47 protein-coding genes and 1 pseudogene (2 of these 48 cut by a window edge) are annotated in these 57,671 nt (G+C 43.3%); 37 read left to right on the top strand and 11 right to left on the bottom strand.

All coding sequences use genetic code 11. The features are described from left to right. A protein-coding gene (locus R7E51_RS00490) for a sigma-54-dependent Fis family transcriptional regulator (RefSeq protein ID WP_017820382.1) crosses the window boundary here: on the bottom strand, positions 1-1,613 show its 5' portion. Its footprint begins 19 nt before the window's first position; the window shows 1,613 of its 1,632 coding nt (coding positions 1-1,613); it begins with the start codon at positions 1,611-1,613; the stop codon falls past the left edge of the window. Then, positions 1,600-4,278 (bottom strand): type VI secretion system ATPase TssH, encoded by a 2,679-nt coding sequence (tssH, locus tag R7E51_RS00485; RefSeq protein ID WP_206957784.1) that lies wholly within the window; start codon positions 4,276-4,278, stop codon positions 1,600-1,602. The genes R7E51_RS00490 and tssH overlap by 14 nt, the downstream gene beginning before the upstream one ends. A gap of 456 nt (positions 4,279-4,734) precedes the next feature. Here tssH and R7E51_RS00480 point away from each other — a divergent pair, with 456 nt between their 5' ends. The 13 genes from R7E51_RS00480 (at position 4,735) to tssG (ending at position 20,272) form a co-directional block, all read left to right on the top strand. Then, complete coding sequence (locus R7E51_RS00480) at positions 4,735-5,253, top strand: Hcp family type VI secretion system effector (protein WP_005373415.1); 519 nt, start codon at positions 4,735-4,737, stop codon at positions 5,251-5,253. A 72-nt stretch (positions 5,254-5,325) separates the two neighbouring features. Continuing rightward, on the top strand, positions 5,326-7,404 hold the full coding sequence (gene tssI / locus R7E51_RS00475) for a type VI secretion system Vgr family protein (protein WP_005373412.1): 2,079 nt from the start codon (positions 5,326-5,328) through the stop codon (positions 7,402-7,404). Between the two features lie 2 nt (positions 7,405-7,406). After that, the gene (locus R7E51_RS00470) at positions 7,407-7,889 is read left to right on the top strand and encodes a hypothetical protein (RefSeq protein ID WP_025767908.1); all 483 of its coding nucleotides are present in this window, start codon (positions 7,407-7,409) and stop codon (positions 7,887-7,889) included. 111 nt (positions 7,890-8,000) lie between these two features. Beyond that, entirely contained in the window at positions 8,001-9,320 is a 1,320-nt protein-coding gene (locus R7E51_RS00465; protein WP_206957783.1) for a hypothetical protein, read from the top strand. Continuing rightward, the gene (locus R7E51_RS00460) at positions 9,301-10,293 is read left to right on the top strand and encodes a DUF2169 family type VI secretion system accessory protein (RefSeq protein WP_206957782.1); all 993 of its coding nucleotides are present in this window, start codon (positions 9,301-9,303) and stop codon (positions 10,291-10,293) included. The genes R7E51_RS00465 and R7E51_RS00460 overlap by 20 nt, the downstream gene beginning before the upstream one ends. Then, entirely contained in the window at positions 10,286-11,230 is a 945-nt protein-coding gene (locus tag R7E51_RS00455) for a hypothetical protein (RefSeq protein WP_206957781.1), read from the top strand. Before R7E51_RS00460 ends, R7E51_RS00455 begins: the two co-directional genes overlap by 8 nt. A gap of 237 nt (positions 11,231-11,467) precedes the next feature. Continuing rightward, positions 11,468-13,468, top strand: coding sequence for a serine/threonine protein kinase (locus R7E51_RS00450; protein ID WP_206957779.1), 2,001 nt, complete (start codon positions 11,468-11,470; stop codon positions 13,466-13,468). Continuing rightward, entirely contained in the window at positions 13,455-15,029 is a 1,575-nt protein-coding gene (tssA, locus tag R7E51_RS00445; RefSeq protein ID WP_033906408.1) for a type VI secretion system protein TssA, read from the top strand. Before R7E51_RS00450 ends, tssA begins: the two co-directional genes overlap by 14 nt. Positions 15,030-15,055: 26 nt before the next feature. Continuing rightward, a complete protein-coding gene (tssB, locus tag R7E51_RS00440) occupies positions 15,056-15,562 on the top strand; it encodes a type VI secretion system contractile sheath small subunit (protein ID WP_005373381.1) in 507 nt (168 codons plus the stop codon). Positions 15,563-15,570: 8 nt separating this feature from the next. Beyond that, complete coding sequence (gene tssC, locus R7E51_RS00435; protein ID WP_005373378.1) at positions 15,571-17,046, top strand: type VI secretion system contractile sheath large subunit; 1,476 nt, start codon at positions 15,571-15,573, stop codon at positions 17,044-17,046. 61 nt (positions 17,047-17,107) lie between these two features. After that, positions 17,108-17,518, top strand: coding sequence for a type VI secretion system baseplate subunit TssE (gene tssE / locus R7E51_RS00430; protein WP_005373376.1), 411 nt, complete (start codon positions 17,108-17,110; stop codon positions 17,516-17,518). A 10-nt stretch (positions 17,519-17,528) separates the two neighbouring features. Next, positions 17,529-19,277, top strand: a complete 1,749-nt coding sequence (gene tssF, locus R7E51_RS00425; protein ID WP_053307566.1) for a type VI secretion system baseplate subunit TssF — start codon at positions 17,529-17,531, stop codon at positions 19,275-19,277. Further along, complete coding sequence (gene tssG, locus R7E51_RS00420; RefSeq protein WP_005373373.1) at positions 19,274-20,272, top strand: type VI secretion system baseplate subunit TssG; 999 nt, start codon at positions 19,274-19,276, stop codon at positions 20,270-20,272. Before tssF ends, tssG begins: the two co-directional genes overlap by 4 nt. 54 nt (positions 20,273-20,326) lie before the next feature. On the opposite strand, the gene R7E51_RS00415 is transcribed toward tssG, so the two are convergent. Genes R7E51_RS00415 through R7E51_RS00405 form a run of 3 tightly spaced genes read right to left on the bottom strand, consistent with a single transcriptional unit; the run spans position 20,327 to position 25,541 of the window. Continuing rightward, entirely contained in the window at positions 20,327-20,779 is a 453-nt protein-coding gene (locus R7E51_RS00415; protein WP_005373369.1) for an Lrp/AsnC family transcriptional regulator, read from the bottom strand. Positions 20,780-20,810: 31 nt separating this feature from the next. Next, positions 20,811-24,200: a type VI secretion system membrane subunit TssM gene (tssM, locus tag R7E51_RS00410; protein ID WP_206957778.1), complete on the bottom strand. Its 3,390-nt coding sequence runs from the start codon at positions 24,198-24,200 to the stop codon at positions 20,811-20,813. 27 nt (positions 24,201-24,227) lie between these two features. Beyond that, positions 24,228-25,541, bottom strand: a complete 1,314-nt coding sequence (locus tag R7E51_RS00405; protein ID WP_005386112.1) for a type VI secretion system ImpA family N-terminal domain-containing protein — start codon at positions 25,539-25,541, stop codon at positions 24,228-24,230. 503 nt (positions 25,542-26,044) lie between these two features. Between R7E51_RS00405 and R7E51_RS00400 the strand changes: the two genes are divergently transcribed. From R7E51_RS00400 to R7E51_RS00355, 10 genes and pseudogenes are all read left to right on the top strand, one after another. Beyond that, the gene (locus R7E51_RS00400; protein WP_054574680.1) at positions 26,045-26,644 is read left to right on the top strand and encodes a hypothetical protein; all 600 of its coding nucleotides are present in this window, start codon (positions 26,045-26,047) and stop codon (positions 26,642-26,644) included. Between the two features lie 9 nt (positions 26,645-26,653). Further along, positions 26,654-28,147 (top strand): type VI secretion system-associated FHA domain protein, encoded by a 1,494-nt coding sequence (locus R7E51_RS00395; protein ID WP_206957775.1) that lies wholly within the window; start codon positions 26,654-26,656, stop codon positions 28,145-28,147. After that, complete coding sequence (gene tssJ / locus R7E51_RS00390; protein ID WP_005386118.1) at positions 28,140-28,640, top strand: type VI secretion system lipoprotein TssJ; 501 nt, start codon at positions 28,140-28,142, stop codon at positions 28,638-28,640. The genes R7E51_RS00395 and tssJ overlap by 8 nt, the downstream gene beginning before the upstream one ends. 11 nt (positions 28,641-28,651) lie before the next feature. After that, a complete protein-coding gene (gene tssK, locus R7E51_RS00385) occupies positions 28,652-29,977 on the top strand; it encodes a type VI secretion system baseplate subunit TssK (RefSeq protein ID WP_005373357.1) in 1,326 nt (441 codons plus the stop codon). After that, positions 29,974-30,765 carry a type IVB secretion system protein IcmH/DotU gene (icmH, locus tag R7E51_RS00380; protein WP_025767903.1) on the top strand — a complete coding sequence of 264 codons (792 nt, stop codon included), beginning with the start codon at positions 29,974-29,976 and terminating at the stop codon, positions 30,763-30,765. Before tssK ends, icmH begins: the two co-directional genes overlap by 4 nt. Positions 30,766-30,913: 148 nt before the next feature. Then, a pseudogene (locus R7E51_RS24090) lies at positions 30,914-31,361 on the top strand (DUF4150 domain-containing protein); the annotation flags it as partial. Between the two features lie 1,022 nt (positions 31,362-32,383). Then, positions 32,384-34,540 carry a hypothetical protein gene (locus R7E51_RS00370; protein WP_005386124.1) on the top strand — a complete coding sequence of 719 codons (2,157 nt, stop codon included), beginning with the start codon at positions 32,384-32,386 and terminating at the stop codon, positions 34,538-34,540. Further along, a complete protein-coding gene (locus R7E51_RS00365) occupies positions 34,533-35,291 on the top strand; it encodes a hypothetical protein (RefSeq protein ID WP_005373345.1) in 759 nt (252 codons plus the stop codon). The genes R7E51_RS00370 and R7E51_RS00365 overlap by 8 nt, the downstream gene beginning before the upstream one ends. A 31-nt stretch (positions 35,292-35,322) precedes the next feature. Then, entirely contained in the window at positions 35,323-35,826 is a 504-nt protein-coding gene (locus R7E51_RS00360; RefSeq protein ID WP_005373343.1) for a hypothetical protein, read from the top strand. A 203-nt stretch (positions 35,827-36,029) separates the two neighbouring features. Continuing rightward, entirely contained in the window at positions 36,030-36,440 is a 411-nt protein-coding gene (locus tag R7E51_RS00355) for a hypothetical protein (protein ID WP_005373341.1), read from the top strand. A gap of 114 nt (positions 36,441-36,554) precedes the next feature. On the opposite strand, the gene R7E51_RS00350 is transcribed toward R7E51_RS00355, so the two are convergent. Further along, positions 36,555-37,691 (bottom strand): multidrug effflux MFS transporter, encoded by a 1,137-nt coding sequence (locus R7E51_RS00350; RefSeq protein WP_005373339.1) that lies wholly within the window; start codon positions 37,689-37,691, stop codon positions 36,555-36,557. Between the two features lie 99 nt (positions 37,692-37,790). On the opposite strand from R7E51_RS00350, the gene R7E51_RS00345 reads away from it, so the two are divergent. Continuing rightward, positions 37,791-38,564: an AraC family transcriptional regulator gene (locus R7E51_RS00345; RefSeq protein ID WP_017633708.1), complete on the top strand. Its 774-nt coding sequence runs from the start codon at positions 37,791-37,793 to the stop codon at positions 38,562-38,564. A 90-nt stretch (positions 38,565-38,654) separates the two neighbouring features. Here R7E51_RS00345 and R7E51_RS00340 read toward each other — a convergent pair whose 3' ends face one another. Continuing rightward, the gene (locus R7E51_RS00340; protein WP_005373334.1) at positions 38,655-39,563 is read right to left on the bottom strand and encodes a LysR family transcriptional regulator; all 909 of its coding nucleotides are present in this window, start codon (positions 39,561-39,563) and stop codon (positions 38,655-38,657) included. Between the two features lie 135 nt (positions 39,564-39,698). Between R7E51_RS00340 and R7E51_RS00335 the strand changes: the two genes are divergently transcribed. The 9 genes from R7E51_RS00335 (at position 39,699) to mnhG (ending at position 47,765) form a co-directional block, all read left to right on the top strand. After that, positions 39,699-40,418 carry an SDR family oxidoreductase gene (locus R7E51_RS00335; RefSeq protein ID WP_005373333.1) on the top strand — a complete coding sequence of 240 codons (720 nt, stop codon included), beginning with the start codon at positions 39,699-39,701 and terminating at the stop codon, positions 40,416-40,418. 393 nt (positions 40,419-40,811) lie between these two features. Further along, entirely contained in the window at positions 40,812-41,747 is a 936-nt protein-coding gene (locus R7E51_RS00330; protein WP_005373330.1) for a universal stress protein, read from the top strand. A 109-nt stretch (positions 41,748-41,856) separates the two neighbouring features. Beyond that, positions 41,857-42,048, top strand: a complete 192-nt coding sequence (locus R7E51_RS00325; RefSeq protein ID WP_005373328.1) for a hypothetical protein — start codon at positions 41,857-41,859, stop codon at positions 42,046-42,048. Positions 42,049-42,212: 164 nt separating this feature from the next. After that, positions 42,213-44,882: a hydrogen gas-evolving membrane-bound hydrogenase subunit E gene (mbhE, locus tag R7E51_RS00320; protein ID WP_104980549.1), complete on the top strand. Its 2,670-nt coding sequence runs from the start codon at positions 42,213-42,215 to the stop codon at positions 44,880-44,882. After that, positions 44,882-45,235, top strand: a complete 354-nt coding sequence (locus R7E51_RS00315) for a Na+/H+ antiporter subunit C (protein ID WP_017633704.1) — start codon at positions 44,882-44,884, stop codon at positions 45,233-45,235. The genes mbhE and R7E51_RS00315 overlap by 1 nt, the downstream gene beginning before the upstream one ends. Beyond that, complete coding sequence (locus R7E51_RS00310; protein WP_206957773.1) at positions 45,232-46,728, top strand: Na+/H+ antiporter subunit D; 1,497 nt, start codon at positions 45,232-45,234, stop codon at positions 46,726-46,728. The genes R7E51_RS00315 and R7E51_RS00310 overlap by 4 nt, the downstream gene beginning before the upstream one ends. After that, positions 46,725-47,201 (top strand): Na+/H+ antiporter subunit E, encoded by a 477-nt coding sequence (locus R7E51_RS00305; RefSeq protein WP_104976188.1) that lies wholly within the window; start codon positions 46,725-46,727, stop codon positions 47,199-47,201. The genes R7E51_RS00310 and R7E51_RS00305 overlap by 4 nt, the downstream gene beginning before the upstream one ends. Further along, complete coding sequence (locus R7E51_RS00300) at positions 47,194-47,472, top strand: cation:proton antiporter (protein WP_005373317.1); 279 nt, start codon at positions 47,194-47,196, stop codon at positions 47,470-47,472. Before R7E51_RS00305 ends, R7E51_RS00300 begins: the two co-directional genes overlap by 8 nt. Then, on the top strand, positions 47,472-47,765 hold the full coding sequence (gene mnhG, locus R7E51_RS00295) for a monovalent cation/H(+) antiporter subunit G (protein ID WP_005373314.1): 294 nt from the start codon (positions 47,472-47,474) through the stop codon (positions 47,763-47,765). The genes R7E51_RS00300 and mnhG overlap by 1 nt, the downstream gene beginning before the upstream one ends. Before the next feature lie 19 nt (positions 47,766-47,784). On the opposite strand, the gene R7E51_RS00290 is transcribed toward mnhG, so the two are convergent. Next, positions 47,785-48,492 carry a GntR family transcriptional regulator gene (locus R7E51_RS00290; RefSeq protein ID WP_005373312.1) on the bottom strand — a complete coding sequence of 236 codons (708 nt, stop codon included), beginning with the start codon at positions 48,490-48,492 and terminating at the stop codon, positions 47,785-47,787. A 180-nt stretch (positions 48,493-48,672) separates the two neighbouring features. On the opposite strand from R7E51_RS00290, the gene R7E51_RS00285 reads away from it, so the two are divergent. Together R7E51_RS00285 and R7E51_RS00280 are read left to right on the top strand one after the other, a co-directional pair. Continuing rightward, positions 48,673-50,001: a 6-phospho-alpha-glucosidase gene (locus R7E51_RS00285; protein ID WP_005373308.1), complete on the top strand. Its 1,329-nt coding sequence runs from the start codon at positions 48,673-48,675 to the stop codon at positions 49,999-50,001. A 55-nt stretch (positions 50,002-50,056) separates the two neighbouring features. Beyond that, a complete protein-coding gene (locus R7E51_RS00280) occupies positions 50,057-51,607 on the top strand; it encodes an alpha-glucoside-specific PTS transporter subunit IIBC (RefSeq protein ID WP_053308067.1) in 1,551 nt (516 codons plus the stop codon). A 177-nt stretch (positions 51,608-51,784) separates the two neighbouring features. Here the strand turns inward: R7E51_RS00280 and R7E51_RS00275 are convergent, their stop codons facing one another. The 3 genes from R7E51_RS00275 to R7E51_RS00265 all read right to left on the bottom strand — a co-directional run bounded on the left by R7E51_RS00275 (position 51,785) and on the right by R7E51_RS00265 (position 55,578). Further along, on the bottom strand, positions 51,785-53,815 hold the full coding sequence (locus tag R7E51_RS00275) for an acetoacetate--CoA ligase (RefSeq protein WP_206957771.1): 2,031 nt from the start codon (positions 53,813-53,815) through the stop codon (positions 51,785-51,787). A gap of 87 nt (positions 53,816-53,902) precedes the next feature. Further along, the gene (locus tag R7E51_RS00270; protein ID WP_005373301.1) at positions 53,903-54,829 is read right to left on the bottom strand and encodes an electron transfer flavoprotein subunit alpha/FixB family protein; all 927 of its coding nucleotides are present in this window, start codon (positions 54,827-54,829) and stop codon (positions 53,903-53,905) included. Continuing rightward, the gene (locus tag R7E51_RS00265) at positions 54,826-55,578 is read right to left on the bottom strand and encodes an electron transfer flavoprotein subunit beta/FixA family protein (RefSeq protein ID WP_042523555.1); all 753 of its coding nucleotides are present in this window, start codon (positions 55,576-55,578) and stop codon (positions 54,826-54,828) included. The genes R7E51_RS00270 and R7E51_RS00265 overlap by 4 nt, the downstream gene beginning before the upstream one ends. A gap of 155 nt (positions 55,579-55,733) precedes the next feature. On the opposite strand from R7E51_RS00265, the gene R7E51_RS00260 reads away from it, so the two are divergent. Next, on the top strand, positions 55,734-57,371 hold the full coding sequence (locus R7E51_RS00260) for an electron transfer flavoprotein-ubiquinone oxidoreductase (RefSeq protein WP_206957769.1): 1,638 nt from the start codon (positions 55,734-55,736) through the stop codon (positions 57,369-57,371). 242 nt (positions 57,372-57,613) lie between these two features. Beyond that, positions 57,614-57,671 carry the start of an ABC transporter ATP-binding protein gene (locus tag R7E51_RS00255; RefSeq protein WP_005373297.1) on the top strand. 743 nt of this gene lie beyond the right edge of the window, so only the first 58 of its 801 coding nucleotides appear in the window; it begins with the start codon at positions 57,614-57,616; its stop codon lies off the right edge, out of view.

Genomic DNA, 57,671 nt, shown 5'->3' with positions numbered 1-57,671 from the left:
TCGTATTTCTTCATCTTGTGGTTGAGTGTGCTCATTGGCAGCGCCAATTGCTCAGCGGCCTTCTTGGTGTGCCAATTACACGCATTTAAGCAATCGATGATCACTGTACGCTCGTATTGGCTGACAACGTCCTTAAGGCTCTTTGAAACGTCTTCTAAATCCGCTTGTGCTTGCTGCTCGTAAGCAGGTTGCTCTGGGGTAGGTGAAGCTGCTTTCATGTCGATACTTGGTACATCTTCTGGGATTTGTTCGCCAAACTCAATGTGAGTAATGGTTTCAAAATCGGACAGTAGCACCGAGCGCTCGATGATGTTCTTAAGCTCACGCACGTTCCCTGGGTATTGGTAGGCAAGCAGCTGTTTACGTACGTTGGCACTTAACCCTGGCGCTTGCGGCAAACCTAGCGTGTTGGTGGTGTGTTGCACGAAATGTTCGGCAAGGGGAATAATATCCGATTTGCGTGCTCTCAGTGGTGGTAATGTAATAGGGAAGACATTCAAGCGATAGAACAAGTCGGCACGGAATCCGCCATCTTTAATTTGCTGCATAAGGTTACAGTGTGTTGCCGCGATAACGCGAACGTCCACCTCAATCTCTTTGCTGGTACCGATAGGGCGAACTTTACGCTCTTGCAGTACACGCAGTAACTTTGCCTGCAGTAGCATTGGCATATCGCCAATTTCATCTAGGAAAAGCGTGCCGCCGTTGGCTGCTTCAAACAAACCGACTTTGTCTTTGTCTGCGCCCGTAAATGAACCTTTCTTATGCCCAAAAAGCTCAGATTCCAATAACTGCTCTGGAATAGCCGCACAGTTCTGAACGATCAAAGGTTGTTCTGAACGATTAGAGTTTTCGTGAATGTATTTCGCGATCACTTCTTTACCAGCGCCCGTTTCACCACGCAACAGAACGTCGACAGGAAGAGATAGCACCTTATCAAGACGATTCAAGACATTGAGCATTTCTTCGCTCTCTGCAATAGGACCTTGATAGGCTTTCTGAGTACGTTTTTTGAGCTGAGTGTTCTCGCGCACTAGGGCTTGATTGTCGGCATTGAGATTTTTAATCACTTGCCCATATTGCTCTAACCAAACGGCTTGACGAATGTTACTCGCTGCCATTCGACAAAACTCAGTCAAGGCTGCCTCGTTGTCAATGACATTCAAATCGAGTAAGACTAACAGCCCAATGGTTTTGCTTTCGCTATCAATCAAAGGCCAAGCCAGTAAGTTCTCGCTTTTTAGTCCCAATGTCTGCTCTGTTTGATAAATGCTTTCACAGTCGTAGCCGTTGTATTTGTATAACTCGTTAATCAACACCACTTCACCATTACGAATCGCAAAGTTAAATGGGTCGTTCTCACTGGCTGAGTCTAACTGTAATGCTTCCCAAGGGTGGGAAACGATAGTTTTATCGTTATGGTGAGCGGTACTTGGAATCAACGCCTGCCCAGTCTGGTCCAAAACGTAAATGATGCCGTGCTTTGCGAGGGTCATTTGTCTCGCAGCGGTCAACACAGCATCCAACGTTTGGGTAAGCTGGCTGCGATCAGCCAAAGACTGACTGATCGCAAGTAGGGCGTTACTAAGTTCGCTATGGTTAGCTGAACGCATAGGTTAGTGTTCCTTGCTCATCGACAGACACTTCGATTTGCGTATGTGAATCATCCTTGTCATGCACCAATAGCTGAGTCGATAGTTGCGGCAGCAACTGACGGTTGATGACCGCGTCGATATTACGCGCGCCTGTTTCAGCAAGGCGACAGTTACCTAGTACGAACTCAACCAAACTTTCTTCGTAGCTCAGAGACAATTTGTGATGGCTCTGTAGACGCTGAGAAACTTTGTTTAGCTTGTGGTGAATTATTTCAGTCATTGCTTCATCAGACAGTGGAACAAATGGCAGTACCGACATACGTGCCAACAGCGCCGGTTTGAAGTGTTGGTTCAAAGTAGGGCGAATAGCTTCTGCTATGATGTTCGCATCGATGTCTTTTGATTGATGAACCAAAGATTCAATTTCGTGCGTTGCAAGGTTACTGGTCATGATGATCAGCGTGTTCTTGAAGTCGATTGTGCGGCCTTCGCCGTCGTTCAGCGTGCCTTTGTCGAACACTTGGTAGAACAGGTTCAACACTTCAGGGTCGGCTTTTTCCACTTCATCAAGAAGAACAACAGAATATGGACGTTGACGAACCGCTTCTGTCAGCATGCCGCCTTCACCGTAACCTACGTAACCCGGAGGTGAACCGATTAGGCGAGATACCGTGTGCTTCTCTTGGAACTCAGACATGTTAATGGTCGTCATAAAGCGCTCACCACCAAACATTTGATCAGCAATTGCACGAGCAGTTTCGGTTTTACCCACGCCACTTGGGCCAACCAGCAGGAATACGCCTGTTGGTGCGTCTGGGTTGCCTAAGCCTGCTTTTGCGGTTTGAATGCCTTCAGACAGTGCATCGATAGCGTATTCTTGGCCTTTGATGCTTTGTGTTAGGCTTTCTTTCAGTTTTAGCGTGGTTTCTGCTTCGTCTTGAAGCATCTTACCCATTGGAATACCAGTCCAGTCCGAGATCACATGGCTGACTTCATCTGGGCCCACTTCAAAGTGAACCAGTGGGTTGCCATTGCGGATTACATCTAGCTGTTCTTGGCAGGCCGAAATTGCAATGCGAACGGCTTCTTCATCCATTTCTGCATATGGAGAAACGTCTTGCTCTTGTTCTGAATCTTCGTCTGCAACAAGCTCTTCTTCATTTGTTTCGCCAAAGACCAGTTCATGTAAGCGAGAGCGTAGAGCAATCATCTCTTGGATCTGCTCTTTTTCTTTGTGCCATTGTGCTTCTTGTTCTGCTAGCTCTTCTTTCGTTGTTTCCATTGCCAGTTTTAGGTCTGGAATGTTAGCAAGGCTGTGCTTGTCGCCAGTTTGCTGCAGAGCATCACGCTCAAGTGCTTCAAGCTCGCGTTGTTGAGCTGCAAGTTCTTGTTGCAGTGTTTCTACAGACGCCGGAATGGCATTTAGGCTGATGTTCACTCGTGCACACGCCGTATCTAGTACATCGATCGCTTTGTCTGGCAGTTGACGGCCAGAGATGTAACGAGCAGAAAGTGCTGCCGCAGCAGTGATAGCATCGTCACGCACGTAAACGTTATGTGACTTCTCGTATGCTGGGCGCAGACCACGAATGATCAATGCTGCTTGCTCAGGAGACGGTTCGTCGAGTTTCACCAATTGGAAACGACGCGCAAGAGCAGGATCTTTCTCGAAGTACTTCTTGTATTCCGACCATGTTGTCGCAGCGATGGTTTTCACTTCACCACGCGCTAGGGCTGGTTTTAGCAAGTTTGCCGCGTCGCTGCCGCCCGCTTGGTTACCACCGCCAACAAGGGTGTGTGCTTCATCGATGAAAAGAATGATAGGGGTTGGCGAGTTTTTCACTTCATCCAATACTGCGTTTAGGCGTTTTTCGAATTCGCCTTTTACGCTTGCACCAGCTTGCAGAAGACCCATGTCCAGGCCGTAAAGCTCAACACCTTTGAGGTTGTCTGGTACGTCACCTTGTACAATCTTAAGTGCCAAGCCTTCTACTACTGCGGTTTTACCAACGCCCGGTTCACCAACAGCAATAGGGTTGTTTTTACGGCGACGAGCAAGAATGTCCACGATTTGGCGGATTTCTTGGTCGCGGCAGAAAATAGGGTCGATTTCGCCTTTGCGTGCTTTACCAGTGAAGTCGGTTGTGAACTTGCTCAGTGCTGAACCATCTTCACGAGCTTGTGTTTTTTCTGAAGTAGCAACTTGCGCCTCAATAGAGTGGCTTGTTAGCTCTGCAAAGTTACGCTTAAGGCTGTCAGGGTTTACCGCTTCAAGGATAGAGGCGTAACCATGTTGGCCGTAACGGAGAGGATTGCTAACAAGAGTAAGGAGCAGGGCACCAGAGCGGATTTGTGTTTCGGATAGATCTAAAGAAGAAACCAGCCAACTTTCTTGCAACCATTCGATTAATAAAGCAGAAAAAACAGGTTTGCTGCCATTTCCTTTGGCGTTGGTGTCGAGTGTGGATCGAACCGATTGTCTTAATAAGTTCTCAGAACAATCAAAATGACTCAATAAGACGTCAAAATCACTATTTGGCCTTTCTAATAGACTCAGTAAATAATGCTCAATTTGAACTTCGTTTGCTTTTTCAGAGACTGCAAGTGCAGCGGCGTCTTCTAATGCTACTTTTGCAATCGGGTGTAGACGCTGAATTAATGAAGAAAGGTTTATATTTATCATAGCCATTTTATTCTTTAGAGGAAAAGAGGTAGCGGCTATTATACTAAAAGTAATTGCGTTCTTTTTTTATCAAGATATTTTGACTATCGTTTGTTGGTTATTTTTAATGATTATTGTGACATTAATGCTTGTGGTTATTTTAATGGCGTTGTTATTATAAATTAATTGATAGTAAAAGTGTCGGATTTATTAGTTTTAATGACTTTATTTACACGGTTTTATATGGTTATTTTCACTTTTTAAAGTTAGAACAATTTATTATTATCTTAATCCAACTTTTTGGTTTTTTATCCAATAAATTGTACTCAATATATTAGTGAATAATGTCTTAATTTGTATAAGTTATTGTTTTTATTGTATTTTTAAAGTTGGCACGGACTTTGATTATACCAAGTAGTCGCGGTGATAAGCGATTTGGTGATTTAAACAAAACAGATTTTAGAAAAGGAAATAGCGATGCCAACTCCAGCATATATGTCTATCCAAGGTGAGACTCAAGGCCATATTACTAAAGATACTTACTCTGCAGATTCAGTAGGTAACACATGGCAAGAAGCTCACGTTGATGAGTTCCTAGTACAAGAACTTGATCACGTGCTAACTGTTCCACGTGATCCACAAAGTGGTCAGCCAACTGGTCAACGTGTACACCGTCCACTTGTTGTAACTAAAGTTCAAGATCGCTCATCTCCACTACTATTCAACGCACTAGTATCTGGCGAAAAACTTCCTGAGTGTGTGATCCGCTTCTACCGTACTTCAGTTCAAGGTAAACAAGAGCACTACTACTCAATCAAATTGATTGATGCGCTACTTGTCGATATCCAAACTCGTATGAACCACTGTCAAGACGCAGCAACAGCTGACCGCGTGACAGAAGAAGTGCTTAAGTTCACTTACCGTGCGATCGAAGTAACTCACGAAAACTGTGGTACTGCGGGTAACGACGACTGGCGTGCTCCACGCGAAGCTTAATTGCTCGTCGCGTAAAGATTCAGGGCCAACGATTGTTGGCCCTAATTCGATTATTTGTATCAGGTAAAAGATATGGTGAATGACGTAGAATTTAAATTTGAAGTGCCTGGATGTGGGCATGAATTTCGGGTTGAGAGCTTTCATGTTCATGAAGAGTTATCTAAGCCTTTCCACATCAATCTCTCATTACTTTCACTTGATCCAGATATCTCGTTCGATGAGTTAATACGTAAAGCAGGAACATTGACACTTTACGGACAAGGTGTTGGGGCTGCGCGTGTGTTCAACGGCGTGGTGAATGAAGTTCGTTACTTAGGGACTGGACGTCGTTTTTCTCGTTATCAATTAGTCTTGGTTCCTCAAGCTTGGTTCTTATCTCAGCGCCAAGATTGTCGTATTTTCCAGCAAAAGTCAGCGCAAGACATCATCACAGAAGTACTCGATGATGGGGCAGTCACCGATTACCGATTTGAAGTGTCGGGTACTTATCCTCCAAAAGAATACGTTCTGCAATACCGTGAGTCTGACTTGCATTTCGTGCAGCGTATGATGGCTGAACACGGTATGTGGTATTACTTTGACCATAGCGATTCAAATCATACGATGGTCATTGTCGACAGTAATGACGCGATTGCACCTTTGATAAGCTCGCCACTAAATGCTTCTTACATTGGGCCGATTGTTTATCATGCCGATGGTGGCGGTGTTGCCGATCGCGAACATATCTCTGATCTCGAGTTAGTTAACCGCGTTAGAACGGGACAGGTTACGTACACAGATTACAACTACGAACACCCTAAAATTCCACAAGAGATGACACAGGCTGGCGAGCTAGACCAAGATCTCAAGCAGTTTGATTATCCTGGACGATACGTCGACCCGCTGATGGGTCAGGTGAGAACCACGGAGTGGATGTCGGAACACATAGTCGATAATCAACAAGTGGAAGCAACGAGTGACGTAATGCGCTTAGCATCTGGTTACAGCTTTAACGTCAGTGACCACCCGCGTTCTGAGATTAACCGCGATTACCTCATGTTGTCTGTAATGCACACAGGTCAAGATCCGCAAGTGCATGAAGATGAAGCGAGTGGTATGCCAACCACTTACTACAACCAGTTCTCGTGTATTCCACGTGATGTGGTGTTTAAAGCGCCTAAACTAGCGGCACCAGTAGTGGATGGCCCGCAAACGGCGGTCGTTGTAGGACCAGAAGGTGAAGAGATTTACACCGACAAGCTTGGTCGAGTGAAAGTACAGTTCCATTGGGATCGCTACGGTGATAACAACGAGCATTCAAGCTGTTGGATTCGTGTAAGCCAATCCATGGCGGCGCCAACATGGGGCGCAGTTTATTTGCCGCGTATTGGCCACGAAGTCGTAGTAACTTTCCTTGAGGGGGACCCAGATCGTCCGTTAGTTACGGGCGCAGTTTACAACGGTTTGCATTTCCCACCGTACTCTTTGCCAGAAAACAAAACTCGTACCACGTTCCGCACGCAAACGCACAAAGGAACAGGTTACAACGAGTTGAGTTTTGAAGACGAAGCGAACCAAGAAGAAGTCTATATTCACGCTCAAAAAGACATGTCGACCAAGGTGCTCAACAACCGTTACCGTGATATCGGTCAAGATGAATTCTTGAAGGTTGCACGTCACCAAACGAATGAAGTTCATGGTGACCATAAAGAAACCATTCATGGGCATAAAACGACACAGGTAAACAGTACGTTTACGGAGACAGTCGAGCAAGACGTTACCGTTACATACAACGCGAACGAAGCCCAGTATGTGAAAAACAATTCTGACTTAGAAATTGGTGATAACCGTACGACTAAGATCGGTAAAAATGATGACTTAGATATTGGCGAAAACAGTAACCTTACTATCGGTGCGTCTAAGAGTTCAGATATTGGTGCGGATGATAACCAGACGGTTGGTGGCAACTTAACGGTATCAGTGAAAGGGAACACCGCTTATAAAGCTGATGGTGCAACGCAAATTATCAGTGGCGACAAGATTGTATTGAAAACGGGTGGTTCCTCTTTAGTGATGAACAGTGATGGTTCAATAAAGTTATCAGGCTCGGCTATTACGATCGAAGGCAGTGACAAAGTCGTCGTGAAAGGTGGCAACGTAGTGGTTAACTAACAATGGAAAAACAACCTCTTACAACAGAAGTAATATCAGAGCAGCAAGCCGAATCAACGGCTTGCTTTTCGCGTTTTGGAAGAATAGTGGCTATCAATGAGTCTACGGGCAGTGTGCGAGTTGATTTTGATGGTAACCCATTTAAGCAGCCACTCACTGCGAGACTAGGACGTGGCTTTCGTCGTTCTGAACTGCAAATGGCTATCGATAATCGATTAAGTTGTCGAGTTGAGTTTTTGAACGACGACTTAAGCTTGCCTCTTGTGACGGACATTTTCTTCTCCATTCTGGATGACTCTGACGAGTTTGTATTGCGAGCGAAGAAGATGGTTATCGAGACAGAACAAGAGTTGGTAGTCAAAAGTGGTGAGACAGAAACTCGCTATAGCGGGCGCGATGGACGAATTACCACTAAAGCGAAGTACGTCACTTCTCAAGCAGAAAAAGCACAAAAAATTCAAGGCGGAACGATCGCAATTAACTAATTACTTCGCGTTAGCTAATGGTTTTGTGTTAACAAGTCACGCCAAGTGAGCTAATTACTTCGAGTTAACTAATTGCAATCGCGTTATGGCACGCTAATAACGGATAACTAGATGCGACAAAGAATCGGTGTCGAGCACCTAAAGGCACCCATAACCAATCAAGAAGTCGAAGGCGCGTTAGCAAAAGCTGAGCGCGCTGTGAATGACCTTTCCCAGTTGCCAGTAACATGGCTGGATTTCTGTAATGAAAAGCTGTCCATTGCTTCTGAAAGTATCGGGTTTTTAATCAGGCAGCGAGTTCAAATTCACAAAAGGGGTTATCCAAGTCGTGAGTTGGCGTATCTCAAGCTGATCGAACGCCAAATTGAAGAACTGAAGCAGGTGTACTTGTCGTTTTATCGGCTAGCACCGGGGTTGATTCATCAGTTAAGAGGCCAGGAGCCAGAAATTTACAGCTGGCTGATGCTACAGGGGGAGTTGGGCTCAGAGTTGGATAACCTTTTGTGCGGATTGAGTTTACTCGAAGATATTGACGCTAAAACTGCAATGGTCATTGCCGTACAATCTCCGGTTGAATCTATGGATAGTACGCTTTCGGAGCTTATTGAGGGTAATGCGACATCCAGTGCGTTTTACTTTGAATGCTTACGTGTACGTCAAACATTAAGTGTTTCTCTCATCAAGCGCTGGCACAAAGCCAGCATCATTAGCTCTCAAGTTGCTTTGCCACTGCTCGCTTTACAAGACGTAAAAGAGGGGATTGATTGGCTTAATGACAATGCAGGCAGCGAACAATACCTATTTGAACGTTTGATTACCAAACGTGACAGAGGCACTTGGTTCCGTCAGAGCTTTGGCATCGAACCAAATGGATTACCATCAGCGCAAGTGCTCACTTATGCCAAGTTGCTTGAATTAAAAGAGTTTGAGGCGTTTGATATCTCTTCTTCATTAGCACCTGTTGATTTTGCGCTGAGTGGCGATTGGAAACTGGTGCCCCAAATCATCGAGCACTTGGAAAGTCTGGAGGAAGCTGAAGGTGAAATTTGGCTTCAAGCCTTGTATGTCGTCTACGGAAAGCTTCTTCCTCTGACTCCGCAAGATGTTGGTGTCGAATATGAATGGGAAGAGATCGTCGATCTGCTCAATGAGTGGGTGGAAGATGAAAAATATATCCAAAATCTACCAAGCCGCTTGGGTTACGCATTGAGCTTCGAGTCTACGTTAGCTGCGATGCAAGATTCTAACGTTGATGTGCTGTTCCGCGACTGGCTATGGCGCCAAATCTGCATTCAATCCAGAGCCTACGTGCCTTGGGATATGGCGATGCCGATACATCAGCAAGACTGGAACTTCAACAATTTAAAGGCCGCACCTTCTGCGAGCGAACGATTCAACTTAAGGAATAGCAATGCAGTTATGGGATATTGAAGCGCACCCTGAGCTATCACTTAAAGGTCGTTTTCAACGTGACGAAAACGGCGATGAAGTGTGGGTTGTGGTCGCTAAACGTACTTGGCAATTCGATGGTGTGGTTTGGCACGAATTAGGTGAAAGTGAAATCTTCGATGATCCCCAATATTTGGGCGAAGAAGGCTTCTCTGCGATGAAAGTTGACCACGAGTTCGCGTATACCAAAGAAAACACAGATGTACTTGTTTACGGCAAAGCGCGCAGCTACGCGAAAAAGCCAGTGACATACCAAGAGTGTCGTGTGCTGATTGATGGTCATATCGATAAGACTCTCGCTATTCACGGGGAGCGAGTATGGGTTGAGCATGCTGGTAGTATAACGCTGAGCAACCCATTCCCATTTATTGAAAAAGACATTGATTACACTTGCGCGGTAGGCGGTGATTTACGTAACCGAATAGGCGGTGGTGTTGCCGATTCCAACAAAGAATTGCTTGAACAGAAAGTACCCTCGATTTTTTATCCCCGAGAGGACTGGAGTGCCGCCGCGAAAAAACTACGCGTTGCGGGGTTCGGGCCAGTGCCTCCGTTCTTTGAGGCGCGCCAGAAGCTGGCCGGCACGTTCGATGACGATTGGATTGAGAATCGCAAGCCAATGTTGCCACTCGATTTTGATAAGCGGTTCTTCCAAAGCGCGCCTATTGATCAACAGTGCAAAGGCTTTCTTCGTGGGGGGGAGCGTTTGATGATGAGTGGTTTTTGTCATGATGACACGCTTTCATTTCGAATTCCTAAAGAAAAATACCGTGCGATCGCGACGTTTAAAGGTCAAAGTTATCAAGCTGATATGGCGATGTACACCTTATTCGTTGATGCGGAAAAGAAAACTATATCAATCAGTTACACGGCTGCGTTTCCTTGTCAGGGCAAGGAGCATTTGTTGGTGTCGACATCGATCACTAAGTTGGAAGAGGTAAGCGAGCATGCATAATTCAACAGGCCGTTACGTGCTAGGGATGGAAGTGATGACGCCAACCGGTATGAATTTAGATATTGCTAGTGCAGTTTCGTATGCTGATTTAGGAAGATTCGACCAATGTGTAGGGGATGATGGTATCGAGCGTTTTACTTACGCCAAAATCGAATACACCAAAGAAAGTGAGCAGTTTGAGAAAACGTGTGAGTTAATCACCCACTTGCTTGATTCATTGTTAGCACAGTTACCACGTTCATTGAGACCAATACCTTTGCTTATAGCTGTGCCTGCGTCTGTTTCACTAGTAAAGGTGCAAGAATGGCTTGGTGAAAGTAACTATGCTGAATTTCTCTCTGTGGTGAATGCTGTTCATGCCAGTGGGCCCAGTTTCGTTCTCCAGGCCATGAAATCATTGGATAAATATGATGCTATGATGTGTATCAGTGTCGATTCCTTGGTGAGTTCGATGCAAACACTCATCGACGATGCGATGGTAATGAGTACCAATAATCCATGGGGCGTTATTCCGAGCGAGGGTGGGGCGGGTTTAATTCTTTGTCGAAAAAACACCGTAGAAACATTGAAACTTAAGCCTCAAGCGCAGCTTGGCTACATTGATACGGAATTAAACACTTCAGACCGAAGAGGCATGTTTCGACTTGTTCAACGTGCGAGTAAAAAGCTCTATTCATTTGGTGACGTGTATTCCGATATGACGAACCTGCGCATGCATTCGGAAGATTACGGCTTTGCTCTGGGGGCGAAAGCAGAACGATTCACGAACCCAGAACAACCGCAGCTTATCAATGAGTTGTGGGGCACAATGGGCAGTTGTTCTTCTCTCGCTTTAATTGCCTTTGCGGTCAGAGAGCACCACTTTAAGCAACCAACTACATTGTTAATGTTCGACTTTCATGGTGACAAAGGAGTTCTCCAATTACTGCAATGTTAGTGGGCACTCATCGATCAAATGGCAATGAAAATATACTCATATTATTAGGTTGAAGTTTGTAACACGAAAAAGCGTATAACTCATGCAGTGAAAGCGTAAGTAAAAAGGTCTAATAAGTTAGTAATAATAACTAAAATAATAGGCTTACTGTTTGTTTTAAATACCAACCTTGATACAAGTACGTTCAAGAAAATATTATTCAACTCTAATAATATTTATTCTATGAAAGAGTACTAAGTGTCTAATAATCAGAGTACAGCCAAAGGATATATCGATCAGTTGGTTGTTAAAGCTATTGAGAAAAAGAAACTGAATGAGCAAAGGCTAGCAGAAAAAAATAAGCCGAAGCTTGAGTACGTGCTTTTTTCACAGTTTGATGTATTAGACAAGCTTCCTTCTAAAAATGGTAAGACAACGGTTTACCATCTTGCAAAAAAAGGGCAGCCAGAGAAGCAAATCTGTTGCAAAGTTATCAATGATGACTCGCCAGAATTTGCGAGCAAAATGTTGATTAACGAAGCGAGCAGGCTGGAGCTTTCTCAACACCCTAGCGTGGCTAACTTTGTAAAAATCGGCAACGAATTCGAACGCCCATATTTGATGTACGAGTGGATCCAAGGTGAATCACTGGCAGAAAAAATGGAGCGTCATTCTTCTAAAGGCTTCCGCCACGACCACATCGCTTGGTTGGTGTATCAACTCGCTGGCGCTCTAGAGTTTATGCATACAAGAGGTATCTGCCATCTTGATATTAAACCATCTAACGTATTAGTGAGTGAAGGCGATTACGTTAAGCTCATTGATTTCGGCGCTGCTCGTTACATTGGAGAGACAGAACCATACGCAGAGGCAAGCTTGAGCTACGCTTCCCCTCTTTATATAGAAACTGGCATCGCGGAACCGCAAGATGATGTTTACTCTCTCGCTTTGCTCGCTGGACATCTATTTTTAGGCTCAATATTTGGTGATGCTTGGAATAAGCAGTTAAAAGACCGAAAGCGTCCGGCTTTGATCCCGGTTCATATTTGGAAATTGCTGAAAGAAGTCATCAACAAACCAAGAGGGCATGGCTATACCGCTATTTCTTTTGCTCAACAGTTAGCGCGAATCGATACGCAATCAATTAGCTCAAATTCTAACGCACCAATTTTCAGTAGCTTGCGTAACGCGGACTTGCTGCTTACACACTGTAAGCCAAATGATAAAACGGCGTATGGTCGCTTTAAAATATTAGAGGCGAGCTTAGTGTTGAGTGTGCTGGCAACAGCAGGAAGTTATTTATATCAACAGAATAAAGATCAATTGGATGCCATTTTTTCCCGAGGTGTCACTACTGTAACTCACGTTATTACGCCCTCTGAAACGGCTTCTTTTTTGGCTCAGCCTCCATGGAAAATCAAAGAAGAATTGTCTCAAGCTACTCAGAGTATTGATATGACAGTAGCTTATCGAACAGCATATCAAGCTCAGCAGTTAAGCCTCTCGAATTTATATGAAGAAAAACAGGCTCAGTTAACGTCGTATCAATCGTTAGCGGATGGCTTACCAATGGCATTAGTCGAATTACGTAAGGAGCTTGTCACCTTGCGAGAAACCCTTGTTCGTGACGGTGCTCTGTTTCCATATGCGGATGAGGCGTTGACTAAAGTGATGTCTGGGTTAAATGTCGCGTCTATCGATTCCATGAAAGTATCTGCCATAGTTGGCAGTCGAGATAAGCAGATTGCTCGCTTAATTTTAGATGGTGAAGCTAAGCTCGCAGAAAATGAAATGAAAGAGGCATGGTTGTTAAACCAGTCACAAGCCTATTTCTACAACCAAATCTTACCAAAGGCTGTGATGGAAAATATTAATGACTCCATCGATAAACATGCAGAGGCGCACTTTTACACCAAAGCAATTGAAGAAGCCGAATTAGCCAAAGCCTACTTCGGTAATACGCCAGAACTAGACAAAAAAATAAAGGATTTAATCGTCGCAAGAAGCGAATTTATTTTGTTTAGCACCGTGATGGAGCAATCCGTTTACGACAAACAAAAGCTACATGAATCCCTTGCCGATTTAGAACGGAATGCACCAAGTAAATTTACAGAAATCACGAAAATTCTAGATAGCATGGCGTCAGATGCGATTGAGCAGAGCCATCGATTATCTAAGCCAGCAAATGGCGCAATTGCGGTAGCGCGTGCGTTGAGAGATTACTTGACTGAAGGAGACGTGAATTTTGTCCAACATTGATATCGATCGTCTGCTTAATCCTATTTCTGATGAATCTCCAGTGGGAAACGATGCCCGTTACGAGTTTTGCTACGAAATGATGGAGTCCGAAGTGAAGAAATTCGGTTCCTTGTTTGGCGAAACAGTAGATTGGAGCGTGGTAAAAACGCACGCGACTGAAGTTCTAGAGCACCACAGTAAAGACTTAAAAGCCATTTGTTACCTCGTTCGCGCGCTAACAGAAGAGTTTGGTCTGCAAGGCTTTGAACAAGGTCTAAAGCTGCTTAGTGAGGCGTTAAGTCGCTTTGGCGTTGAATTGTATCCTTCGCGAAAGCGGGGTCGAGATGGCGCGGTCGAATGGTTGAACCATCAGTTTAAACTGGTCAGCAGCAAGTTAGCGGAAAGCGCTCAGTCATGGGATTTGGTATCAAACTGCATTTCGACTATTGAAGAAGTGCAGCGCCAGTACGACGAGGTTTACCAAGACTCAGAAGCGGATTTCTTTGAGATTCGCACTCAACTCAATGTTTTATCTCAACAAGCGGCGGCTGATGAGCAGAGCGATGATGCAGTCGTTAACGTTGAACAAGCGGCGCCTGCACCAGCTACGCAGTCTGCTGCCGAAGAAACGCCAGCGCAGAATGAAGTGCAAACCGCACCGGTGAAGGCGGTTCCGCCGGCCCCTAAACCTGCGCCAGTTAAGAAAGCGGTAGCAAAAGAAGTCGATGTCGATACGGACTTCTCTTCGCCTACGGCTTCTAAGCGCACCTTGAAGAAGGTTGCGGAAGTCATGCTTCATGCGAACCCAAGTGATCCGCTGGCTTACCGGATTTATCGTCATCTGACTTGGGATGACATTGATGGTCTACCCGACCACCAAAATAATCAAACGCCTTTGAGCTTGGCAGTGTCGTCCGATCAACAAGCGGAATACCGAGATAAAGCTGAACAAGAAAGCGACATCGACACCATTAAGCGTTTGGAGCGCACATTAACGGATGCGCCGTTTTGGCTGACGGGCCATTACTTCGTGTATTCGATGCTTAATAACTTGGGCTTTGATGATGCAGCGCTTGCTGTGAAACAAGAAGTGACGCGTTTTGTTGAATCGCTAGAGGGCATCGAGCACCTCTCATTTAAGAATTCTATACCATTTGCAGATGAAGCGACCTTGAGCTGGTTATCGACTCAAGATACTACTTCTTCGACTTCTCAACCCGTTGTTCAAACGGTTGTGATTTCGCAGGAAGACTCGCTGCCAATGGAGGATATCACTCTAGAAAATCTAGGGGAATGTGCCGCAGAGCTTGCCCACAAACTTGAGCTGGATAGCTCGGGACGAGGGCAGTTCATGCTGTATTTACAATTGATAGCAGCTTACCAGTCTGTTGGATTATACCCGTTGTGTTTGCCGTATCTTGAGAAGGGGTGGGAAGTACAAAAAGCGTTTAATCTCGCGAGCTGGGAACCCCACTTATCGTCACAGTTAGAAGACCTAATTCGAAAAACACTCCATCGGTTATTTGGAAGCAAGGATCTTCTACCTGAGAAGTATGAAGAGTGGAAAGCAATTTACGACTAATTAAAGAGTTAGATAAGGAACGAATTATGTCACGTGACGGCTCGGTGGCTCCTAAAGAGCGAATTAATATCCGTTATGTTCCAGCAACTGGCGATACGCAAGAAGACGTAGAGCTGCCGCTAAGCATGATGGTAGTTGGCGACTTTACTGCGCGTGCAGATGAGACACCAATTGAAGAACGTACTCCAATTAACATCGACAAAGACAACTTTAACGAAGTGCTAGAGGGCATGTCTCCAAACGTTAAAGTCAACGTTGAAAACCGTCTTTCTGATGAAGAAGGCGGCCAGATTGGTGTTGATCTGACCTTCCAAAACATGAAGGACTTCTCTCCTGAAGCGATCGCGAAAAGTGTACCTGAACTAAACAGCCTACTTGAGCTTCGCGAAGCCTTGGTTGCACTTAAAGGTCCTCTAGGAAACGTGCCTGCGTTCCGTAAGAAGATCGCATCGGTTCTTCAAGATGAAGAAGCGAGAAAGAAACTGTTGGATGAACTAAGCATTGGCAACGACCAAGACGCGAAAGAAGAGTAAGGGATATCATGTCTGCAGAAGCACAAGCGCCAGAACAAGAAGCAGCCTTAGTTGAATCAGGCTCACTTCTGGATAGCATTCTTAACGAAACACGTTTAAAGCCAAGTGATGAAGGTTTTGACGTTGCAAAACGCGGCGTAGAAGCATTCATCAGTGAGCTACTAAGCAGTTCGAACACAGAGAAAGTCGACCAATCTCTGGTTGATCTGATGATCTCTGAAATCGACCAAAAATTGTCTAAGCAAGTTGATGCAATTCTTCACAACGAAGAAGTTCAAGCGATTGAATCAACGTGGCGTGGCCTTAAGTACCTGGTTGATCACACTGACTTCCGCGAGAACATTCAAATTGAACTGATCTCTGCGAAGAAAGACGAAGTTCTTGATGACTTCGAAGACGCTCCAGAGGTGGTGAAGTCTGGCCTGTACAAGCAAATCTACACACGTGAATACGGCCAGTTCGGTGGTAAACCTGTTGGCGCCGTCATTTGTGATTACGCTATGTCAGCTTCGTCGCCTGACATCAAATTGATGGAATACATGGCTAACGTAGGTGCAATGTCTCACGCACCATTCATCACGTCGGCATCGGCTAAATTCTTTGGTCTAGACAGCTACGAAGAGCTGCCAAACCTAAAAGATCTGAAGTCTGTATTCGAAGGTCCACAGTACGCGAAATGGCGTGGTCTGCGTGAGCACGAAGATGCGCGCTACCTAGGTCTATGTACGTCTCGCTTTATGCTACGTACACCTTACTCTGTTGAAGATAACCCAATCAAGGCGTTTGACTACGATGAGCAAGTAACAGACAGCCATGATAACTACCTATGGGGCAACTCAGCGTACGCGATGGCGTCTAAGATCAGTGAATCATTTGCTAAGTACCGTTGGTGTCCGAATATTATTGGTCCTCAAAGCGGTGGTACTGTACAAGATCTACCGGTTTACAACTTTGAAGCTATGGGTCAAATCGAGACTAAGATCCCAACCGAGATCCTGGTTTCTGACCGTCGTGAGTATGAGCTAGCAGAAGAAGGTTTCATTGCGCTAACCATGCGTAAAGGTTCTGACAATGCGGCGTTCTTCTCTGCAAACTCTGTTCAAAAACCAAAAGTGTTTGCGAACACGCCGGAAGGCAAACAAGCCGAGATGAACTACAAGCTAGGTACTCAGCTTCCTTACATGTTCATTATCAACCGTTTAGCGCACTACATAAAAGTGCTACAGCGTGAGCAAATTGGTTCTTGGAAAGAGCGTTCTGACCTAGAAATCGAACTGAACAAGTGGATTCGTCAATACGTTTCTGACCAAGAGAACCCGCCAGCGGAAGTTCGTGGTCGCCGCCCACTTCGCGCTGCGAAGGTTGAAGTATCAGACGTAGAAGGCGATCCAGGCTGGTACAAAGTATCGATGTCTGTACGTCCTCACTTCAAGTACATGGGCGCAAGCTTCGACTTGTCTCTAGTTGGTAAGCTAGACCAATAACCCATTACTGAAACCATCAAGCAGCCAGTGAAGACTGGCTGCTTTTTTCGTAGGATCGCATATGGAAAAAGGTTACCGTCTTTTAGAGCGGATCGAGCTAGGAGAACCAAAAAACTGCTACGAGAAAGTGGTGTCTCATAAGCATTTGATTGAATCCATTCACTCGCATCTCGCTGACTTGTTGAATACGCATTCCGGCAACGCAATGATCGACAATGAGTATGGTCTGCCAGATTTTAACGACGTACTTTCTAACAACACGAACCTCGTTCGCCATATTCAAAAAAACATCACGTCAACCATAGAACGCTTTGAGCCCCGACTGCTGAATGTCGAGGTTCACTACCGTGAAGACCACCATAACCCATTACAACTCGGCTTTGGTATTCGCGGCGAAGTTTCCCATAACGGCGGTAAAGTCCCAATGTCGATCGATGTCTACATGGGAACCGACGGCCAATTTAACGTTTAGTAGGTGCCACTTGAGTAACAGTAAATACTTTCAAGATGAACTCACGTATTTACGCGAGTCGGGTAGTGAGTTTGCCAAATATCATCCGAAGTTAACTCACTTTCTCTCTGAAGGAACTTTTGATCCAGATGTCGAACGACTGCTGGAAGGTTTTGCTTTTTTGACCGGACGCATCCGCGAAAAGATTGACGATGAACTTCCTGAGCTAACGCAATCTCTGATGACTTTGCTGTGGCCACATTACATGCGTTCGATTCCGTCTTTGTGCATTAGCGAACTAAAACCGCATACCGGAAGTGTTACTGAGAAAACCGTGGTGAAACGTGGTGCGGAAATGGCCAGCGAACAGGTAGAAGGCACGCAGTGTTTGTTCCGTACTTGTTATGACGTCAATCTATACCCAGTTACGATTACTAACATCGAACAAACTAACAGCCGCACCAGTTCGATGATTGATGTGACGTTATCGACGGAGCATGGCCTGGAACTGTCTCGTATCGGTTTAGATACGTTGCGTTTGCACCTGCATGGTGAGATTCATATTACTCGCACTGTCTTCTTATGGCTGTTCCGTTATCTAGATCACGTCGAGTTGGATGTTGGTGGCGGCTACAAACATCGTTTAGGGCCAGAATACGTTAAGCCAGTCGGGCATGAAGAGGACGAGGCGCTGTTGCCTTACAGCAAAAATTCCTTTGCAGGCTACCGTTTGCTGCAAGAATTCTTCTCTTTGCCAGATAAGTTCATGTTCTTCGACATTAAAGGCTTAGAGTGGCTAAAAGGCATTCCACAGCGCAGTACGGTCAAAATCAAATTCCACTTTAAGCGTGCTTTGCCTTCAGAGGTGGTGCTTAAAGATAAACACTTAAGGTTGCACTGCACACCTGCCGTTAACTTGTTTGAAAAAGACGGCGATCCAATCCGTTTAGAGCATCGACGAAACGAGTACAAGGTGCGTCCACAAAGTAACATTCAAGAGCATTACGAGGTTTATTCCATTGAGCAAGTGGAGAGCTGGAGTAAAGACGAGCGTCGCCGAAAACCACTGATTGAATTTGAATCGTTTGAGCACCAAATCAACCAGCGTGATAAGCGAGAGTTCTACAAATCCAAAGTGGGCGAGCGAGTAAGCGGAAGAGGGTTAGAGCGCTATATCTCATTCCATACTCACAATGGCGACATCGCGGATTTAGGGACTGAAACAGTATTGATGAAACTGCAATGCAGTAACGCGGACTTAGCGGAGCGCCTGTCAGTAGGGGACATCACGTACGCGACGCACAAATCGCCAACGTATGCGACGTTTAAAAACATTACTAAGCCAACACAGTCAGTAAGTCCTCAGGTTAATGGTGAACTTCAATGGCAGTTGATTGCCAACATGTCGCTCAACTACTTGTCTTTGGCCAATATCGATGTGTTGAAAGTGTTGCTCTCGACTTACGACTTCCACTCTCGAGTCGATAGACAAGCCCACCGCGCGTCGATTCATCGACTTGATGGCATTATTTCTTCAGAGATGAAACCAATCGATCGCGTATTTCGTGGTGTATCTGTGCGTGGTAACCAATTCAAGCTCGTGACGGACTCTAAGTTCTTCGTAAATGAAGGCGATATGTTCCTTATGGCCACGGTATTGAATGAATTTATCCGTTTATATTCGAGTGTGAACTCCTTTACCGAACTAGAGGTGTTCGATGAAGCGACGGGCGAGGTTTACAACTGGGCAAGCCTAATCGGGCAGCAGACGATACTATGATTAACACACTTTCTGATAAGTCGAATGAGTTTAGTTTCTACCAAGCGGTGTTGCTGTTAGAGAAACACTACCAGCTGGAGCCAAACTCAAATTTTGTTGCCGTGGGCGAGAACAAATACTTTCACCAAGAGCGAATTGAGTTCAGCGTGTCGCCAAACCTGTGCTTTCCAAAGAGTGATATGGACTTTATTACTCATATGGAAAGAAACGGACAGCAATATTCACGTATTGAGACGAACTTTCTTGGCTTGCATGGTTCAAGCTCGCCCCTACCTGCGTCTTACACTGAGAAACTCGTCGGTCGTGATCCCGATGATAACCCAGTGAAGGATTTCTTCGACTTTTTCCACAACCGCTATACAAGCTTACTGTATCGTGTTTGGAAGAAATACCGATATCACGTGCAATACAAAAGCGGGGCGAGCGATGCGTTTTCTGGGCGCATACTGCATTTGGCTGGTCTTTCTAGCGTTATGCAAGATTGTGAAGTCGCGGAGTTAGATCGAGCGAAAGTTCTGTCTTACGTGAACCAGTTATCTACGCGTACACGTTCACCCAAGCTTATTTCCGGTATTGTTTCGCACTACTTTTCACTGCCGAATGTGCGAATCGAAGAATGGGTTTATCGGCGGGTCGAGATTGCAGAAAGCCAGCGTAACAAACTCAATCGTTCCAATTGTGTATTGGGACAAAGCTTACACTTGGGACAAAGCATTGCGGATTTGAACGGCAAGTTTAACTTGTGTATCGACAACATTGATTTTGAAACGTTTAAGCAGTTTTCCTACGATGGTGAGTTACATAAGACGCTGGTGGGCTTGATGCGCTTTATTCTGCGTGACCCAATGTCGTGGGACCTAAAGTTGACAGTTAACCTAGACAGTATTCCAGAAAACAAACTGGGTAATGGAGAAGGGAACCAACTAGGTCAAACGTTCTGGCTTGGCAACCCAGGTGATAAAGACGCCAAAATTCGACTTATCGGAAGCATATAAGAAAGCCGCTCAACGAGCGGCCCTTTATGTTTTCCTCAAAGAGGTCAGAAAAGCTTAACGACTGATCGGCTGATGCAGTACAACGGTAGTATCAAGCCTTTGAATGCCGTTAAATGATTCAATTTCATTACAAAGATGATGAATAGACTGCAGGTCGGGCGCTTCAATTAGAGCAATAATATCAAAGTTGCCACCAACAACGCTCGTTAAGCGAACCTCAGGGATTTCTTTAAGTGCATTCGTTACATCATTCTTCTTACCCTTTTCACAAGAGATCAGTAGATAACTAGCGGCTTTTCGCCCTTCATTTTCTACACGAATCTGTGCGGTATAGCCTTTGATAATACCGGTCTTTTCTAAACGATTAATTCTTTCTGCTACTGCTGTTCGAGACAAACCAATGTTTCGGGATAGATTCGCAATCGACTCTCGCCCATTCGACAAAAGACTTGAAAGTATTTTTCGATCTAATTTATCTAAACCTTGTAAAGTCATGTTTGAAATCATGTGTTCTGCCTATTTTGTTTTTATATTGTTATTAAATCGACTCAGGGAGCGTAAAGTTATACAGCTCAGCAAGAGTGAATGGGTTTTTCTGTGTCAACGGAGTGATGCGTAAGCTCAAGTCCCTCCCTGACACTTTTATGTCACTGACAAAGCTGCCGTTATGAGTGTTTGTCAAGGTCGAGTCACCTAGCAATCTGTATATCGCCCATTGACCACTCTTATTTAAAACGTGCTGTCTGCCTTCATCGGTTACATCCTGGAGTGTGATACTAATATTGAAGTCACCATTTTGCGGTGGCCATGCCATTTCACGAATGCGGCTTGGACCGTGGTAGTAACTTATATTGGTATCTGCAATTTTTAAGCTCGCTCTAATCGCACTAGAATCAAGATCGAGTACTCTTGCACTAAACGGAATATGAACGCGGTTAGTGCTTTTATTAATTAATGTGTCTCGAATAACGTTATAGTTACGCAGTTGCACTAACAGAGCCGGAGAGATTGGCATCGTCTCGCCATCCACCTGTTTTGGCGTCCACAAATTGGTATCGTAGAACGGTGCAAAATTTTTCTGAATAAATGTGTCTAACAAGCCACCTGAAGCAAACAGTAATTCAAAATCTTCAATTGAGATTTCCTCGGTCGCTGTTAGATCAAATGGGTATCGTCCTAGCCCTATCTCTTTAAACTTGGTGTAAATCTCGCTGTACCATTGGGTTTGAATGCCTTTAGCGGACTCTTTAATCATGACTGACCAGCTTTGTTGAACCACATCTAACAACCAGCTACGAACGGGTTCCGGTGATTTTTGGGCAATCTGTTTAAGTTTTATTAATGGGTCAGCTTCACTGCTGTTCATTCGATGCTGAGCTGCCGCTAGCGCCGCCATTTGCGGGTCGGGTGCATCAGCGATGTCTTTCATATACGTGCGAACACGGCTTAACGCTGTTACGGTCTCATCCCAAGGAGTAGGGGAGTTTGGTGTTTCACTGACCTGAAGTTGGTTTAATAAGTGAAAAGCTTGTTCAACACGTTTCATTAACAAGTAATCAGGCTTAACTACTTCCTCTACTACGTCTGATGCGGAGTCTGCCGCTGCCACGAGTTTCGGGTCTAGCTTTGAAATCAGAGCATTTTTTTCACCAACGGGTGAAAATTGTGTGTTGGCATAGACCTGCTTCAGTACGGTTGTCATTGGTGAAGAAGGGCCCGAGATTAAGTCTATCGCGTTCGTTAGATCGCCGACATTGCCATAGTTCTGGACTTTTAGTTCACTCAGCGCATTGCGCCAATTACTGATGTAGTCGTCAGTATATTTTTTACGTACTTCCTCTTTGAAGGCTTCTTGTTCTTCACTAGTAGGAATAACGTGTTGTGACAGACCTAAAACCCAGTTGTCACTGATGACTTGTTGTGACATTAGGTCCACGCGTGGTCGATAAAAAGTGCTAAAACCAGTGGAGGTATAGATCTTATCTACGATCAAGCGTTCGCTATCGATTGGTGTGTTGAACACATTGCTAAACTCAAAACCCACAGCTCGTTGCAGATCTAGGGTTCCTAAATCAATCGAATTTGCTTCGTTTAAAATGCCTGCATAAACGAGATCAACATTCGAATTTGCTAGCAATGAGCGACGTGTTGCGCGAACAAGATCCATATTGATATCAATTGGATCAAACTGTGTGCGAAAGTAAGCGTCCAAATAGCGCATCGCCTGATTGACGACGTCATTTTGGTTGCTCAAGTCGTTCATCATTTGGAGAGTTTGATGACGCAAAAAACGGATATCACGCTTTGTTGGATCGTTTAGCATTAGATACCCCTTCAATAGAGGTAAAGCGCGTGTAAAAGTGTTTTGATTTTGTGTCAGTTGTAGACGGTAACCTTTCTCAATGAGAGGTATCAACTGTTGAGCAACGTCCTTAAGTAATGCTTCGTATGCGATGCGAGTGCTTTGATCCAAACGGCTAATGTTGAGTGGTAATATCTCTTCATCCAAAGCCTTAGAACCTTTAAGCCACGCCCCATAAGAAGGCTCTATTGCTTTCGTCGCCTTCGCTAAAAGCTCATTGAATCTTGCATCTTGCTCCACTTGCGATTTGTCATCGATACTCAAGAGTTGATTCATCACATGTAAGTTACTGTCTAATGTCGTGAAAAAGAAGTAACTGCCCCCAGTAAGCAGGATAATAGAGCCGAGTATTGCCAAACGGCTTTGTCTCTGAATTAGACGAAGATACGTCTTGTTTTCGCCCGCAAAGTCGCTTTCCGGCAATATTTGTGAATCAATCAGAAAGCGAGAGAAATAAGGCGTTTCTGTTAACTGTGTATGCTCTGACGCGATAATAGGTAAGTTGAAGTAATTACTACAACTTTTTGCAAGTAAATTGTACTTGCGACCGCCTTGCAGACTCGAACTAAAGAAAATCTCACGGATGTCTAGTGAATAGACACCGTTGTTAACATCACATAGACGCTCAAGCACATAGCTGACTTCAGACTGACATAGCTCAAACTGCTTAGGGAAAGCGAGTATTGCTTGTTTCTCATCAATGTCCGTTGAATTAGCGGATGCATCTAGCGCATTACTTTCAAGCACTCTCACTAGATTTCGATAGCTATCGCGGTAGTACTCTGCAAATACACCCTTGGCTTCTTTTAGTGGGATAGAGAGGAACTCAACACGTGTCTTGAGAGAGCTAAAGTGCATGTATTCTTTAAAGCCATCTAACTTGTCTAGCTTTGACATAATCAAATAGATTGGCAATGCTGAAGACGTTTTAGAGTTGATGGTACTCAAGCGCGCCAATAACGACGAAATGGTGTACTCTTTTTGTTCTGGTTCAGAGACGATCATGAACTCGAAATCGATGAAGAATAGAAACCCAGAAAATGGCTTTCTAGGTCGATGATGAATAACTTCTTCAATGAACGTATTCCATAAAGAAGCATCACTGCTTGATACTTCCTGGAACACTAAGCGTTGGTCTGGTTTGATGTATACAGCGCTGTCAGATTCGTACCATTCAAAAAAGTCATTCTTAGCGGTTCTAGTGCGATCCATCGGTTTAATTGCACTAGAATTAAATAAAAATTGACGTCGCCCTGACCCTTTATTACCAAGCATCAGGTAAATTGGTTTCTTGCCTGAGTTAGCAAGAAGAGGCTGGATAACCATAGAAAGTGCTTCTTCCTCGGTTTCCAAATGTTGAGCTTTAGCGTTGTTCTTTTTCTTCAACCATAATGTGAATTGAAAAATGACGTAAACAATGGCGATAGCACCAAGGGTCAGCCAAAGATAAAGTTGATCGATTTCGTCAAGAAAAAGCAGATAAATAGTGGTGATAATTGCAGCCACTAAAAACATTAATATGGTAGAAATCACCACTGGATTTCTAAACAGTTTTTGTTTGAACATAAGCCTAAAACTTCTTTAATTGTATTGTTATTTATTGTCAGTTTTTTCAGCTTGTAGCTGACTCAATTTATATAGGTAGATGTTCAGTAAAAGGGTTGCGCGGTCAATTTCCTTTTGCTGTGAATACTTTTCAGCGTATTCAATACGACCTAAAAGCGGGAATAACGAGTTACTGTATTCGTACGCCTTTTCAGAGTTCTTATCTACATTCTGTCTAGCTACGTTGGCAAACACCGTTCTTGCGTCTGAGAATCGCTTATAAACATCCATAAACTGGTCTTCTAAATGGGCGCTCTGTGTCAAAAAGTTTTGACGTAGCTGCTGTGCAGAAGACGAATCCGGATAGATCGCGATTAATTCATTGGTCAAGCTATCGAGCTCGCTGACGTTACTTACTTTTGCCGAGTCTAAAAACCAGTTATTCATCATAATATCGACACGATTAATGGCCTGCGTTTTCAATGACTGAGCATATTTTTTATTTTCGTAATCTAACGAGGCGACCAAATTTACAAGTTCATTAAGTGAAGCTTGATTAATTTTTTGCTCCAATGTTCGATAACGTTGTTGCTCGTACATGAAATGTGAACATATCGCAGTAACAATCAAACCAATAACGAAGTAGATCATAAATCGACCAGACTTTGCCGGTGATGCTTTCTCTTGGCTATTTAGGTTGGGTGATGACACCGGTGCGGGAGAGGGAGACACATTCACTTTAATTTCAGGTGCCTTCTGCGTTGCTGCAGGAGCGCTAGTGTTGGCTTGTTTTTTCTCGCGTAACTCAGCCGCAATTTGTTGTTCTTTTATCTGCTCAATCCATTGATTCAAAATACGGCGAATGCGACCTAATGACGGCGCTTCAATACCGTAATGAAGACGAAGCTCTTCCTCAATCCTCAAGCATAATTGATGTGCTGCCTCTATCAATGGAAGCTCTTCTGGTAACGCCCGATGCTTATTAATTCGTTTTTCAGTATGCTCTACCATCCATTCAATAGCGCTCATTCGTGCCTTTGACTTTGAATGCTCTGGATACGCGTTGAACCAATATACGACACACACATCAAGTATTGAGTTTAATCCTTCAACAAGGCCTCTTAAGCCGTCGTTATAGGTTGACGCAACGGTAAAGTAACAGCAACAACGTAGGTCTTTCGCTTGGGTACTCAAGATCTTTTTTGAGAGTGTTTGAACCGTTTTCCACGAGACTCTCCCTGTGACTTTATTCAGGTTGTTTATTTGACGTTTAATTTCGTCAAAATCCTCAGAACCATTAGGATTAGAGCCGCTTGGGTTATTTTCATCGATTGGTCTTCGAGCGAAGTCGGTAAAAAACATAAGGAAAGTTCCAACTGATCATATAGAAGTATTAAGTTATATAGGATTTCACTACTGTTATATTAAATTATAAGCAGTGCACATCTGCCGCAATTCTATAGACAAAATAAGCGGATTAGATAATAAAAATTCATTAAAAGAAATTAAATTACTTTTAGTGTGATCTTTGTTCATAATATTAATATCAATAGTTAAGTCTATTTATAAGAAGAAACTTATATATGAAGATAAGAACGTTGATTAAAAAGTAACTGAATTGTTATCGGAGATTACGTTTTGTTCAATTAGCAATCAAATTCTGTTACTTCTATTTAAATAGAAAGATTTACTGTCTCGTCACTTAATCTGTAGTCGGTTCTTTAGTTTTTGTTTGTAGGTAAAACAACCAACCTGATAGTTGAAATGTATTAAATTATAGGTGTTTTTTTAGGCTTATTGAAAAAGAGAATATAATTGATATCTTTCGCCTCTAAGTAGAATATCGGTTTTCCTAGAGGGACGAAATGCTAAAACCAAGTCAAATTGGGCTGATTTCAGCCATGTGTCTATTTTCTTCTGTTGCAATGGCAAAAGGGGAGCGATATGGACTCTCTACCAGTATGTTGACTATCGATAGCATTAAATACGATGAAGGTAAAAGTGGTGAGCAGGATACGCTTAGGTTCGGCTTGGTTCATACTCGTCCTATTGATGAAAACAATAACCGTTGGCGTTGGTGGTTAGGGCTAAACTATCTAGCAGAAGATATTGAAGCGCCAGCAAACGGCTTATATCAAGAAGCGACGAACTATGAACTTCGTGTTGTTCCTCAATATGCGTTGACTTCTTGGAGTGTTTTCACGCCATACGTTGGTGCGGGCTTGTCTGTCGGTTACTCGCAATATTCTAATCGCTGGCAAGTAGACCAAGAGGGCTATCGTTATGAGAGTGTTGAAGACATCGACCAGTTTGAGTTAGGTGCGGTTATGACCCTTGGTACTGCTATAAAGTTAGGCAGTAATCCTGACGCCCATATACAAATTATCCCGCAGGCCTCTTATATCCTTCCGGTTGTAAATGATGGAATTGGTGGGCTTGAACTATCAGTTTCTTTGCTCTTTTGAGGTTCGTAAATGTACTCAAATCAGCTAGTTTTATTTATCTCAAAGTGTCCAGAGGAATACACCGGTGCAAAGCATATTGAAATGCCTGAAAGTGGTGGTTCGATAGGTCGTTCCCCAAGCTGTAGCGTGTCTTTAGCCGATCACAACCGCTTTATATCGGGCACTCATTGTTTGCTCAGCGTGTATGGAGATACCTACTATATAAGTGACGTATCAACTAATGGCACAATGGTAAATGGGAATAAAATACTAAAAAATCAACCCGTTGCGATAGTTGATGGCGACATCATTTCTTTAGGGCAATATGAGATTGGTGTTTCTCTTGAGCACGTTACCTCAACACTAGACATCGCCGCTGATATTGCTCCTGAGCGAGTATCTAGCGATCCTCTGGTTAGTCTAGGAGATGCGGTTGTCGAAGAGGAAGAAAAAGTCGGTGCCTTAGAAGATTTGTTTATGGAGACTAAACAGGATGACATTGATTGTCATGATCCTGTTGCTCACCTTAACTTTTCGATGCAGCGAGATGACGATTACTTAATTCGTGATAATGAGCGTACAGAATCTGAACAACCTAGAACCGTGGAAAGCACGCGTCAGGTGGTCGATGACAGTTTCAGCATATATTCCGAATTCGATCAGCCAAGCCTAATCCCTGAAGACTGGATGGCTGCGGAAACCAAGAGTAACGCATCAGTCAATGATGCATTAGCGCCAGAAAGCGCTAAGGCACATAGAGCCGATATTGCCTCAGCTGAGGTGATGCAACCTGGCACGGTAGCCCCAGATAGCACGATTCAAAGACAACATCGTACGCCTAATGTTACTGAGATGGCCGTAGAGCAGGCTAATACAGGGTCAAAATGGGAAGAGATGACCCAATCTTTTACGCCTTCTCCTAACACTAATCAGCAACTTCAAATACCTACGGCAGAGCATGCGATAAACAGTACGACGAAAGCACAAGTCGATACTGATGCGGCCGTTTGCTCTCAAGATATAGCGCAAGCGTTTTTTGATGGTTTGGGTATTCGAAACCCAGAGTTGATGACAAACGAGGCGCAGTTATTCAAGCAAATGGGCACTTGCTTGCGTTTATGTATTGATAACCTACAGAAAGAGTTGCACGAAGTGGAATCGTTAAAAGATGAGCAGAGTGCGAGTGAGGCTAACTCGAACATTGCAGAGCTAATGCTTACTTTGAATAGTCAGCAATTACTGGCTCCAAATGAACTGGTTGAACAAATGCTCGATGAGCTGAACGACCACCAAGTTATGTTTAACAAAGCACTGAATGAGCTCATTTTAGAACAGTCAGAAACGAACGATCCCGTAGCATTTGCTAACAGGGTCGCTAGCCAGTCTTTGTTCTCAACTAAGTCAAAGCTGTGGGCCGAATACCTAGATTTCTACACTAATAATCGTCGCCTGCTTAATGAAACATCCTTAAAAGGGCTGATTAAGAAAAACTATAACAAAGTGATTAAGGGAAACCATGCGTAGTATCGCCGTATTACTCGGATTTGCCATGTTGTCCGGTTGTTCCATGTGGGATCAATTTAAAGAGTCCACTGGTATCACACCAGAAACTTCGTCGATTGAATTGGTTATTGAGGCATCACCTGTACTCAATGTGAGAAATGGGGGCCAGTCATCTCCAGTTATTCTCCGTCTTCACGAATTAAGTTCGCCAGTATTGTTCCGAAGCTTAGATTTCTTTGCCTTGTTTGAGAGCGATAAAGCGTCGTTGGGTGATGAGTACATCAAACGTTACGAATATCAAATACAGCCAGGTGGAAAAGTTCATGAAATGCTAACGCTAGACCCTGACACTCGTGCCGTCGGTTTTTCAGTGGCTTTTCGTGATATTGATGGTTCGTCATGGCGAAAAGTGGAAGTTATTGAAGAGAAGAGCGAGTACTACATCAAGCTCAAGTTAGAGGGCAGTGAGTTAATTTCTGATAACACTCGCGGCATTGAACAGGTTTACTTTTAAGGGATAGAAACATGTCTTTATACAATCCAGTTGTTTGGCAAGATGGAATGTTCATGAAGCCGCAGCATTTTCAACAACTCGATCGTTCGCAAAGTAAACTATCGAGCCTACTGAGTGCCAATGCATCGCCTTTGCATTGGGGAATTAAACGTTTAGAAATCAACTCTCAGTTACTAGCACTGGGTAAAATCGGTATTACTCGTGCTGAAGGTATTTTACAAGACCGGACACCATTTGAGCTTCCGTTGCTTGCTGAGCTGCCTGAAGTGAAAGATGTAGATCCTTCGATTGCCGATAAAGTCGTTTATTTGTGCTGTCCGTTACCATCGGAACGTTCTGAGTTATTTGGTACCAAAAAAGACGGTGCGCGCTATACGATGGAATCTCAAGAAGCGGTTGACGCTTGTTATGATTCGGAAGACATGGCAAATATCGTCGTCGGTAAGCTTAACTTTTGCTTAATGTACGATCATGAAGATAAGAGTGCTTACACGTCTATTCCGATCTTAAAGATCTCAGAAGTGAAGCCTGATGGCAGCGTGATCTTAGATGATAGTTTCATTCCTACCTGTATCGATATTCATGCGTCGACAGTACTGAGTAAATTTGCGACCGAGTTTGCTTCTATGTTGAAGCATCGCGCGGAATCGATAGTCCAGCGATTAGGGGTGGTGGATCAACAAGGTGTATCATCGGTTTCTGACTTTATGCTATTGCAAGCGCTCAACCGATACGAACCCTTGTTTTGGCATTTCGCCAGCACAGAAGCTGTGCATCCTGAGTCTTTGTATCGAATTCTTCTTCAGGCAGAGGGTGAGCTTTCGACGCTGTGCTCAACGACACGCCGACCTATTGAGTTTACGAAGTACAATCATGGTGATCTTACTAGCTGTCTTTCTCGCGTCCTAGACAGTGCGAAAATGACATTGAGCGTGATGTCTGAGCAAAGAGCAATTCCACTGACCTTAAAAGATCAGAACTATGGCATCAGAACGGCAGCAATCCCTGACAATAAGATCATTGATACGACAACCTTTATCCTCGCAGTTAAAGCCGACGTGACCTTGGATGTTCTGCATACCCAGTTTGTCAGCCAAACGAAGATCGGTTCTATCGATAACATACGTGACTTGATTAACCTTCAACTGCCTGGGATTGAGATCAAACCAATGCCAGTTGTGCCACGCGCGCTGCCGTATCACGCTGGCTACACCTATTTCGAGCTCGATAAAACGGGCGAAGAGTGGATGGCGTTGAAGAACACTGCTGCGATTGCGATTCACGTTGCGGGCGATTTCGCTAACTTATCATTGCAACTTTGGGCCGTTCGTCTATGAGTTACGCAGAAACCGACGTCACCGTAGTCTTATTCCAACCAGAGCCTGGCAAACCAATGGAGGTAATGCCAGCGCCTGACTTGTCGAGAAACATCGCAGTACAAGATCTATCTATCGATAACATGGGTATTAACCCGCTAGTGGACCAGTTCTCATGGTTGATCGCCAGTCTGTCTTGTATGTCTTCGATCCCTTGGCTTGATGACCCGATGCCATTTCGTGAACAAGTGGCACGTGAGATTAGAAAAGGTGAACGAAAACTTAATGAAATGGAGCTCGATCGTGCTTCGGTTCTTGTTATTCGTTACTGCTTGTGTGCGGCGATTGATGAGTCTGTTTGTCGACAAGAATGGGGGGCAAATAGTCACTGGAGCCAGAACAGCTTACTGTCTGAATTCCACAACGAAACGTCTGGTGGTGATAAGTTCTTCGTTATTCTCGATCGCTTAAAAGCCGACCCTCGTAAATACCGTCACGTTATAGAGTTTCTCTATTTACTGCTTCAACTCGGTTTCCAAGGCAAGTACGGCCGTGAAGAACGTGGTAACGAAAAGTTAGCGGAAATTGGCAGCACCATTTATCGATTAGTGCGAGATGACCGCCTAGCAGAACAAGAAAAAGTTTCTTTAATCAACCTTAAAGCTAAATACCTAAAGAAGCCGTTGAAAAGGGTAATTTCACCCAAGCTGATCTTGAGTCTTAGTGCGATGACGTTTGCGCTTATGTATGCGGCAACCTACATCGTCATAGACTTAAAATTTCAGCAACTGCTTGAAGTGTATAGATAACCAGAAATCTAAAAATGAGATCTTCTGCCAGTTTTAGGGCTTATTGTGAATATCACTGGTCTTTTAGTGAAATTCACTAGTCATTTAGAGAGATTGCAATGTGCGATCTCTTTTATCATTCAATCAATAAAATTCAAATGGATTGGTTATGGGCGTAACAGTTGGTGCGAATGGACTTTCGATAGTTCATAAAGGCTCAGGTGGTGAAGCGAATGCAACGCTCCCAGATGTTTGTTTAACTAAGGTCGGCAAGCCAGTCGTCCCTATCCCTTATGGCAACAATGCTAAATCAGCAGACCTTGCTGGTGGGACTACGACAGTCTCTATGGATGGCGGTAACAGTGTCGCTATCAAGGGCAGTACGTTCTCAAAAAGTACCGGCGATGCGGGCGGTGACAGAAAAGGCGTTTCCTCTGGCACGATAGAAGCTGAAGCAAAATTCATTTCAGCCTCACCAACGGTTAAATTTGAAGGTAAGGGCGTATGTCGCCTGTCCGATCAAATGACCATGAACAAAGCCAACACTGTGTGTCTTGGCGGCGCACAAAACCCATCGGTTTCTGTGAGTGAAGAGCAGGAAGGGACGTATACGCTGGATATAGAATGCAAATATCCAAATGGGCTCCCTTACTCTAATGCACAATTTTCTTTAGTCGAACCTTCAGGTGCTGTCATTGGGAGTGGAGTGCTGGATTCTAGCGGAAAAGCATCTGTTAATGGTCTCGCTCTAAAAGAATGCAGGTTAGTGCTCAGCGAAACTCAAGACTCTTACACCCCGAACCAATCTTTAGCTGAAAATATTGTTACGGAAACTTACCCTGATCCGAATGATTTTTGTACGTTTGTAGCAGGTCGCCGCTCGCCATTTTGGGAAGATCGTGTTGGGGTTGCTAATGACTGGGGCATATTGATGTCCCCATCCTTCAGTGATGATGACTTTAAAGATATTGTGTTAGAGCAAAGCCGTATATCGTCTCCTTATGCGATTAGTCAAAATCACTCTAAAGATTTTTCTGATGCTTATGTTTCGGCACTTTATCACATCCAAACTGATACTACTGCGCTAGAGAAATATGAACCTTTAGTTGAACTGCTCTTGGAGCAAGTGCACGAAAATGGCGATATATTGAGAGTCTTATATCAAGCTGATGTGTTTGAGCCTCCCTATGAATTATTAGCGAAGCTTCGCTTTTTAGGGACTGGGAATACTGTGAAGTATTTGCAGTTTGTTTTATGGACGTTGATAAACAATCAAATCTGTTCATACATCGATGAGCTAAACAGTGAAATCATCGGTCGTTTAGATTTCATACAAAGCCAAGCTTCTGCAAGATCGTTGAGTTCTGTTGAAGAGGGTATAAACGGTTATAAAAAAGCACTTAACCACTTCAAACAAGCACTTCCTGACGTCATTAGCCAAATTTTCGAAACCAAAAATGACACCCTAATTTCTATATCGGCAATGGCCCTTGGGAGTACCGTTAACATAGCGAGCCAATCTAGCTTTGCTACTAATTTAGGTAGGGTTAATGCGGTGGTGTACACGAAGTCAAACAACTTGAACCGCCCATCATTTGTCACTTTTGACGATAACTTTTCTGACTAGGACATTTAAATCATGGATGCAGTTTTTCCGATAGCGCAACGAGAAGGTGACGCTTACTACACGCTCAGTGATTTTACGAAATTGTTTGATCAAGCTAAGAGCGGTCGTTATTTAATAGGACAAGGGTACGGTTGGCATAGTGGCATTCACTTAACATCAAAAATGTTACCGTGGGGGAAAGGGCTCAGACCTATTCAAGCGATGCTTGATGGAAAAATAGTGGCATTTCGCATAAATCCTGATTACCTAACATCAACGTACCAAGAGCAAGAGTTTAAGTATAGTAATAACTTTGTGCTTATCGAGCATGAGGCTGTAAACCCCGAAGATAATGAAGATGTATTTAAGTTCTATACACTTTATATGCACCTTGCGCCACCTTCAGATATTGGCGCCAATTCATCTATAACCACGCGTTACCGTTTACAAGAAGCGAGAAATGTACGCACTTTCAAACATAGTGATGTGCCTACTAATTCTGGTGAAAAAAAACAGTCGATGTCTAAAGGAACATTACTTGAATACCTGTATGCAGAAGAGAAGGAGACCCATCCATACCAGATCGACAAAAATACCTACAAAATGATAAAGTGCCGTGTGGTAGAGAATGGTAAATCGGCAAGTGGTAGCGAAAAAGCACTGTTAAACAAGATTGTTTGGTTTGCTTCGGGTCTCAATAGTGACTTTGACATTTTAGAAGATTCCTCTGCTGTCCTATCAGAACCAGTTTCAGAACCTAAATGGATGTCGGACAAGGCGGCAATGATTAGGGACGGTAGTGTGGTTTCTTTACTCCCACTCCTATTTAGAGAGGGGATAAAGGTTTCAGCTGGGGAAGATATCGGTTACATGGGACTGCATGAGTACAGTAACGATGCAATTGGGACTAAGAAAGAAGATAATCGTGTGCATATCGAGATGTTCTCTTTTGAGGAGCCGCCCGAATTTTTCAAAAAACAGATTTCTCCCAAAAATGCGGAAGAAAATCCACTTGTTGTTCTCGATGGGGCCGATAGTAGCGGTGCCGTTGATATGAGTAATTCGTTTATTCAGCAATTACTTGAATCTGTGACAGAAGATCAAGTAACGGACTTCTCCTCGTTCACTGCTCGCGATGCCAAAGTATACTTAGACGGTAAGCGTAAACACTTTGAGCGATTTATTGTGAAACATCCTACAGATTGGCATACAGAGTCGTCACAAAGTCTTTATGAATCAATCCATCAGACCGCAAAGGAAGCTCTAGATATTAAGTGCTCCGCTGGTTTTGTGACTATAGAGGACTACCGTAACTCCCCATGGCGCGATCAAGTGATGGATAGCTTTGATCTTTTCTCGCAATTCGAACTGGAAAGAGCAGATAAGTTCTCATGGATGCAAGATTTACAAGGTGATTTGCAACTAAGCGATGATAAGAGCCTTTGGCATTATTGGCCTTTTGTAGGAAATCACACCCAAAGTAAATGTTTCTGTAATCGTGATATTTCCAAGAGTTTTTTACTTGAAGTCTTAGGTGGAAAAGAAACTATTTTTGAGAACTCTCATTATGACAGTATGAGAAATGTTTCTTTAGATGAGTTATTAAATAGCTTGAATGACATGTTTAGGACGTATGAAATCGATGATTGTTTGAATAAAATCCACTTTCTGTCTCAAGCATTTCAAGAAAGTGATTTTTTCAAAACGACGGAAGAGTACTATTATAACGGGAAATATCCAGAGAAATGGAATAAGTACAGAGGTGGTGCATTCTATCATGGACGTGGTTTATTACAGATAACACATATAGAAAACTATGCTAAATACTTTGGTGTGAATACTAAAGATCTTACAAAAGAAATGATAGAAAGCGTTGCTAAAGATTTACACACGGCAGTAGATTCTTCAGGGTGGTTTTGGGTAAAAGGTAGTGCTTGGGGAGATATTCGTCCATTCGCTACCAAGAATGATCTATTTCGTGTAACGATCTCAGTAAATGGTGGTTACAATCATTTGTTAGAGAGAAAAAATAACTTATTAAAACTTTCAAAGTTGATTAATTGTAATTCAATATCCGATAACTATGACTTTAGTAAGTTTTATCTTAAGGATAGTTCAATGATCAATAAAAATTACTATAAAAGAAGTAAGAGTGTACATCACAAGCTGGAGTTAATGATAAATGAATAAAATGATTACATTTAGTTTAATCTTTTTATCAACATATTCTTTTGCGGAAAGCAGTATTACGCAAGAGCAAAAATTCACAGAGGCTGAGGGGCCTTTTTGTCAATATTCTCTAAAAGCAAATGGAACTTCATATGATTTTAGCTTTTTTGACTCATGTGGCACAAGCGATTTAATTAAATTGAATGAAGAGCTTTATTTGGTTGACTTGACTAATGGTAATATAAATAGCGAAGCATACTTTATTTTTGACACAGAAAAAAAAGAAGTTCCAAAAGAGATTGGTAGTTTGAACCTTAGTTATGACATTTACGATTATGGTTTTGATATTATCGATCATACATTATTGGACAGAGATAATGGTAAAATAATAAAAAACGCTAATAATAATTATACTGGCGTGTTGTCTTACATTTTCCAGAGAGATAATTTTAATATGAACATACCTAAAGATAGGATTTTGTATTGGAATAGAAATGGAGAAGAGAATTATTGTTCTTCTACAATAGTTTTTTCTGCTAATTATGACGAACATAGGCGAGATGTTTGCTGGAATAGTTTTTCATCAAGATATGAATATGTTGAGATTATTGAAGGTAGAGTAAGTTTAAGGATAAAGGGAGAGTTTGATGGAAGGCAGTTTAAGTTTGATAATAATGGTGAAGAACTGACGATTAATCCATATAATGGAAAGTATAGTACTAACAAAACCAACGAAAAATTCCCTGATGAAGACTATTTTAATATAAAGTGAATATATTGTTTTTATTTTTAATGTAGTTGAAATGCTTAAATTCAATGAAATTTATAAATCAATTGTGATGGTCGGGTTTTCATTTATTGTGTCGTTTTCAAATTTTGTAAGTGCAAGCTGCAACCAAAATTCTGTCATATTTACGTGTGATTTAGAAAATAAAGGTGGCAGTTTGAAAGCTTGCTTTAATCAAGCTGAGAATTCGATGTACTTCGTTGTTGACGAAAATGGGTTGAAAACAGTTTATGCCCCACGAAAGGGGAAGAGTTTAGATAACTATAAATGGATAGATATTTCTCTTGAAGAACCTGAATTCATTCCTTTGAAATTTGAAGTAAATGAAAACAAGAATGCGTACTTTTCATTGACTAGAGGTGGTGGACGGTTGAGTGTCGTTGCTAGCTTCGTTGACATGATTGAAGATGAAAATGCTGTTGAGTACTACTGTGAATTGGGAACTGAAACAGCTCTGGATCCCAACGTTAGATTAAAAATAAAACACGTAAAGCCTAATGAGTTTGAAGCTTGGGGTTAAATAGCAATAGATTCCGGTGAGAGCCTAAATAAAATTCATTGTAATAAAAAGTTAGCTTTTCTAGAAAATCTACTCGAGACGTTTGGATAAGAAATGTTCAGATAAAAAGCGCCGAAAGACGCTTTTTATTTTCTTTAAAATAAAGTATGGTCTCCCTCCTTTTAAAATGGTAAGTGTTGAATAATTCAACAGTGGTTAGGTAAATGAATAAAATAACTAAACTCGCTTTGGCTTTGTCCGTATTGACATCTGTTGTTGGGTGTCAACTGGTCTCAAATACGCCGATGCAATCGACAGCAACGAAGGAAATAATTGAAAAAGCAAAGACAGAGTTTGATGGACAACGTTTTTATAAGTTGAATGAATATGATGAAGAAATCAACGTTTCAGATGACGGGGTCATTACCTTCAAGTCTTACTTACCACGCAGCGGCGGCTATGAATGGGTACCAATTGTTATACGCGATACTAGTTTTCGTGTTTCTTGCGATTATTTCAGTGAATATGTTGAAGCTGGAATGGTTGTTCAGGTTCAGTTTGTAGGTAAACGCGGGCGCATTGAAAATTACGACAAGCAACGTTGTGAAGAGTTTGGCGAGCCAACATGGCAATAAGATCTATGGATAATTAAAGCGCCGACAGGCGCTTTTTATTTACGTTTTAGTTAACCGTTAGAAAAGATGTAGACCAATCTTCGGAAGATTAGGCAAGCAATGCGTAGTATCTGGTCACAAGTTGGTATGAACTTGCCTTTTAGAAAACGCTAATAAAATCGCTAAACAGCTACATGCTAATAGAACGACACCTAAGTTTTGTGCTGTTCCAGCCATCGCTAATCCCGTCCCGATCATGATGTAGTACATGAGCCCAAATAAAGCGCCTGCGCTACCTACCTGTTGTTTATAATCAACGAGTGCGTCACTGAGTATATTGGGTATCGCAATCCCATAAGACATGACGACTAACACCATTGGAGCAACAAACCAGATTGATTGGCTCAGAATCAACACACCGACTGATCCCAAACTAAGCAATACTGCTGAGAGCCAAAGTAGTTGGCTTTTTCGAACATTTTTAGACACTAGGGATTTGTTTAAACAACTCCCAAGCAGAGTGCCTAACCCCAGTACCATGCCACTGTATCCAAATTGTTCGGAGTTATACCCAAGTACCGAGAAAGTAAATGCGCCAAGCTGGTAATAAGAAAATAGAGCAATGTTATACAAAGCAACCAGTAATCCTGAGCGCCAAATTCGCGCGTCTCTTACCATTTTCCAGCTAAGTTGATGCAACCGTACTGGTGTCTGTTCCTTCTGTGTTTCAGGAAGCTTAATAACGTTGTAAGCGAGCAATACTAACGCGATTAAAAACAAGGCAAAAAACACATAACGGTATCCACCAAGCGCTGTAAGCTGCCCGCCTAATAGCATGCCAACTACCGGGCTGATTGATATACCCATCCCCATTAAGCTAAAGACTTTACTCAGTTCTTGACCGTCAAACGCGTCACGAAGCATGGTCTGTGTGACAACGGATCCTACCGCGATACCAAATGCGCTTAGGGCTCGCGCGGTCATGACAACAGCAAAGCTTTCGGTTTGAGTTGCGAGTAAAGATGCGCAGCCATAGATAAAGAGCCCAATAAGCATGGTGGGCCTTCTTCCCAGTTTATCTGCGAGAACTCCCCAAACTACAACGCCAATGGCAAAAGCTAGGAAGTAAATCGACAATGTTTGGGCTGCTTGTGCGTGGTTTACATCAAATGAAAGAGCGATTGAGCTCAGCGCTGGGCTATAAATAGTTTCTACAATTTGCGGAAACATCAACATAACCAGCATGAGCCATAAAGAGGGCTTAGTATTCATATTGTTACCCATCGTTAATGAAGTTGGCGGGCAGTATAAATGAGGCTATGATTGATCTAATAACAACATAAAAACCAAATACATCAACATTCGGACAAAATGGCGCTTATTAACGAAAAAACACAATTTGATGCAGACAAAATTTCTAATTGTGTAGTGGGAATTGCTGCGGATATTGGCAAGCACGACTCAGGTATGCATATGCACAAGAAAGGGCAGTTATTGTACGCACCTCAAGGTTGTATGAGTTTTGCTCTGGAAGACTCGATTTGTATTTTGCCACCGACAAAGGCGGTTTGGATCCCACCTAATACGCCGCATCGCGCACTAATGACGAATGTGGTGGCGTACCGATCTTTGTATTTTGATTGTGAGGAGTTTGCCTGTCCGAGTAAGATCACGATGATAGAAGTGAATAATTTACTCCAAGCTCTTATTGATAAAATGTCATTTTGGGAGTGGGATAAGCCTAGCAGCGAGATGGTAAATACGACGGCGCTTTTTTGGGAGGAGTTTTATGCTGCGAAACGTTATTCGTTTCAGTTGCCTTTGCCATCACATCGGCGCTTAACAACGTTTCGTCGAGAGTTGGTTGAACCTTCATTTCTAGCTCCTTCGCTTACTACTCTTGCAAGCAAAGTTGGGGCAAGCACCAAGACGGTAACACGATTATTTAAGTCGGAAACGGGAATGAACTATCAAGATTGGCGGCAACAGTGGAGGCTTTTAAAAGCAGTTGAATTGTTATCAACGGGCATGCCAGTCAGCGCAGTTGCCGATTGGCTGGAGTTTTCGTCAGACAGTGCTTTTATTGCATTTTTCAAAAAGCAAACTGGACAAACACCTCTGACGTTTATGAAAACCAAGCCTTAAGCGTCAAAATGCTCACACTCTTTCTAGAACAAACCCCAGGTTCACAGGCTCAGCCTATAAAGCATACATAGACAGGTACCAACGTGCAGGTTACTTGTCTTTACTCTGCAGTTTGCGAAAGTATTGCGTAGTAAAATCAACAAAGGCTCGGATGCGTTTTGGTTGATGTCGGTCGTGATGATAAAGGAGTGAAAATTCCACACTCGGAATGCTCCAATTAGTAAACACTTCTTTTAGCTTGCCTGTCTGGAGTTCTTGTTGACAATAAAGTGCTGGCACACGGATGATGCCATTTCCCGCCAAGGCTGCTTTTATCATTACTCTGCCACTCTTACATCGTAACTGTCCACGTATCTGGTGTTCCGTTGACTGCTTTGTATTCGTGTTCTCAAATGCCCACCGTGTCACACTACCTGTCAAACAAACGTGTTTTTCTAAGTCCTTTGGATGAGAAGGATAGCCATATGTTTCTAAATAGTTTGGGCTTGCGTATGTCCCCATTTCCACATCGATCAGTTTGCGAGCGATAAAGTTGGAGTCGTCTAACTTTCCCATTCGAAAAGCGATATCGAATTCATCCGCGATTAAATCGACACGATGGCTACTAAAATCTAAGTTAATGCTCACTTGTGGGTGTTGGATTAGAAATTGAGCAACGATATCTGCGACAACGTCTTCTCCTAAATAGCCCCCCACACAGTTGATACGAATGTCACCTCTTAAGTCTTCTACATCATCAACCACTGCCATAACAGCTTGATCAATATTGTGAAGGGCAGTTTCACACTGTTTATACAGAACCTTGCCTGCTTCGGTGAGGTTCAGTGTTCGAGTGGTCCTTTGTAGCAAAGTGACACCAATCTGTTGCTCCAGATTTGTTATTTGACGTGAAACGTGTGAGCGAGAAACGCCAAGTTGCTCTGCTGCTTTCGTGAAGTTTCCTAGTTGAGCGATTAGGACGAAAGAGCGAATATCCGCAAGGTTGATGTGTGTTTGCATGATGACTTCTTCATAATTCAAAAAAGTATTGTTGCAGTATAACAACAGTGTTTCAACTAGGTCGGTATATATCAACAAACAAAGTTTTCTTAAACTTACCGCCACTGATGTAAACCGTTCGATTAAGGATTCAAAATGAAAAAGTTAATTGTTATTACAGGCGCTAGTTCAGGCATTGGTGAAGCGATTGCACGTCACTTCAGTGAACAGGGCCATGCTCTTCTTTTGTTAGCAAGACGTGTAGAACGTTTGGAAGCATTAAACTTACCAAATACGCTTTGTGAAAAGGTAGATGTGACCGACAAAGCTTCTTTTGAGGCTGCAATTGAGAAAGCTGAAGCGTTGTATGGTCCGGTAGATGCACTTGTAAATAACGCAGGCGTTATGCTTCTCGGTCAGATAGATACTCAGGAAGCATCGGAGTGGAAGCGCATGTTTGATGTGAACGTAATTGGTTTGCTCAATGGCATGCAGTCCGTCCTAGCACCTATGAAAGCACGTAACAGTGGTACGATCATTAACATCAGCTCTATCGCGGGCAAGAAAACATTCCCTGATCATGCTGCTTATTGCGGTACCAAATTTGCGGTTCATGCTATTTCTGAAAACGTACGTGAAGAAGTTGCGTCATCGAATGTTCGCGTTACGACGATTGCACCTGGTGCAGTGGAAACGGAATTACTTTCACATACAACGTCTCAAGATATTAAAGATGGCTATGACGCTTGGAAGGTGGATATGGGCGGCGTGTTGGCAGCAGACGACATTGCACGAGCAGTGCTGTTTGCTTATCAGCAACCGCAAGGTGTATGTGTTCGTGAAATTGCTTTGGCACCGACAAAACAACAACCTTAACATTGAGTTACGGCGATTTTAGGTCACTAAAGCCGTAAAACTTTGCATATCGATTCGTGATTGAGATGGCATCTTTAAACTAAGTTGCGTGAAAATTTAGGTCATCCATTTAAATCCGGACACTAAGTGTGTTATTGCTTATACCCAAGTTACTCAAGGTGAGAAAAAACTTTGAGTAATTTGGGTTTTTATTTGGTCTCAATTTTAGGTAGCGGAATTTATTTAGGTCGAAGGCGATAGTTGTGAAGAAAGGAGAGTGTGACGTAAAACAAAATGAAGCAATATCCGTCTCTTAATGAGAATTGATTTCATCAACGTCACAAGCCGTTACAATTATCCGTTAGGTATTATACTTTGTGGGTGGTTAATATTTAACCAAACAAGGAGGTGTGTATGAAACGATTCGCAAACATACTTTTTGCAACACAAGGATTGCCAGGCCATAGTGACGCCCTCGAACAAGCGATGAGGATTGCATCTAGCAACAAAGTGCCTGTCTCAGGGCTAATAGCGTGTCCTGATTTCCCAACAGACATGATCCAGTATCAGCAAAGTTATGAGCAATCGCTGCAAGACTCCCTCAAACAAAGTATTCACGAATACAGACAGAAGCTGGGACTCTCTGAAGAGGATCTCGCATTTCCTCTTACTGTGAAAAGCAGTGAAAAGCCCGCTGTCTGTATTATTCAAGAAGCATTAGCTGATAACAAAGATCTCATCATCAAAGAAGCTGAACCGCTCGGTGAAGGTGCTGAGGGTTTCAAAGCTATTGATATGACTCTGTTACGAAAATGCCCTTGTCCGCTTTGGTTGCACCGACCAATTGATAAGCCAAGAGATAAACGCCGTGTTGCTGTGGCTATCGACCCATTAACGGCAAGCGATGAACAGCACTCATTAGCCGTGCGTTTACTCGAATTATCGCGTTCGATAGCCGACACCTGCGATAGTCGTTTACACGTGATTTCTTGCTGGGAGTATTACTTAGAAAACTACCTTAATGGTAACGCTTGGATTCAAGTCGATGATGCTGAGTTGAAACATGAACTCGATAAGGCAAAAGCCGATCATAAACAAGCTCTGCAACAGCTGTTGGAGGAGTCTGGGATTACAGGTGAAATTGTGATTCACCACCTGCATGGAAAACCCGACGAAAAGATTCCAGATTACGTAGAGAGTATTGAGGTAGACGTGCTGGTAATGGGAACCTTAGCGAGAACTGGTATATCTGGCTATGTCATTGGTAATACGGCTGAAAATATTTTGCAATCGATTAACTGTAGTTTGGTCGCTCTTAAGCCCGATGGTTTTGTCTCACCGATTCAGTAATTGGGGTGTAACAAAGTTGGGTTTAAGTGATGTTTTAGGTAAAGGAGGGAGATGGATCTCTAGAACATGGAATTATCAATGTATCAATAAGTTATCAGAGGAGAGTGACATGAAAAACCTATGCCCGAAATGCCACACAGAAATGATAGAACGTTCGAATGTTTATGTTTGTCCGAGAAATGATATCGGTGACTGCACCTACGATGCATTCGAGTTAGCTGATGACGATAATCCATATACATTCAGCCAAGAACACGTAAGTAGTGACCTACGTTCTTATGCCGTAGCAGACAGCAAATAGCGGTTTGTATCGGCGTTCCTCTAAGTAGCACTCAGTGATTACTGTTTGCTACTTTTCCCTTGGTTTCATGATCGTTTTTGAAGCGCTTGGGCTAAAACAATACAGTGGAGTTTGTCATTTGCGCCGGATAGGGCGTATCTTCTTATAATAACGAATGGGCTGCGATGTTGAATAACATAACGGGTAAAGAAAACCTACCGAAAAACCTAGATAATCAGTTGGTCTTACTGATTTTCCCTGCGCTGCCAGTTTTAATCTTCTCTTTTCTCTTCTATATCTATACTCCTGCAGGCGTGAGCTGGAATGCGGAATGGATACCAAGCCTCGATATCAACCTTAGCTTTAGATTAGATGGTCTTTCATTTCTTTTTGCGGGACTGATCAGTGGGATTGGCGCACTGATTCAAATCTACGCTTTGGCTTATTTACGAGAAAGTGATAGCCGGTTTTCCTTTCATTTGTATCTAACCCTATTCATGCTTGCCATGCTAGGGATTGTGATGAGCGATAACATTCTGTTGTTATTTGTTTTCTGGGAACTCACCACCATCACTTCTTACTTACTGATCGGGTTTAATCACGAAAATAAAACGTCTCGGAAAAACGCCTTGCAGTCGCTGATTGTTACCGGTGCTGGTGGACTAGCGTTGCTAGCTGGTCTTATCTTGCTGGGAGCAATGGCTGGGAGTTATGAGCTAAATACCATTATCGAGCAGGCAGACACTATTGCGCAGCATGAATGGTTTATCCCATCTCTAGTGCTCATACTACTCGGTGCATTTACTAAATCTGCGCAATTCCCGTTTCATTTTTGGCTACCTAACGCGATGGCAGCTCCCACTCCGGTCAGTGCGTATTTACACTCGGCAACAATGGTAAAGGCAGGCATTTACCTATTAGCACGTTTATCGCCAGTTTATGCCCACAGCGAGATCTGGTTTTATGCTTTAGTCATCACTGGGAGTATCACGGCCATTTGGTGCACATTTGTCGCATTAAAACAAACTGACTTGAAGCTGATGCTAGCCTACAGCACGAATGTTGCTTTGGGTAAATTAACATTATTACTAGGTATGGGCACAGATTTGGCCGTTAGTGCGGTATTGATGTTTATTCTCGCTCACTCTTTCTATAAAGCTGCGCTGTTTATGGTGGTGGGTAATATCGACAAAGCGACAGGAACACGAGATATTGATCAATTGTACGGTCTGAAGTCAGTTCTCGTCATCAGCATGGTTGCGGGGAGTTTGGCTGCATTGTCTAAAGCGGGGTTCCCGCCGTTGTTAGGCTTTTTGAGCAAAGAATACATGTACAAATCCGCAGTAGAGCTCAATAACTGGATCGCCTTTGTACTTTTAATCGTGAATATACTGATGGTCGCGCTAACCATTATGCTTATTGCGAGACCATTCTTTGCTCGCCGTGATCTCGTGCCGATTGAAACTAAGCCAGTTGAGACAAAAAAAGCCATGTGGATCTCGCCTTTGCTCTTGGCAGTTGGCAGCCTCCTAGTTCCGTTATTCGGTTTGAATTGGTTAGATCGCAATATTATTTTTCCGGGCTCTGCTGACATTCTGCCCACAGCAACTCTTAAAGAGACATCACTATGGCATGGCGTGAATGTACCGTTAGTGTTAAGCGTTATTACGCTAGCGTTGGGGTATGTGGTGTACCGTGTTTATCCTACTGTGTCTGCATTTTTTCAGCGGTTACATCTATTCGTCCCCAAAGCGGAGAATATTTTTGAACGACTATTAGATGGCATGATGACAGTGGCGAAGTGGCAAACGGCGCGGTTACAGCAAAAGAAATTGAGTCGCTATGTCCTATTATTTTTCACGGTACTTGCCGTTGCGTTACTGAGTCAGGTAGCGCTTATTCCTCTGCCTTTGGTTGGCGAACTTTCAAGTGTCACTTTCTATGAGATTGGTATTGCCTTATTGTTGATTGGTGCTGCGCTCGTATGTACGTTGTCCCACGCAAGACTTCTTGCGATTTCTGCGCTTGGTATGATTGGCTTCATGACCACGCTTGTTTTTATGATTTATAGCGCCCCGGACGTTGCGAAGACTTTACTGTTAGTGGAAACATTAATGGTGGTCTTTCTTGCATTGTTAATGCGTCATATGCCACGTCTAACCACCGTGCCCAAGCATTCAATAAGACGTAAAGTAGCGAATATTTGCATAGCAGGTGTGATAGGAGTTTCGGTTACTTTACTTTTGTTAGGAATCACGTCTCAGCCGATGGACTCTTCGGTGTCAGATTTCTTTGCAGAAAACAGTGTCCCGGGTGGACATGGGCGAAACATTGTTAACGTTATTCTGGTCGACTTTCGCGCATTTGATACATTGGGAGAAGTTGTCGTCGTTGTTATTGCTGGGATTGCGGCAGTGAGCTTGCTTAAGACAAGAGCGAAAAAGCAAAATCGTATCCAATCATTAATTTTTGCAACCACGGCACACATCGTTTCGGCACTCATGCTCGTATTTTCAGTGTATCTGTTGTTACGTGGTCATAACGAACCGGGTGGTGGCTTTATTGGTGCGTTGATTGCCGTTATTGGTTTATCACTTCTCATGTTCGCGGAATCACCGAAATACGTTCGTTCTAGGTTGTATTTCAAACCGTTTCTCATTGCGTTATCTGGCATCGCATTGAGCTTAGTTTCTGGTGCTTTGAGCTTTGCGTTTGATAAACCGTTTTTGACCGGACTGTGGTGGAAAGACGTGATACCACTAGGGACGCCATTGGTTTTTGATGTTGGTGTTTACCTTGCCGTTATAGGTGGCGTGATGGGTATGCTGCTTCGTATTAATGAGGAGCTAGAGTGATGGAAATAGTCTGGAGTGTTGTCGTTGGAGTATTTGTCGCAGCAGGTGTTTATTTAATGCTTGAAAAGCATATCTTGCGCCTTTTGTTCGGCATCATGTTACTCAGTAGTGCGGTTAACCTTGCTATTTTTACCGCTGGAAGGCTGACGCCCGGAGAGCCGCCATTGATTGGCGATAATGCTCTTTTACCACCAGATAGCGCGGCAAATCCTTTACCTCAAGCGCTTATCTTAACTGCGATAGTCATCGGTTTTGGACTACTTATTTTTGCTTTAATGCTGTTCTATCGAGCTTATAAAGACACTGGAACTGCAAACGTCGATGAAATGCAACGTTCTGAGGAGGGTCAATGAGTTCGATTTTGCTTACGTTACCGGTAGTTCTCTCGCTGAGTACGGCGTTGATTATCTTCTTCGTCCGTCGCTCAACAAAAAGTGTTGAGTGGTTGAGCGGTGTAAGTGCGATTTCGAACCTTTTCGTTGCGGGCTTTCTCACAGAAAACATCATAAATAATGGTATTCAAGCCGTTGCTTTTGGTCAGTGGAGTGCGCCATTTGGTATCGTGTTTGTCGCAGATTACCTCAGCGTTGCTATGGTGATGATAACGGCGGTGATTGGTGCGATATGTGTTTTCTACGCGATGGCGGACCTTCACCGAAAGCCCTCCTATAGCAATTACCATGCGCTAATGCACGTGTTGCTTGCTGGCGTTTATGGCGCTTTCCTGACTGGAGATATTTTTAATCTGTATGTTTGGTTTGAGGTCATGCTCATTTCATCATTTGGTTTAATGGTGTTAGATGCAACGAAAACTCAAGTTGATGGTGCAGTAAAGTACGTGATGTTGAACCTGATTTCGACGCTGGTATTCTTACTTGCTATCGGTTTATTGTATGGCGCAACGGGCACCTTGAACTTGGCCGATCTCTACACCAAAGTTGGGGGAAATGAATTGAGCATCAACATGATGCTGTCCGCGCTGTTTTTGTTTGCCTTCTCTATTAAAGCGGCACTCTTTCCTTTATTTGCTTGGTTGCCCGCTTCTTATCACACGTTGCCAAGCGGTGTGGTGGCACTGTTTGCAGCGTTGCTTACTAAAGTCGGTGTATACGCGTTGATAAGAGTCTTCACCTTAGTATTTCCGCTCGCCGAGAGTGGCTGGCAACCGACGTTAATTTGGGTCGCAGGGCTAACCATGTTAACGGGCGTTTTAGGAGCGGCTAGCCAATTCGACATTAAGAAAATTCTTTCTTTTCATATTGTTAGCCAAATAGGCTATATGATCATGGGGTTGGCTATTTACACTCCCTTAGCTTTAGCCGGTGCCATTTTCTACATTGTTCATCACATCATTGTAAAAGCGAATTTGTTCTTAATAGGTGGATTCATCGAGCGCAAATATGGCTCTAGTCAACTTGAACATTTGGGTGGGGTATATAAAGCTATGCCTTGGTTGGCGTTCTTGTTTCTTGTGCCTGCGTTTTCTCTGGCCGGTTTTCCACCGCTATCGGGTTTCTGGGGAAAGCTATTGGTCATCAAGTCGAGCATACAGGCTGAATATTACTGGTTAGCAGGTACCGCGTTATTGGTGGGGTTGCTTACTGTCTACTCGATGACGAAAATTTGGAGTGAGGCATTTTGGAAAAAGCCATTTAGAGAGAAGCCAGAACAGACTCTGCAGGCCAAAGTACATTGGTTGTACTGCGTTCCAATTATTGTATTGACGACGTTGACGCTAATCATTGGCTTAGTGGCGGAGCCTTTTTATCAATTTTCCGTTCAAGCTGCAGAACAACTGTTAAATCCGACTGAATACATCAGAGTGGTGTTAGGAGGAAATGCATGATCTATCTATTCCTCAATTTTTTCTTAGCGTTAGCGTGGATGATGCTTAACGGCAGCTATTCGAGTCTGAATTTTGTTGTCGGATTTACGGTCGGTTTTTTTGCTTTAAGGTTGAGTCAACCATTTGGATTGAAAACGAGCTATTTTCAACGTTTTGCATCTGCATTGAAGTTATTGATGTACTTCGCTTATGAAATGGTTATATCGGTTGCGAAAGTGGTGTGGGACGTCGTGACACCTACTCATTTGAGTCAGCCTGATATCGTTTATGTCCCTCTGGAGGTCGATTCTGATCTAGAAATCACATTACTGGCGAACATGGTTTCTTTAACACCGGGCACGCTTAGTTTGGATGTTACGGCTGATAAAAAGTATCTTATCGTTCATGCCATGTTTGCACCTGAACATGAAGAGGTTATTCGCGGAATTAAAGATGGGTTAGAGCATCGAATTTTGGAGGTGACGCGTGGATAGTTGGCTGCAAATAACGGTCACTTTTGCCTATTCTGGGCTACTACTCAGCTTTGTTATGGCTTTTGCTCGTTTAATTCTAGGACCAACGCTAGCTGATCGAGTGGTGGCGTTAGATCTGATTTCATTTATCACTATCGGATTTATTACGGTTTACACCTTAGACAGCGGTGAGGACGCTCTGTTAGATATCGCCATTACATTAGGTTTGGTCGCATTTCTCGGCACGATCGCATTTGCACGTTTGATCGTTAAAAGAAAGGAGAAAGAATAATGGACGTGTTGATTGGACTATTTTTATGCTTAGGAACATTGTTGACCTTGGTTGCAAGTCTAGGTGTCCTGAGGCTTCCTGATTTGTATACCCGAATGCATGCAGCGACCAAAGCTGGAACTGTCGGAGTGAGCTGCTTGTTATTAGCGGTCGCTTTCTCACTCCCTGAAGTTACCGTGATCTCTCGGGTTATCGGTACGATGTTGTTTATCGTTCTCACTGCGCCAGTCGCCTCCCACCTGCTCGGCAGAGCAATGCGAGAGGTCGGATATAAGATTTGGCGCAATGATTAACCATTAGCGTCGAATAGTACTACGTCCTAGTTGAAATAAACTCGAAGCTGTATTGATGAAGTCGGAAGTAATTGACGGTATATTCAAATGCACGACCATCTTCTAGGTAACCAGTGGACTCAACTTTTAGAATAGGGGAAGCTTCTGATTCATTCAGGTATGAGGCCGTCTCTGCATCTAACAAATACGGTTTGACAGACTGACTGCTTTTCGCAATTTTCAATCCTTTGCTATTTTCAATGTACTCATATTTAGAACCATTCATTATGGCTATGCTCAAGTCTGGAAATAACACTGCTGGCATATGAGTGACTTCGTAAATTTCAGGCTCATCATTAATACATCTGAGTCTATGTATTTCATATGTATCATCATTGGGCGAGAGATTTAACTGCTTAGCAACCTGCTCATTCGGCTTTTTAAGTTCGAACTTTATGACTTGAGAGCTAGGCGTTTTCCCCTGTTTACTGACTTCCTCGATAAAACCCAGCAAATGTAAGGCATCATGTTGGGCTTTTAGATCGTTTACATAAGTTCCACTACCTCTTGTCCGACTAATTAAATTATTGTCGACCAGAATTTGTAAGCTTTTTCTGATGGTTACGCGGCTTACGGAAAACTCTTCTTGCAAATCACTCTCTTTTGGAAGCATCGATTTCGGTTGTAGTTCCCCATCTTTGATCTTTTTTTCTAATCGTTCCGCAATGTCTATGTATTTGGGTTTCATAATACCTCGCTAAGTCTTGGATCATGATAGCAAGAATGTGACCTGAGATGTAGTTAATACTTTTCCTTAGGATCTTTGTGTGATTTTTATCTCGTATCTTTGTGCTTACACTTTAAATGTATCATAAAAGTATTAATACTTATTTTATACATTTGCAGGGTAAACATTTGAGGTAGCGGAATGAAACGTCAAAAATTAACGATTGTTGGTGCTGGCAGTACATACACACTTGGTATGATGAACAGCCTTATTGCTGAAAAAGATAACTTTCCACTCGCAAAAGTCGTGTTTTACGACATAGATGAGAAACGCCAAGAATCGAATGCATTAGCTACTGAAATTCTATTGCGAGAACACTATCCAGAAGTTGAAGAGTTTGTTTATACAACGGATAAATCTGTCGCATTCGCAGATTCGGACTTTTTCTTTATCCAGATCCGCACTGGTGGGTTGGCCATGCGCGAGCGCGATGAACAAATCCCGCTATCCAACTCTTGTGTTGGGCAAGAGACATGTGGCGCGGGAGGAATGGCATATGGACTTCGCTCTATCGGCGACATGATCCAGCTAGTGAACGAGATCCGACAAACGTGTCCAGATGCGTGGATTCTTAATTACACCAACCCGGCGGCAATTGTCGCTGAAGCTTTAAATCGTGAATTTCCGCATGATAAGCGAATTCTAAATATCTGTGATATGCCAGCAGCGATTATGGTCAGCTATGCGCAATTGTTAGGATGTGAAATTTGGGACTTCGTTCCTGAATATTTTGGGCTTAATCACTATGGCTGGTTTACCAAAATTCGTAACAAACAGGGTGAAGACTTAACGGACAAAATTAAAAATATCATCCTAAAAGAAGGGATCAGTGCGGTTGATGCGGAAATAGCGGATGACCCATCGTGGCAAGCCACATTCAAAAACATGAGAACAATGCTTGCTGATAATCCAGAGTTTTTGCCGAATACGTATCTTCAATACTATTTGTACCCTGAAAAAATGGTGGCGAAAGAGGATATCAATAATACTCGCGCAAGGCAGGTAATTAACGGCCGTGAGAAACGAGTGTTCGAATTGAACGCAAGAATAATTGAAGCGGGCACCACGAAGCACGAAACACTGCATGCCGATATCCATGGTCGATACATGGTGAGAGTCGCGGCTTCGCTTGCCTACAACTTGAGCGATGTGTATCTCGTCATCGTACCGAATAATGGTGCTATTACAAATTTACAAAATGACGCCATGGTAGAAGTTCCAGCTGCGCTAACTAGTGATGGACCGAAAGCTTTTACTGTAGGAAAAATCCCAACTTTCCAAAAAGCCATGATTGAGAGCCAACTTGGTTACGAGAAATTAGTCGTGGATGCTTGGTACGAAGGAAGTCAGCAAAAGCTGATTAATGCACTCACACTTAACCGTACCGTGGTTAATGTGCCAAAAGCTAAAGAAATAACAAAACAATTACTAGAAGAAAATAAAGCCTACCTTCCTCAATTTTTTCAATAACAACTGGACGTTCGGGGCCTACTTGTAGGCTCCGTGAATGAAACAAGAGGTTTATATGAAAGACATTATTCAAAGGTTCGGGGCCGCGATGTTTGTTCCCGTTCTATTATTTCCAGCAGCGGGCATGTTATTGGGTTTCTCTGTTGTGCTGTTAAATCAAGAAGTGTTTCCTTGGGCACTAGAGGGGAGTGCTTGGGTTAAAGTCTCGACGATCATTTTACAGGCATCTCTCGCTGTATTTAAAAATATGGCACTTATTTTTGCCGTTGGGTTACCTATCGCTTTAGCTAAAAAAGCATCTGGTCGCGCTGTACTTGCAACACTCGTTTCCTACATTACGTTTAACTACGTTATTGGTGGAATCCTTCAATTTTGGGGACCAGAACTGGGCGTGAACTATACGGAAGGTGAGCGAGGTTTGACTGAAGTTGGTGGCATTCTAACGCTTGATACCAACTTGCTAGGTGCCATTTTAATTGCAAGTCTCTCTGTTTGGGTTCACAACCGATTCTTTGATAAAAAGCTACCGGATTGGGCGGCTGTATTTGGCGGAACGCCATTGGTTGTGATCATTAGTTTCCCCATTATGGTCGTGATGGCAATTCTAACTTGTTTGACTTGGCCAAGTATTCAGCATGGTATTAACAATCTGCAATCATTTTTGGTTTCTGCTGGATCGTTAGGGGTATGGCTATTTACGTTTTTAGAGCGAATCATGATACCAACGGGGTTGCATCATTTCGTATATGGTCCCGTTTTTTATGGGCCAGTTGCAGTCGATGGCGGAACGGTTGCCTATTGGATTCAAAATATACAGACATTCGCCCAGAGCTCGGAAAGTTTAACGACACAATTTCCTCAGGGTGGTTTGATGTTGACGGGAATGGGTAAAGTGTTTGGTTGTACGGGTATCGCACTAGCACTCTATTCAGTTGCAAAAAAAGAAAATAAAAAGATGGTGATGGGGTTAGTGCTCGGTGCCGCAATCACAGCAATTCTTACAGGGATCACCGAACCAATAGAGTTTACATTCTTATTTATCGCACCTGCGCTGTTTGCTTTGCATGCGTTGTTATCTGCGACAATGGCAACGATCGCCTTTATGTTTGGTGTTTCCGGTAACTTTCAGACTGGCTTGATAGACTTCATTTTCCAAAACTGGTTGCCTTTGGCTGGTAACCATGCAGGAACATACGTGATTCAGATTATTATTGGTCTCATGTTTACTGGTGTTTACTTTGTTACGTTTCGCGCGCTTATTTTAAAATACAACATACTTACTCCGGGGCGTGAAGGTGCAGATAGTAAGTTGTATTCAAAAGCTGACTACAAAGAAGCGAAAGCGGTCCATAACAGTAGCGCAAGTCCGTCACAAGCTAGTGCCTTTATTGAAGGTTTGGGTGGAAAAGAAAACATTGACTTGTTAACTAATTGCGCGACGCGTCTGCGTGTTAAAGTTAAAGATGTCTCTCTTGTAAAGGAGAACGCATTTTTCACACAGCACGGAGCGGTGAATATTGTTAGAAATCAAGAGAGCCTTCAAATCATCGTTGGTTTAACGGTGCCACAAGTTCGCGAAGATATGAGCCAACTGATAAAAGCTTAACCCCCAACTAATGCTCCCGCTCATATGGCTCAAAGGTGAGATAGAATTATCTCACCTTTTTTGTTTACATGAAGCATATTTCGCACAGTTTCCACGAAAGTGGGGAGGAGTTATCGAGAGAGCTAAAAATACAGTTAGGTTATACCCGTCTGTATTGTTGGAAGACTTGTTGAGTCTCTAAGTGACAGTGGTGCCACTTTCTATGTTGAAAAGCGTTTTAATTTCTTCCAGCACTTCTGGGTTAGCAATAGCACCAATGTTTTTTACAGCTTGTCCGTTTACCAATTGTTTCACGGCTAGCTCAACCAATTTGCCTGAGCGCGTTTTAGGAATATCACTGATAGCAAAAATTTGTCGTGGGACATGGCGCGGTGAACATTTTGTTTTCAATGTTTGGCGAATTGAATCGGTGAGTTGTTGGGTTAACTCGACGTTGTGAGCGAGTTTTACTAGTAACCAGATTTCTTCAGACTGCTGGTTTAACTTGCCGACAGCGATGGAGTCTTCAACCTCGGGTAACGCGTTCACTTGCTGATAGATTTCAGCGGTACCGATGCGTACGCCGCCTGGATTTAAGGTTGCGTCACTACGGCCATAAAAAATGAAGCCGCCATGTTCGGTTTGCATCACATCGTCGCCATGGTGCCAGATATCGGTAAACTTGCTCCAATAAGCGTTGTGATAGCGTTCGCCGTTGTCGTGCCAGAAGCCAATAGGGAAGTTAGGTAGTGAGTTATTGCAAGTTAGTTCGCCGCGTTGCTGTGTAATGGTTTTTCCCTCGTCGTCCAAAACACGCACGTCGATTCCCAGCCCTGCGCCTTGGCATTCACCTTTGTAAACTGGTGAGATAGGGTTTCCCAGTACAAAGCATCCGCAAATATCCGTGCCGCCAGCGATAGAAGCGAGATGCAAGTCCTGCTTGATGTGCTGATAGACATAACTAAATTGTTCTGGGTAAAGCACCGAACCAGTTGAGCAAAGAGTTTTGAGTGACTTCAGGTTATGTTTTAGTTTTGGAGAGCAGCTTGCCTGTTCCTGTGCTTCTAAGTATTTCGCTGAAGTACCAAACAGCGACACGCTATGTTCTTCTGCTAATCGCCATAAGACGGAGTGATCAGGGTAAACCGGACTACCGTCGTAAATCACTAAGGCTGCACCACTCGCAAGAGCGGAAACATGCCAGTTCCACATCATCCAACCACATGTTGTGTAGTAGAAAACCTTGTCTTGCGATTTGATGTCGCAATGCAGTTGATGTTCTTTGAGGTGATTGAGCAAGGTACCGCCTGCGGAATGAACAATACACTTAGGTTGACCTGTTGTACCAGAAGAATACAAAATGAATAATGGGTCATTAAACAGCGTTGGTTGATATTGAATTGATTGTGGAGAAAAGTGGTGAGTAATATCGGACCAAGAGACAAAGTCAGAAGTGGTAGCTCTCTTAGCGTTTTGTAAATATTCGATTTGGCATACGCTAATAGTAGTCTCTTCGGAGGCACTGCTTAACTTACTACTAAGAGTGGTGTTCTTGTCCGTCATATCGAAAGCTTTGCCTCCGAACTGGTAGCCATCACAGCAAAAAAGAACTTTCGGCTTAACCTGACCAAAACGCTCTACGACGCTATCGATACCAAAATCAGGAGAGGTTGAAGTCCAAATAGCGCCAAGGCTTGTAGTAGCCAACATGGCTATAACGGTTTCAGGAAGGTAGGGCAAATAACCCGCAACGACATCGCCTTTACCGACACCACAATTGAGTAGCCATTGTTGAATGGCAGAAACTTGTTCAAGCAACTGTTTACCGGTGAGTTGTCGGTGTTCACCGCTTTCATTGCTAAAAACAATAAACTCACGCTCTGGTGATTGCTCAGCCTGAGATAGGAGGTTCTCTGCGTAGTTCAGCGTGGCGTCAGCAAACCATACTGTGTCTCTATTTACATGGTGATGATTAGAACCTGTTTGTGTCCATTTGGGACTGCCAAGGCTCTTGATTTGCGAACCTATATCTCCGATTACGTTGCAAAACTGCCAAGTATGTCGCCAAAATTCATCATTGTGCTCAATGGACCACTGGTGTAGAGACGTGTAATTGTTGATTACGGTACCTTCGGCTTTGTCTTTATTAACCTTTTCGATGAACCGTAATAAGTTGCTATTGCTGACGCGCTCAGCAGATGGTGACCAAATAGGTGCAGAATTTGGCATAGGTCCCTCTAATTTCAATTCTTTTGAATATGACCAAAAACAAAATAAAGGGGCGAACATAGCGGTGTTCGCCCCTTATCTGATCGTTTAAAGTTGTTCGGCAAGCTGAGGTAGTACCTCAAATAAATCACCAACCAATCCATAGTCGGCAACTTCAAAGATAGGAGATTCTGGATCTTTGTTGATCGCGACAATCACTTTGGATTCCTTCATTCCTGCAAGATGCTGGATGGCACCGGAAATCCCAACCGCTATATAAAGCTTAGGTGCAACGATTTTACCGGTTTGACCCACTTGTAAGTCGTTGGCAACAAACCCGGCATCAACTGCCGCGCGAGAAGCGCCAATGGCAGCACCTAGTTTATCGGCAACTTGTTCGATCAACGCGAAGTTCTCTTTGCTACCGACCCCGCGTCCACCTGACACAACCACCTCTGCCGCGCTTAATTCAGGACGTTCTGACACGGTTTTATCGACAGAAACCAATTCAACCATTGGAGCTGAGATAGTGACCTGCTGATGCTTAATATCAGCTTGGTTGTGACAAGTAACCGGCTCAAACGCAGACGCGCGCACGGTGATGACGCGAACCTTGTCGCTGGTGGTCACTTTGGCAAATGCGTTTCCTGCGTAAATAGGGCGGATAAAAGTGTTTTCATCGATAACTTGGACAATATCGGAAATTTGCCCAACGCCGAACTTCGCTGCTACTCGCGGTGCAAGATCTTTCCCTTTTGATGATGAGCTAGCCCAGATTGCGTCAAAACCTTCAGCAACACTCACTACAATAGGTGCGATACTCTCGGCAAATTGATGCTTAAGTTGCTCATCATCGACACAAATTACGTTTGATATACCATCAACGCGACAAGCTTGTTGAGCGACTTCTTCACACTGGTGGCCCACTACGATCAAAACATTGTCTTGGCTGACTTGTTTTGCTGCATTAACCACTTTGAGTGTGTCCGCATGCAATTGGTTATTGTCATGCTCTGCTATGATTAAGTTCTTCATGAAATCACCTTCGCTTCGTTACGCAGCTTATCGAGAAGCTCTGAGACAGATTCAACCTTGATGCCACCTTTTCTTTGCGCTGGCGGTGTGATTTCTTGAATGGTTTGGCTAAATACCACTTCAACACCCAGACTGTCAGGTGTGATGGTATCTAACGGCTTGCGCTTAGCTTTCATGATATTAGGCAAAGAGGCAAAACGCGGTTCATTCAGGCGTAAGTCAGTACTGATCACCGCAGGTAAGTTCATCGCGACCGTCATCAAGCCGCCGTCCACTTCTCTCACGACCTGAACTTTTTGATCTTCAATCTTCACGTCGGAAGCGAAAGTTGCTTGAGGCCAGTCAAGTAGGGCGGCCAGCATCTGAGCCACTTGGTTGTTGTCCGTATCAATGGATTGTTTACCCGTAATCACAAGCTGTGCTTGTTCTTGCTCAACTAGAGCTTTGAGCAGCTTAGCAACAACTAATGGCTCTATTTTGTCTTCAGTATCGACATGAATAGCGCGATCGGCGCCTAATGCAAGCGCGGTACGTAGTTGCTCCTGACACTGGCTACCGCCAGCACTGACAACGATGACTTCATCTGCAATACCTTGCTCCTTTAGTCGTACGGCTTCTTCAACGGCTATTTCGCAAAATGGATTAATCGTCATCTTGACGTTATTGGTTTCAACATCGCTATGGTCCGCTTTCACGCGAACTTTAACGTAGGGATCAATGACCCTTTTGATTGGCACTAGTATTTTCACGTTAGATTCCTTTTACAGTGAAGACTATGTGTTTACAGTGAAGACGATGTGATGACGTCTTTAAAATGATGTTAATTTACCTTTACGTTTGCGTCAACTTTAAATATATTGTTGATTAACAAGTTGGCAACATGCAAAGAAAAAGGAATGCAATCATGGAAAGAGACTGCATGGAATTTGATGTTCTGATTGTAGGCGCTGGTCCCGCAGGTTTGTCTGCGGCATGCCGAATCAAACAATTAGCAGCAGAAAAAAAACAAGACCTCTCTGTTTGCGTGGTAGAAAAAGGTTCTGAAGTTGGAGCGCATATTTTATCGGGTGCGGTGTTTGAAACGCGGAGTTTGGATGAGCTTTTTCCCGACTGGGAAGAGAAAGGCGCTCCGCTCAATACCAAAGTAAACCAAGATAAAACCTACTATCTAGGCAATGACATCAATGGTCATGAACTGCCGTCTTGGGCGGTGCCTAATACGTTACATAACAAAGGTAATTACATCATAAGTTTGGGCAGTCTATGCCGATGGATGGCGTTGCAGGCTGAGAACTTGGGGGTGGAGGTATACCCAGGTTTTACCGCCAGTCAAGCGATCATCGATGAAGATAGTCGTGTTTGTGGCGTGATCACGGGCGATATGGGATTAGATAAAAATGGTGAACAAAAAGGAAATTTCGAATCTGGTATTGAACTGCGAGCGAAGTTTACTTTATTTGCTGAAGGCGCACGGGGGCATATTGGTAAGCAGTTGATTAACCGATTTAATCTTGCTGAAGAGAAAACGCCTCAACACTACGCTATCGGTTTTAAAGAGCTGTGGGAAATCCCATCAGAGCAGCATCAGCAAGGTTTAGTAGTGCACGGATTAGGTTGGCCGTTATCAAATGAAGCTACAGGTGGCAGTTATCTCTACCATTTAGAGGGAAACCAAGTTGCCGTCGGGTTGATTGTTGACTTGAATTATAAGAATCCGCACTTGAGTCCATTTGATGAGTTTCAACGTTTTAAACACCACCCGTTGATTGAGCAATACCTCAAAAATGGGAAGCGTATTAGCTATGGCGCGAGAGCGATTACTAAGGGCGGCTTTCATTCGCTTCCCACGCAGCAGTTTGCTGGTGGCTTGTTAATTGGCTGTGATGCAGGAACACTTAACGGCGCTAAAATCAAAGGCACACACACCGCAATAAAATCTGGAATGCTTGCCGCTGAAGCAGTATGTGAAGCCCTTGAGAGTCAGTCAGTTACTGCTGATTATCAAAAGCATTTCAAACAGTCTTGGCTGTATGAAGAGCTTTATCAAGCACGTAACTTCTCAAGTGGAATCCACCGCTTTGGATCGTGGCTGGGCGGTGGTTTAGCGCTGCTGGAACATAACGTGTTAAAAGGTAAAGCTAAGTGGCATATCCGCTGTGATAAGCCTGATCATCAGTCTCTGTTATTGGCGGAAAACAGCAATGAAATTGTCTATCCGAAGCCTGATGGCGTGTTAAGTTTCGATCGCCTCTCTTCCGTTTATCTATCCAATATCTTCCATGAGGAAGATCAACCATGCCACTTACGACTGGAGAACCAGCGGATCCCTATTGAGCAGAACCTTGAATTATATGCAGAGCCAGCACAGCGCTATTGTCCGGCTGGCGTGTATGAAATCGTACAGGGGGAGCAGCAGCCAGAGCTGCAAATAAATGCGGCCAACTGTATCCACTGTAAGACCTGCGACATCAAAGATCCAAGTCAAAATATTACCTGGACTCCGCCAGAAGGTGGTGGTGGTCCGAACTATCCAAATATGTAAGCGTTTGAGAATAATTTTTATTAACAATTTATTTACTTAAAGTTTGCGTTAGTTCAAATCTTTCTCGATGAACTCGATTGCAACTTAATCTTTCAGGCACTATTCTGATTTTAAATTGACGTTTACGTAAACTGAATACAAAGTTGATGCATAGGTGTAAAAGCGGTTACCAGTATCAAAGTTAGGTTTGATCAAATAGTGCTCAATGGAACGCACTTAAAATAACGAAAGGGAGATCAACTATGGTATCGGAATCGCCTCTGTTGCAGGTAAACGATATTTCATTGGCTTTTGGTGGGG

The organism is Vibrio sp. Vb1166 (assembly GCF_033338695.1).
Lineage (GTDB): Bacteria > Pseudomonadota > Gammaproteobacteria > Enterobacterales > Vibrionaceae > Vibrio > Vibrio alginolyticus.
This window is presented reverse-complemented; position numbering and strand designations above follow the sequence as displayed.

What these genes read in the sequence shown, in the direction of transcription:
- tssJ (WP_005386118.1), top strand. Translation starts at nt 28,140, where the DNA reads ATGCGTAGTATCGCCGTATTACTCGGATTTGCCATGTTGTCCGGTTGT.
- tssH (WP_206957784.1), bottom strand. Translation starts at nt 4,278, where the DNA reads ATGATAAATATAAACCTTTCTTCATTAATTCAGCGTCTACACCCGATT.
- R7E51_RS00465 (WP_206957783.1), top strand. Translation starts at nt 8,001, where the DNA reads ATGCGACAAAGAATCGGTGTCGAGCACCTAAAGGCACCCATAACCAAT.
- mnhG (WP_005373314.1), top strand. Translation starts at nt 47,472, where the DNA reads ATGGACGTGTTGATTGGACTATTTTTATGCTTAGGAACATTGTTGACC.
- R7E51_RS00415 (WP_005373369.1), bottom strand. Translation starts at nt 20,779, where the DNA reads ATGATTTCAAACATGACTTTACAAGGTTTAGATAAATTAGATCGAAAA.
- R7E51_RS00470 (WP_025767908.1), top strand. Translation starts at nt 7,407, where the DNA reads ATGGAAAAACAACCTCTTACAACAGAAGTAATATCAGAGCAGCAAGCC.
- tssC (WP_005373378.1), top strand. Translation starts at nt 15,571, where the DNA reads ATGTCTGCAGAAGCACAAGCGCCAGAACAAGAAGCAGCCTTAGTTGAA.
- R7E51_RS00455 (WP_206957781.1), top strand. Translation starts at nt 10,286, where the DNA reads ATGCATAATTCAACAGGCCGTTACGTGCTAGGGATGGAAGTGATGACG.
- R7E51_RS00290 (WP_005373312.1), bottom strand. Translation starts at nt 48,492, where the DNA reads ATGAAACCCAAATACATAGACATTGCGGAACGATTAGAAAAAAAGATC.
- tssG (WP_005373373.1), top strand. Translation starts at nt 19,274, where the DNA reads ATGATTAACACACTTTCTGATAAGTCGAATGAGTTTAGTTTCTACCAA.
- R7E51_RS00480 (WP_005373415.1), top strand. Translation starts at nt 4,735, where the DNA reads ATGCCAACTCCAGCATATATGTCTATCCAAGGTGAGACTCAAGGCCAT.
- R7E51_RS00325 (WP_005373328.1), top strand. Translation starts at nt 41,857, where the DNA reads ATGAAAAACCTATGCCCGAAATGCCACACAGAAATGATAGAACGTTCG.
- R7E51_RS00355 (WP_005373341.1), top strand. Translation starts at nt 36,030, where the DNA reads ATGAATAAAATAACTAAACTCGCTTTGGCTTTGTCCGTATTGACATCT.
- R7E51_RS00340 (WP_005373334.1), bottom strand. Translation starts at nt 39,563, where the DNA reads ATGCAAACACACATCAACCTTGCGGATATTCGCTCTTTCGTCCTAATC.
- tssI (WP_005373412.1), top strand. Translation starts at nt 5,326, where the DNA reads ATGGTGAATGACGTAGAATTTAAATTTGAAGTGCCTGGATGTGGGCAT.
- R7E51_RS00395 (WP_206957775.1), top strand. Translation starts at nt 26,654, where the DNA reads ATGTACTCAAATCAGCTAGTTTTATTTATCTCAAAGTGTCCAGAGGAA.
- R7E51_RS00350 (WP_005373339.1), bottom strand. Translation starts at nt 37,691, where the DNA reads ATGAATACTAAGCCCTCTTTATGGCTCATGCTGGTTATGTTGATGTTT.
- R7E51_RS00305 (WP_104976188.1), top strand. Translation starts at nt 46,725, where the DNA reads ATGATCTATCTATTCCTCAATTTTTTCTTAGCGTTAGCGTGGATGATG.
- R7E51_RS00365 (WP_005373345.1), top strand. Translation starts at nt 34,533, where the DNA reads ATGAATAAAATGATTACATTTAGTTTAATCTTTTTATCAACATATTCT.
- tssB (WP_005373381.1), top strand. Translation starts at nt 15,056, where the DNA reads ATGTCACGTGACGGCTCGGTGGCTCCTAAAGAGCGAATTAATATCCGT.
- R7E51_RS00285 (WP_005373308.1), top strand. Translation starts at nt 48,673, where the DNA reads ATGAAACGTCAAAAATTAACGATTGTTGGTGCTGGCAGTACATACACA.
- R7E51_RS00345 (WP_017633708.1), top strand. Translation starts at nt 37,791, where the DNA reads ATGGCGCTTATTAACGAAAAAACACAATTTGATGCAGACAAAATTTCT.
- tssK (WP_005373357.1), top strand. Translation starts at nt 28,652, where the DNA reads ATGTCTTTATACAATCCAGTTGTTTGGCAAGATGGAATGTTCATGAAG.
- R7E51_RS00460 (WP_206957782.1), top strand. Translation starts at nt 9,301, where the DNA reads ATGCAGTTATGGGATATTGAAGCGCACCCTGAGCTATCACTTAAAGGT.
- R7E51_RS00310 (WP_206957773.1), top strand. Translation starts at nt 45,232, where the DNA reads ATGAGTTCGATTTTGCTTACGTTACCGGTAGTTCTCTCGCTGAGTACG.
- R7E51_RS00330 (WP_005373330.1), top strand. Translation starts at nt 40,812, where the DNA reads ATGAAACGATTCGCAAACATACTTTTTGCAACACAAGGATTGCCAGGC.
- R7E51_RS00360 (WP_005373343.1), top strand. Translation starts at nt 35,323, where the DNA reads ATGCTTAAATTCAATGAAATTTATAAATCAATTGTGATGGTCGGGTTT.
- tssM (WP_206957778.1), bottom strand. Translation starts at nt 24,200, where the DNA reads ATGTTCAAACAAAAACTGTTTAGAAATCCAGTGGTGATTTCTACCATA.
- R7E51_RS00275 (WP_206957771.1), bottom strand. Translation starts at nt 53,815, where the DNA reads ATGCCAAATTCTGCACCTATTTGGTCACCATCTGCTGAGCGCGTCAGC.
- R7E51_RS00280 (WP_053308067.1), top strand. Translation starts at nt 50,057, where the DNA reads ATGAAAGACATTATTCAAAGGTTCGGGGCCGCGATGTTTGTTCCCGTT.
- R7E51_RS00405 (WP_005386112.1), bottom strand. Translation starts at nt 25,541, where the DNA reads ATGTTTTTTACCGACTTCGCTCGAAGACCAATCGATGAAAATAACCCA.
- icmH (WP_025767903.1), top strand. Translation starts at nt 29,974, where the DNA reads ATGAGTTACGCAGAAACCGACGTCACCGTAGTCTTATTCCAACCAGAG.
- R7E51_RS00270 (WP_005373301.1), bottom strand. Translation starts at nt 54,829, where the DNA reads ATGAAGAACTTAATCATAGCAGAGCATGACAATAACCAATTGCATGCG.
- R7E51_RS00315 (WP_017633704.1), top strand. Translation starts at nt 44,882, where the DNA reads ATGGAAATAGTCTGGAGTGTTGTCGTTGGAGTATTTGTCGCAGCAGGT.
- R7E51_RS00370 (WP_005386124.1), top strand. Translation starts at nt 32,384, where the DNA reads ATGGATGCAGTTTTTCCGATAGCGCAACGAGAAGGTGACGCTTACTAC.
- tssE (WP_005373376.1), top strand. Translation starts at nt 17,108, where the DNA reads ATGGAAAAAGGTTACCGTCTTTTAGAGCGGATCGAGCTAGGAGAACCA.
- R7E51_RS00400 (WP_054574680.1), top strand. Translation starts at nt 26,045, where the DNA reads ATGCTAAAACCAAGTCAAATTGGGCTGATTTCAGCCATGTGTCTATTT.
- R7E51_RS00335 (WP_005373333.1), top strand. Translation starts at nt 39,699, where the DNA reads ATGAAAAAGTTAATTGTTATTACAGGCGCTAGTTCAGGCATTGGTGAA.
- mbhE (WP_104980549.1), top strand. Translation starts at nt 42,213, where the DNA reads ATGTTGAATAACATAACGGGTAAAGAAAACCTACCGAAAAACCTAGAT.
- R7E51_RS00260 (WP_206957769.1), top strand. Translation starts at nt 55,734, where the DNA reads ATGGAAAGAGACTGCATGGAATTTGATGTTCTGATTGTAGGCGCTGGT.